Source organism: Bradyrhizobium sp. ARR65, assembly GCF_000472385.1.
Classification (GTDB): Bacteria; Pseudomonadota; Alphaproteobacteria; order Rhizobiales; family Xanthobacteraceae; genus Bradyrhizobium.
The window spans coordinates 1-56,265 of sequence record NZ_AWZU01000039.1 but is presented as its reverse complement, the minus strand read 5'-3'; the positions used below and the strand labels follow the sequence as shown (position 1 = coordinate 56,265).

Annotated in this window: 53 protein-coding genes and 3 pseudogenes (1 of these 56 only partly in view); 13 read left to right on the top strand and 43 right to left on the bottom strand. The window is 60.3% G+C overall.

All coding sequences use genetic code 11. The annotated features are described in order from the left end of the window. The 3 genes from F758_RS0131630 to F758_RS44880 form a co-directional block, all read left to right on the top strand. Positions 1-730, top strand: the 3' portion of a protein-coding gene (locus tag F758_RS0131630) for an ABC transporter substrate-binding protein (protein ID WP_024511655.1). It extends 524 nt beyond the left edge of the window; only the last 730 of its 1,254 coding nucleotides appear in the window; the start codon falls outside the window, past its left edge; it ends in the stop codon at positions 728-730. Positions 731-808: 78 nt separating this feature from the next. Further along, on the top strand, positions 809-1,678 hold the full coding sequence (locus tag F758_RS0131625; protein ID WP_024511654.1) for a branched-chain amino acid ABC transporter permease: 870 nt from the start codon (positions 809-811) through the stop codon (positions 1,676-1,678). Next, a complete protein-coding gene (locus tag F758_RS44880; protein WP_035723678.1) occupies positions 1,675-4,176 on the top strand; it encodes a branched-chain amino acid ABC transporter ATP-binding protein/permease in 2,502 nt (833 codons plus the stop codon). The genes F758_RS0131625 and F758_RS44880 overlap by 4 nt, the downstream gene beginning before the upstream one ends. Before the next feature lie 458 nt (positions 4,177-4,634). On the opposite strand, the gene F758_RS49960 is transcribed toward F758_RS44880, so the two are convergent. The 14 genes from F758_RS49960 to F758_RS0131545 all read right to left on the bottom strand — a co-directional run bounded on the left by F758_RS49960 (position 4,635) and on the right by F758_RS0131545 (position 17,773). Next, a complete protein-coding gene (locus F758_RS49960) occupies positions 4,635-4,925 on the bottom strand; it encodes a hypothetical protein (protein WP_024511653.1) in 291 nt (96 codons plus the stop codon). A gap of 920 nt (positions 4,926-5,845) precedes the next feature. Beyond that, positions 5,846-6,130: a hypothetical protein gene (locus F758_RS49955; RefSeq protein ID WP_157450228.1), complete on the bottom strand. Its 285-nt coding sequence runs from the start codon at positions 6,128-6,130 to the stop codon at positions 5,846-5,848. 1,542 nt (positions 6,131-7,672) lie between these two features. After that, positions 7,673-8,656 (bottom strand): dihydroxyacetone kinase subunit DhaK, encoded by a 984-nt coding sequence (dhaK, locus tag F758_RS0131600; protein ID WP_024511651.1) that lies wholly within the window; start codon positions 8,654-8,656, stop codon positions 7,673-7,675. A 24-nt stretch (positions 8,657-8,680) separates the two neighbouring features. Next, complete coding sequence (locus F758_RS0131595; protein WP_024511650.1) at positions 8,681-9,106, bottom strand: hypothetical protein; 426 nt, start codon at positions 9,104-9,106, stop codon at positions 8,681-8,683. Further along, positions 9,099-10,718, bottom strand: coding sequence for a phosphoenolpyruvate--protein phosphotransferase (gene ptsP / locus F758_RS0131590; protein ID WP_035723672.1), 1,620 nt, complete (start codon positions 10,716-10,718; stop codon positions 9,099-9,101). Before ptsP ends, F758_RS0131595 begins: the two co-directional genes overlap by 8 nt. Then, positions 10,718-11,023, bottom strand: coding sequence for an HPr family phosphocarrier protein (locus F758_RS0131585; RefSeq protein ID WP_063614969.1), 306 nt, complete (start codon positions 11,021-11,023; stop codon positions 10,718-10,720). The genes ptsP and F758_RS0131585 overlap by 1 nt, the downstream gene beginning before the upstream one ends. A gap of 35 nt (positions 11,024-11,058) precedes the next feature. Then, positions 11,059-11,451: a dihydroxyacetone kinase phosphoryl donor subunit DhaM gene (gene dhaM / locus F758_RS0131580; protein WP_024511647.1), complete on the bottom strand. Its 393-nt coding sequence runs from the start codon at positions 11,449-11,451 to the stop codon at positions 11,059-11,061. Beyond that, positions 11,448-12,068: a dihydroxyacetone kinase subunit DhaL gene (gene dhaL, locus F758_RS0131575; RefSeq protein ID WP_024511646.1), complete on the bottom strand. Its 621-nt coding sequence runs from the start codon at positions 12,066-12,068 to the stop codon at positions 11,448-11,450. The genes dhaM and dhaL overlap by 4 nt, the downstream gene beginning before the upstream one ends. Positions 12,069-12,080: 12 nt before the next feature. Then, a complete protein-coding gene (locus tag F758_RS0131570) occupies positions 12,081-13,106 on the bottom strand; it encodes an ABC transporter ATP-binding protein (RefSeq protein WP_024511645.1) in 1,026 nt (341 codons plus the stop codon). Then, positions 13,099-14,196 (bottom strand): ABC transporter ATP-binding protein, encoded by a 1,098-nt coding sequence (locus F758_RS0131565; RefSeq protein WP_024511644.1) that lies wholly within the window; start codon positions 14,194-14,196, stop codon positions 13,099-13,101. Before F758_RS0131565 ends, F758_RS0131570 begins: the two co-directional genes overlap by 8 nt. 4 nt (positions 14,197-14,200) lie before the next feature. After that, positions 14,201-14,401, bottom strand: a complete 201-nt coding sequence (locus F758_RS0131560; RefSeq protein WP_024511643.1) for a hypothetical protein — start codon at positions 14,399-14,401, stop codon at positions 14,201-14,203. After that, on the bottom strand, positions 14,398-15,357 hold the full coding sequence (locus tag F758_RS0131555) for a carbohydrate ABC transporter permease (protein ID WP_024511642.1): 960 nt from the start codon (positions 15,355-15,357) through the stop codon (positions 14,398-14,400). Before F758_RS0131555 ends, F758_RS0131560 begins: the two co-directional genes overlap by 4 nt. Then, positions 15,354-16,334 (bottom strand): carbohydrate ABC transporter permease, encoded by a 981-nt coding sequence (locus F758_RS0131550; protein ID WP_024511641.1) that lies wholly within the window; start codon positions 16,332-16,334, stop codon positions 15,354-15,356. Before F758_RS0131550 ends, F758_RS0131555 begins: the two co-directional genes overlap by 4 nt. Positions 16,335-16,402: 68 nt before the next feature. After that, positions 16,403-17,773, bottom strand: a complete 1,371-nt coding sequence (locus F758_RS0131545; RefSeq protein WP_035723667.1) for an ABC transporter substrate-binding protein — start codon at positions 17,771-17,773, stop codon at positions 16,403-16,405. Between the two features lie 634 nt (positions 17,774-18,407). On the opposite strand from F758_RS0131545, the gene F758_RS0131540 reads away from it, so the two are divergent. Beyond that, positions 18,408-18,677, top strand: coding sequence for a glycosyl hydrolase family 28-related protein (locus F758_RS0131540; protein WP_024511639.1), 270 nt, complete (start codon positions 18,408-18,410; stop codon positions 18,675-18,677). Between the two features lie 8 nt (positions 18,678-18,685). Beyond that, positions 18,686-19,135: a glycoside hydrolase family protein gene (locus tag F758_RS0131535; RefSeq protein ID WP_024511638.1), complete on the top strand. Its 450-nt coding sequence runs from the start codon at positions 18,686-18,688 to the stop codon at positions 19,133-19,135. Positions 19,136-19,201: 66 nt separating this feature from the next. Here the strand turns inward: F758_RS0131535 and F758_RS0131530 are convergent, their stop codons facing one another. The 3 genes from F758_RS0131530 to F758_RS0131520 all read right to left on the bottom strand — a co-directional run bounded on the left by F758_RS0131530 (position 19,202) and on the right by F758_RS0131520 (position 21,231). Next, positions 19,202-19,669, bottom strand: coding sequence for a DUF1203 domain-containing protein (locus tag F758_RS0131530; protein WP_024511637.1), 468 nt, complete (start codon positions 19,667-19,669; stop codon positions 19,202-19,204). Between the two features lie 121 nt (positions 19,670-19,790). Then, entirely contained in the window at positions 19,791-20,342 is a 552-nt protein-coding gene (locus F758_RS0131525) for a cupin domain-containing protein (RefSeq protein ID WP_024511636.1), read from the bottom strand. A gap of 76 nt (positions 20,343-20,418) precedes the next feature. Continuing rightward, positions 20,419-21,231 carry an AraC family transcriptional regulator gene (locus tag F758_RS0131520; protein WP_024511635.1) on the bottom strand — a complete coding sequence of 271 codons (813 nt, stop codon included), beginning with the start codon at positions 21,229-21,231 and terminating at the stop codon, positions 20,419-20,421. Positions 21,232-21,379: 148 nt separating this feature from the next. Here F758_RS0131520 and F758_RS44870 point away from each other — a divergent pair. Both F758_RS44870 and F758_RS0131510 read left to right on the top strand, forming a co-directional pair. Beyond that, a pseudogene (locus F758_RS44870) lies at positions 21,380-22,076 on the top strand (O-methyltransferase). 75 nt (positions 22,077-22,151) lie between these two features. Then, positions 22,152-22,820, top strand: a complete 669-nt coding sequence (locus tag F758_RS0131510; protein ID WP_245286637.1) for a siderophore-interacting protein — start codon at positions 22,152-22,154, stop codon at positions 22,818-22,820. 206 nt (positions 22,821-23,026) lie between these two features. On the opposite strand, the gene F758_RS0131505 is transcribed toward F758_RS0131510, so the two are convergent. The 3 genes from F758_RS0131505 to exbB are packed head-to-tail and all read right to left on the bottom strand — an operon-like array spanning position 23,027 to position 25,154. Beyond that, a complete protein-coding gene (locus tag F758_RS0131505) occupies positions 23,027-23,890 on the bottom strand; it encodes an energy transducer TonB (RefSeq protein WP_024511633.1) in 864 nt (287 codons plus the stop codon). Then, a complete protein-coding gene (gene exbD / locus F758_RS0131500; RefSeq protein ID WP_024511632.1) occupies positions 23,887-24,399 on the bottom strand; it encodes a TonB system transport protein ExbD in 513 nt (170 codons plus the stop codon). The genes F758_RS0131505 and exbD overlap by 4 nt, the downstream gene beginning before the upstream one ends. Before the next feature lie 5 nt (positions 24,400-24,404). Further along, a complete protein-coding gene (exbB, locus tag F758_RS0131495) occupies positions 24,405-25,154 on the bottom strand; it encodes a tonB-system energizer ExbB (protein ID WP_502689194.1) in 750 nt (249 codons plus the stop codon). A gap of 484 nt (positions 25,155-25,638) precedes the next feature. On the opposite strand from exbB, the gene F758_RS51030 reads away from it, so the two are divergent. Continuing rightward, positions 25,639-25,914, top strand: a complete 276-nt coding sequence (locus F758_RS51030) for a hypothetical protein (RefSeq protein ID WP_024511630.1) — start codon at positions 25,639-25,641, stop codon at positions 25,912-25,914. 272 nt (positions 25,915-26,186) lie between these two features. Here F758_RS51030 and F758_RS0131485 read toward each other — a convergent pair whose 3' ends face one another. From F758_RS0131485 to F758_RS47165, 8 genes and pseudogenes are all read right to left on the bottom strand, one after another. Then, a complete protein-coding gene (locus tag F758_RS0131485; RefSeq protein ID WP_024511629.1) occupies positions 26,187-26,573 on the bottom strand; it encodes a hypothetical protein in 387 nt (128 codons plus the stop codon). 84 nt (positions 26,574-26,657) lie between these two features. Then, positions 26,658-27,311 (bottom strand): biliverdin-producing heme oxygenase, encoded by a 654-nt coding sequence (locus F758_RS44865; RefSeq protein ID WP_024511628.1) that lies wholly within the window; start codon positions 27,309-27,311, stop codon positions 26,658-26,660. 55 nt (positions 27,312-27,366) lie between these two features. After that, a complete protein-coding gene (locus F758_RS0131475; RefSeq protein WP_024511627.1) occupies positions 27,367-28,677 on the bottom strand; it encodes an HlyD family type I secretion periplasmic adaptor subunit in 1,311 nt (436 codons plus the stop codon). Beyond that, a complete protein-coding gene (locus F758_RS0131470) occupies positions 28,664-30,505 on the bottom strand; it encodes a type I secretion system permease/ATPase (protein ID WP_024511626.1) in 1,842 nt (613 codons plus the stop codon). Before F758_RS0131470 ends, F758_RS0131475 begins: the two co-directional genes overlap by 14 nt. After that, the gene (locus tag F758_RS0131465; protein WP_024511625.1) at positions 30,505-31,272 is read right to left on the bottom strand and encodes a calcium-binding protein; all 768 of its coding nucleotides are present in this window, start codon (positions 31,270-31,272) and stop codon (positions 30,505-30,507) included. The genes F758_RS0131470 and F758_RS0131465 overlap by 1 nt, the downstream gene beginning before the upstream one ends. Before the next feature lie 83 nt (positions 31,273-31,355). Next, the gene (locus F758_RS0131460) at positions 31,356-33,641 is read right to left on the bottom strand and encodes a TonB-dependent hemoglobin/transferrin/lactoferrin family receptor (protein ID WP_245286635.1); all 2,286 of its coding nucleotides are present in this window, start codon (positions 33,639-33,641) and stop codon (positions 31,356-31,358) included. A gap of 3 nt (positions 33,642-33,644) precedes the next feature. Next, positions 33,645-34,025: pseudogene (locus F758_RS53450) on the bottom strand (STN domain-containing protein); the annotation flags it as partial. A gap of 139 nt (positions 34,026-34,164) precedes the next feature. After that, the gene (locus F758_RS47165) at positions 34,165-35,232 is read right to left on the bottom strand and encodes a FecR family protein (protein ID WP_024511623.1); all 1,068 of its coding nucleotides are present in this window, start codon (positions 35,230-35,232) and stop codon (positions 34,165-34,167) included. Positions 35,233-36,518: 1,286 nt separating this feature from the next. On the opposite strand from F758_RS47165, the gene F758_RS0131450 reads away from it, so the two are divergent. Genes F758_RS0131450 through F758_RS0131440 form a run of 3 tightly spaced genes read left to right on the top strand, consistent with a single transcriptional unit; the run spans position 36,519 to position 39,351 of the window. Then, on the top strand, positions 36,519-37,421 hold the full coding sequence (locus F758_RS0131450; RefSeq protein WP_024511622.1) for a heme/hemin ABC transporter substrate-binding protein: 903 nt from the start codon (positions 36,519-36,521) through the stop codon (positions 37,419-37,421). Then, complete coding sequence (locus F758_RS0131445) at positions 37,418-38,515, top strand: FecCD family ABC transporter permease (RefSeq protein WP_024511621.1); 1,098 nt, start codon at positions 37,418-37,420, stop codon at positions 38,513-38,515. The genes F758_RS0131450 and F758_RS0131445 overlap by 4 nt, the downstream gene beginning before the upstream one ends. Then, positions 38,512-39,351, top strand: coding sequence for a heme ABC transporter ATP-binding protein (locus F758_RS0131440; RefSeq protein WP_024511620.1), 840 nt, complete (start codon positions 38,512-38,514; stop codon positions 39,349-39,351). The genes F758_RS0131445 and F758_RS0131440 overlap by 4 nt, the downstream gene beginning before the upstream one ends. 455 nt (positions 39,352-39,806) lie before the next feature. Here F758_RS0131440 and F758_RS0131430 read toward each other — a convergent pair whose 3' ends face one another. Next, complete coding sequence (locus F758_RS0131430; protein ID WP_024511619.1) at positions 39,807-40,349, bottom strand: RNA polymerase sigma factor; 543 nt, start codon at positions 40,347-40,349, stop codon at positions 39,807-39,809. A 607-nt stretch (positions 40,350-40,956) separates the two neighbouring features. Between F758_RS0131430 and F758_RS48305 the strand changes: the two genes are divergently transcribed. Next, on the top strand, positions 40,957-41,967 hold the full coding sequence (locus F758_RS48305) for a LysR family transcriptional regulator (protein ID WP_084305775.1): 1,011 nt from the start codon (positions 40,957-40,959) through the stop codon (positions 41,965-41,967). On the opposite strand, the gene F758_RS0131415 is transcribed toward F758_RS48305, so the two are convergent. From F758_RS0131415 to F758_RS0131355, 13 genes are all read right to left on the bottom strand, one after another. After that, positions 41,940-42,182, bottom strand: coding sequence for a DUF2274 domain-containing protein (locus F758_RS0131415; protein WP_024511616.1), 243 nt, complete (start codon positions 42,180-42,182; stop codon positions 41,940-41,942). The genes F758_RS48305 and F758_RS0131415 overlap by 28 nt on opposite strands. 5 nt (positions 42,183-42,187) lie before the next feature. Then, the gene (locus F758_RS0131410) at positions 42,188-43,393 is read right to left on the bottom strand and encodes a TraB/TrbI/VirB10 family type IV secretion system protein (protein WP_024511615.1); all 1,206 of its coding nucleotides are present in this window, start codon (positions 43,391-43,393) and stop codon (positions 42,188-42,190) included. Continuing rightward, positions 43,390-44,364: a P-type conjugative transfer protein TrbG gene (trbG, locus tag F758_RS0131405; protein ID WP_024511614.1), complete on the bottom strand. Its 975-nt coding sequence runs from the start codon at positions 44,362-44,364 to the stop codon at positions 43,390-43,392. Before trbG ends, F758_RS0131410 begins: the two co-directional genes overlap by 4 nt. Before the next feature lie 2 nt (positions 44,365-44,366). Beyond that, positions 44,367-45,047, bottom strand: coding sequence for a conjugal transfer protein TrbF (gene trbF, locus F758_RS0131400; RefSeq protein ID WP_024511613.1), 681 nt, complete (start codon positions 45,045-45,047; stop codon positions 44,367-44,369). A gap of 47 nt (positions 45,048-45,094) precedes the next feature. After that, positions 45,095-46,333 carry a P-type conjugative transfer protein TrbL gene (gene trbL, locus F758_RS0131395; RefSeq protein WP_024511612.1) on the bottom strand — a complete coding sequence of 413 codons (1,239 nt, stop codon included), beginning with the start codon at positions 46,331-46,333 and terminating at the stop codon, positions 45,095-45,097. Between the two features lie 3 nt (positions 46,334-46,336). Beyond that, positions 46,337-46,708 (bottom strand): putative entry exclusion protein TrbK-alt, encoded by a 372-nt coding sequence (gene trbK-alt, locus F758_RS0131390; protein ID WP_051387090.1) that lies wholly within the window; start codon positions 46,706-46,708, stop codon positions 46,337-46,339. Further along, on the bottom strand, positions 46,708-47,442 hold the full coding sequence (gene trbJ / locus F758_RS0131385; protein ID WP_024511610.1) for a P-type conjugative transfer protein TrbJ: 735 nt from the start codon (positions 47,440-47,442) through the stop codon (positions 46,708-46,710). Before trbJ ends, trbK-alt begins: the two co-directional genes overlap by 1 nt. Further along, positions 47,442-49,880, bottom strand: coding sequence for a conjugal transfer protein TrbE (gene trbE, locus F758_RS0131380; protein WP_024511609.1), 2,439 nt, complete (start codon positions 49,878-49,880; stop codon positions 47,442-47,444). The genes trbJ and trbE overlap by 1 nt, the downstream gene beginning before the upstream one ends. Before the next feature lie 6 nt (positions 49,881-49,886). Beyond that, on the bottom strand, positions 49,887-50,150 hold the full coding sequence (locus F758_RS0131375) for a VirB3 family type IV secretion system protein (protein WP_024511608.1): 264 nt from the start codon (positions 50,148-50,150) through the stop codon (positions 49,887-49,889). Then, a complete protein-coding gene (locus F758_RS0131370; RefSeq protein ID WP_024511607.1) occupies positions 50,150-50,467 on the bottom strand; it encodes a TrbC/VirB2 family type IV secretion system protein in 318 nt (105 codons plus the stop codon). The genes F758_RS0131375 and F758_RS0131370 overlap by 1 nt, the downstream gene beginning before the upstream one ends. Next, complete coding sequence (gene trbB, locus F758_RS0131365; RefSeq protein ID WP_024511606.1) at positions 50,457-51,431, bottom strand: P-type conjugative transfer ATPase TrbB; 975 nt, start codon at positions 51,429-51,431, stop codon at positions 50,457-50,459. Before trbB ends, F758_RS0131370 begins: the two co-directional genes overlap by 11 nt. Positions 51,432-51,630: 199 nt before the next feature. Beyond that, a complete protein-coding gene (locus F758_RS0131360; protein ID WP_024511605.1) occupies positions 51,631-52,950 on the bottom strand; it encodes an MFS transporter in 1,320 nt (439 codons plus the stop codon). Between the two features lie 82 nt (positions 52,951-53,032). Next, positions 53,033-53,689, bottom strand: coding sequence for a hypothetical protein (locus F758_RS0131355; RefSeq protein WP_024511604.1), 657 nt, complete (start codon positions 53,687-53,689; stop codon positions 53,033-53,035). Positions 53,690-54,686: 997 nt separating this feature from the next. Here F758_RS0131355 and F758_RS0131340 point away from each other — a divergent pair. Continuing rightward, complete coding sequence (locus F758_RS0131340) at positions 54,687-55,616, top strand: lipid A biosynthesis lauroyl acyltransferase (protein WP_035723654.1); 930 nt, start codon at positions 54,687-54,689, stop codon at positions 55,614-55,616. A 364-nt stretch (positions 55,617-55,980) separates the two neighbouring features. Here F758_RS0131340 and F758_RS0131335 read toward each other — a convergent pair. After that, positions 55,981-56,265, bottom strand: a pseudogene (locus F758_RS0131335) (IS4 family transposase); the annotation flags it as partial.

Here is a 56,265-nt window from a genome sequence, read left to right as displayed (position 1 = left end):
AAAGAAGTGGTATTTCATCGTTGCCTCGTATGCCTGGGGCATTGATGCCTACAATCAAATGAAAGACGTTCTCGTCAAGGATGGCGGAACGGTGCTTGGATATGATCAGGCGCCGCTCGGGACCACCGACTTCAGCTCCTATATCCTGAAAGTGCGCCAGGCCAAGCCGGACGTGCTTTATGTCGGCCTAGGCGGAACCGACCTCACCAACTTGCTGAAGCAGATGCACGAGATCGGTCTCACGAGGCAAATGGGGCTTTCTTCGCCGATCGTGAACGATAGTGATCTGTGGGCAGCCGGGCCTGATGCATCGTTCGGAACGTATCCGAAATTGTGGAACTACACAGGTCCCCACCTTACCAAGCGCAGCGCGGAGTTTGTCGACGCCTACAAGAAGAAGTTTGGGGCGCCGCCCGAAGTCGAGGGCTGGCAGGACTGGTTCGGTGCAACGGCGATCCTCACCGCGATCAAGGAAACCAAATCGACGGACTCATCCAAGCTGGCTGGCTTCCTCGAAGAGCATAAATTCGATGGCTACAAGGATGCTCCGATCGGTTTCCGCAATTTTGACCATCAACTCGTCCAGCCGCTGCTGGTCGCAACTGTCAGGGACAAGATAACCGACAAGTACGATTACTTTAATATCGATAGCGAATATCCCAAGGATCCAGCCCAGCTCGAGGCGGCATACGGCAGCCAGGCTGAGATCGGCTGTGTCTTTAAAAGCTGACAGGGAGACGTTCATCACTTGGGCGGCGCCGCGGCAAGGCCGTCCCGCCGATCTTTCTGACCTGCAAGCGGATAGCACATGACCGAGCTAATTATCTCTCAGGTCGTCAATGGGCTCGTGCTCGGCTTCCTTTACGTCCTGATCGCGATCGGACTCTCAATCATCTTTGGGATGCTCGGCGTGGTGAATTTCGCCCACGGCGTCTATTTCGCGCTCGGCGCCTATTTCGCCCTCTCCTTGCGCGACAATCTCGGCCCATGGGCGATCGTGCTTGCGCCACTTGGGGTTGGCATTCTCGGCATGGCCATCGAGACGACGCTCATGCGTCCCCTCTACGGCAAGGAACCCCTGCTTGGGCTGTTCATGACGTTCGGCATTGCGCTCTTTATCGAAGAACTGATCCGAACTATCTGGGGCGCCGCGGGACGGCCGTTCAACCCACCTGCCTTTCTGTCGGGCTTTATCATCTGGGGGCCGGTACTCGTCACAAAGTACCGCCTGTTCGTGCTTGTCGTAACGATGCTTATTCTTGCGGCGCTTTGGCTGTTCCTCCACGGAACGCGTTATGGCCGCATTATTCGCGCTGGCAGCCGCGATCCCGAGATGGTGAGCATGCTGGGCATCAACCTCAAGAGGGTCTTCACCGCGGTATTCGGTCTCGGGACGGCCATTGCCGGCATCGCGGGCGTGCTTGCCGCGCCACTTTGGAGCGTTGTGCCCTCGATGTCGGAAGCCGCCATCATGCCGGCCTTCGTCGTCGTCACGATCGGCGGACTCGGCAGTTTTGGCGGCGCTGTGATCAGCGGTCTTCTGGTCGGCATATCGGTTGCGCTGTCCATTCAGTTTTGGCCAGCGGCATCAACTGCCGTGATGTATGCGCTCATGATCGTCGTTCTTCTGATCCGGCCGCGCGGACTGCTGGGCGAGAGCTGGGAGCGATTTGAATGAAGCCGGCTCGCCGATTGACTCTGCATCCTATTCTGGCCGCCGGCATCGTATTCGTAGTTCTGCCGTTCATTTTGCCGCGCATCGGCTCGACCACAAGTCTTGCGACGGAAATTGCAATCTACGCCCTCTACGGCGTCGGATTTAACCTGCTGCTCGGCTACACCGGAATGGTTTCGTTCGGTGCCTCGGCCTTTTTTGGCGCAGCAAGCTATGCCGCTGGGCTCGCGGTCCTCCATCTGTTCGACAATATGTATCTGTCGATCGTTTTCGGCACGATAACGGCCGCTGTACTCGGCGTCGTCATCGGGCTTCTCATCTTGCGGCGGCGCGGTATCTATTTCTCGCTGCTCACGTTGGCTTTTACGCAGTTGTTCTACGAAATCGCATTCAAGTGGACTGACCTCACCGGAGGCGAAAATGGTCTTCAGGGCATTTCACGCTCCAGCCTGATTTCGCCCCTGGCCTACCACTATTTCGTGGTCGCGATTGTACTCGGTGGCATGTACGCGATCTGGCGGGTCGCTCATTCGCCGTTCGGACGCGTGTTGCAGGCGCTGCGAGACAATGAGCAGCGTGTGCGCTGTCTCGGATACGATACCAAGCGTACCAAGCTCGTAGCATTTGTCGTCTCAGCCACCGTCATCGGTCTTGCCGGTAGCCTGCTCACCTTCCTGATCCAGAGTGTCTATGCCGACAACCTCAACTGGCAGCATGCCGGCGACCCAGTAATGATGACGATTTTGGGCGGCATCCATCATTTCCTCGGGCCGACTTGGGGAGCTGTCATCTTCATCCTGCTCAGCGATCAGTTGAGCTCGGTCACAGAACACTGGTGGCTGTTCTTCGGCGTGATCCTGATCGCCTTTATCCTGCTTTCGCCGGAGGGCCTCTCCGGACTCTGGCTTCGCTTCGTGGGAGGGCAGCGCTGGACCTTGACGGCCGATGCAATTCCGCCGCGGCCCGACCAGCTCAGAAGCCTGCTCGATATCGAAGATGCGGCTTCCTCCGCCGGAGACGGCGTAGTCCTCGAGGTTGGGGGCTTGTCAAAGCGGTTCGGCTCGCTCGTCGTTGCCGATAACGTAAAACTTGAGGTGAAGGCGCATACACTGCACAGCCTCATCGGTCCAAATGGCGCCGGCAAAACGACCTTCTTCAATATGCTGACCGGGCTTCTGCCGAACGATGGCGGCAATCTAAGATTTCGCGGTCGCGACATCACGAGAATGCCCGCGCATCAGCGCATCGATGCCGGGCTGGCGCGTTCCTTTCAGATCGTCAGCGTCTTCACCAATCTTACCGTTTTCGAGACGGTGCGGGTCGCGGCGCAAGCGCGCTCCCCCTATCGTATGTCGCTCTGGCGAGATTCCTATCGGCTGTCTGGGGTCTGCGATAAAGCTTGGACGCTCCTGGCGACGGTGGGGCTTGCCGAGCGTGCACACGAGCTGTGCTCGAACCTTGCTCATGGAGAACAGCGCCTGCTTGAGATCGCGGTGGCGCTAGCTACCGACCCCGAGCTGCTATTGCTGGACGAGCCTTTAGCAGGGCTTGGCGACGCCGACCGCGAACGGATCGGAACCTTGATCCGAGAACTTTCGCATAGCCACACCGTGCTGCTGATCGAGCATGATATCGATCGCGTTCTTTCGCTGTCCGACCGGATTACTGTCCTGCATCAAGGCCACGTGATCGCAGAAGGAGAGCCGTTCGCGATCGCCAACGATCCGAAGGTGCTCGAGGCCTATCTCGGACGCCACGGCGCGCGTCGTTCTCAACAGGCAGCAACTAAGACCCCAGCAAGGACGCGCCCCCCTCTGCTCACGATTAAGGGCATCCACGCCGGCTACAACTCCAGCCGTATTCTTCACGGCATCGACCTTGAGGTGCGCGAAGGCGAAGTAGTCGCCCTGCTTGGGCGCAATGGCGTCGGCAAAACGACGACCTTGCAGACCATCATGGGCCTCCTCAGACCAACGAAGGGCAGTATTACGTTCGCTGGCAGTGATATAAGCTCACTGTCGCCGGATCGGATCAATCGGCGCGGCATCGCCATCGTGCCGGAGGGACGCCGTATATTTCCGAATCTCGCAGTTGCCGAGAACCTTGCACTTGCGCAGCGTGAGGGAGGCTGGTCACTCGATGACATCTATGCGCTGTTTCCCAAGCTGCGCATGCGCGAGGATGCACGCGGCGAGAACCTGAGCGGCGGCGAACGACAGATGCTTGCGATCGCTCGCGCGCTCTGCGCCCCGCAGAAGTTGATACTGCTTGACGAGCCGTTTGAGGGTCTCGCTCCTTCAGTTGTTGCGGAGGTCTTGGCAGCGATCGAACAGCTTCGCCATGGAACTAGCATCCTGCTCGTCGAGCATAAGGTGGATCTCGTGCTCGATCTGGCCGATAGGGCCTACATCATGGTCAATGGCCAAATTTCCTACGCCGGCGACTGTACGGCATTGCAAAACGACGTCGAGACACAAAATCGGCTGCTCGGCGTCGGGTGACGTGTTCACCGCTTGGGCTACTCCCTCCGTGAAGTATTCTGTCGCTGGCGGCGCGTCGGATTGCGACCAGCCGGTTTTCTGCTGCTGTTGTTGTGGGCAATGTGAGCAACGCGGCTGCGACCGTGGCCGGGTACTCGACCTCTCGACGGCCGCGGCGAGCGCCGTCGACCTGATGCCGGTGGGCCGTGTCACTGCCGAGGTCAACTCCTGCAAAGAGCAGCCAACGCGGATAGAGCTAGTGGAGCCGCACGAACTTCGTCGAGAAGCGGCCTCGTTCACGATCCAGACGTCGCCACACGCAAAATGGTCAAGGCCGCCAACGCGTCCAGCCGGTCCAGTACGGTCACGTCTATATCGAGAAGATCAATGCTCCTTGCTCTATCGGCTGAAGCCCGCCCGCGGAGCACAAGCCTCGCTTTATCCTGCCTCTACCGATCATCGAGTGAGAACTGCAGACCTTAATCCGTCTTTGAAAGCCGAAACTGGCGTTGCATGTGCTTTTCGACTATCGCCAGCGCCTTCCTGGCAATATCTACGTCGGAGCGACCGAACCGAATTCCTGTGATCTCCCATTCCGTATCGAAAGGCGCGGCCTTTGGCTGAATGATAACACCTCCAAAGCATTCACAAGTTCGGTCCGCTTTTCTAATTACCTCGGTGATCGTCGCTTCCAGTTCTGCACGAGAAATTGGCTGACGCCCATCATCAGACGGTTGGGGTTTCCCAAAAGCTTTCCATAAGAAGGACATAGGACGCTCCTCCGGTTGCGCCGAATTTCGTCCTAAACGCTTGGAGCCATGGATGTCAGCAGAGACTGCCAAAGGTGGACAGTTTTTGAGCTAACGTGGTAAATTGGCCACGCAAATTCAGCAGCGTGCTACCGCTGGAGGTATTCCGCGCTTGCTCATCATAGCTCCAAGCGGCAGTTCGCTCCCCGCCAATGCTTCACTGTTGCTGGCTTCCGAAAGCCAACGAGTGTTGGGAGTGTGCTTTCTTACCGCCACCTTCACCGGAGCGTCGCGCCTCTCTTTGTGTCCGTCCCTAAAGGTGCGGAAATCACTTCAATGGTTCCAGGGTCTTTCCGCTCCCAAGTCATAGACGGCACGCGAGCCGCTCTTACTGAAGAGCGAGACGCGCGGTAACGCAGGCGTCGCTGGTCGGGCGCGGCGCCCCGACGATCATCGCGCGGTTTGGCGTAAGGCCGGGGGCTGCATCGCCTTAACGTGCGCCGGCCCCAACGCCGCACAAGAAGCCCGCGAAGAAATACCGGATCACGGTTCCTACGTACGGGGCACGACTTGCTCGGACGTTCGCGGATGTCCATAAAAGCGCAACCATCTGGTCGCGCTGCGGCGTATCAAGGCCGTGGCGATCGATCCGTCTCACCGCGCGGGGGCACGGCCACACGAAGCTCGTCTAACGGCCAATGCTCGATGAAGTCATGCCGGCTGCGACGCAGTGCTCGCGCCCTGTGTTTGGCTGAAATAAACGCCCTCACACTATAGCCAAGAAGAAACCCAGCGACAAAAACGCTCCAAGACAGAGCTATTGCGATATTCAACTGCATCAGCGGAGCCTGGTAACAAAATGTGTCCACCGCGAAGGTGACACGTGCCGTGGTTGGTAAAGAGCCGCGATCCTCCAGGTCGCCAGCTTTCGCTCAGAGTTCTCAGTCCGTTTTACGACGCCGCCTCATGAGCCAGTAGACGCCATAGCCAACTGCAATCACTGGAAGACCAGCCCCCGCAATGGGCCCCGGCGCGCCATGTACGCCACCATGATTTCCACCCTCGTCATTTCCACTCTGGTGTCTCCCGCTCTCGTTCGACCAACCCTTTTCGACATATCGAGCCTCGTGAGGTTTGTCGTCGTGGCCCGAGCGCGCTGCAAAGAAGATGTAAGAGGAGCTTGCGATTCCCGACAATGCCAATAACGAAAGGAAGATCTTCAGCACGTTCGCCTCCAATCAACCCTGCCCATCACCATCATGATCTTAGGTCTGCTGGGCCGCAATTAACCTATGTTAGAGGTGGGTCGGTTTATCTCACCAAACTGCGTGACCCACGACAGCAGCACTCCTGGCTCGTGACCGCGGCGTCCGCGATCTTCCGCCGGCCCCGCGGTGTTCCCCCAACCTGCTTAGCAAGTCGAGCGTACAGCCTGACACCGCCAAGTGGGTCTGTATGTGCTGGACAGAACTCCAACATCAGCAGTTGGTCGCCTACGCGGCACAGGTTCTCGGGGCACGGCAATGGGGGTCGATTGGCCGCAGCAGCATTTATCAAAGGAATGATCTACCTGCTGAGGTCACTTCAGCGCGCGAGCGGTCGGTTGAGCAATTGAGGCAGTCGATGCGAGTGAAACATCTCCCCGACCGCCCCTCATTCGTCCCAGAAGTCGCTGTGCGAAAGCTGGCCAGCGCTGTCAGTCGGTGCAGCTCTTGGTCGGTGATCACGCAAGTTAACGAGCGGAAATCTGCGTTGAAGAATTCCGAGGCATTCACGGGCCGTTCTGTCGGGTGCCGAACAGACGACATCCGATGCGAACGCTAAGCTGGGTAGGTTTGATGTCGGACTTATATTTGCGATCCCCCGGGGGTTCCAACGCCGCCGGGCTTTTCGCCACTGGCTATTATCCTTGTCGGAGAAAAAAATGGCCGATCGCTGGTTCTTCCGTTATGTCGATAAGCAACAGAACGCAAAGCAGTCCCGCTTTTTCTCAGCGAGGGAGCAGGCAATAGATGAAGCGTGCTCCTACAGAGAGCGGGGCTACTCAGCTACCTCGGTCGAGGGGCCGGGTCTTCGGATGAGTGCGGTCGATCTAGCAAAGTGGTGCATGGCCAATAGGGCCTAAACTGCTGCGCTGCGATGTAGCCTATTTCGCAGATCTCGGCGACCAGCGTCACAACAGATGACTTCCCTGCGAACCACCAATGGTCGCCTGGGTCGACCACAAGGGTGAGCCATAATTCCAGCTGTCGAGCTGCCGAGCGAGGAGGCCAGAAGCACCCGCGTCACCGCGGGGTGAGACCAAAGCCCAATTAGGGCCGGATAATGAAGCTGTAGAGCTGGACATTCGTCGCGTCCAAGGGACAGCAGGCCCAGAACGTCCTGTGGTGTCTCGCGGATAATTCAGAATGCAGTCAGAACAATCGGGTCCGCTCAACGAGAGGATGCGTTGAGTACGCGAAGAATTCCTATGGCCAACAACACCCACGCTCTTGGGACAAGCCTTATCTCGGGATCACCGCTTCGATATGCGAGGACATCTCGAGACCCTCGGAATGCTCCGGTAGCTCTACCCACCTTAGAGAACTCCCCTGTTCAATGCAGAGGACTTTGATGTCAATCGCCGGGGCGAAGAAAGCTCGCGGACCTTGACTTGTCTGCCAAAATGCGCGCCGCAGCCTTCACCCCAATAAAACTCAACCAGCACGGCCAAGCCGCAGCCGTGCAGACGAATCAATGCGCCTCCACGGCCTCGTCCTGATGTCCCATCACCACCTGAGTGCTGCAGCGTGCACGGGGTCATCCCAAAGCGCGGTGAGCTTATCGTCGAGCATAGTGAGCGTCATCGAGCAGCCGGCCATCTCGAGCGAAGTCACGTAGGATCCTACCAGTGAGCGCGAAATTGCGATACCACGCTTCTCGAGAATGCGTCGTGCCGCGTCGTACATCAGGTAAAGCTCAAGCGATGGTGTGCCGCCGAAGCCGTTGATCAGAAGCAGCGCGGGGCCGGAGATTCGGCCCTCGTAGTCGTTCACTATGGCGCTGATCATTTCGTCTGCGATATCGTTGGCCTGGGTTAGCTTGACCCGCCTCCGGCCGGGTTCCCCGTGAATGCCGACCCCCATCTCCATCTCGTTTTCGCCAAGAGCAAAAGTGGGCGTGCCAGCCGCCGGAACCGTACAGCTTGTCAGTGCAACGCCGATCGATCTGGTTCTCGCATTGACGTCATTGCCAAGCTGCACGCAGCCTTCCAGATCAACTCCCTTCTCTGCCGCGGCGCCGACGATCTTTTCGATCACCAGTGTGCCCGCCACTCCGCGCCGACCGGTGCTGTAAGTCGACCGGTCGACCGCCACGTCGTCATTGGTGACAATGCTCGCAGCTTTGCCTTCAAATATTTCCGCGGCCATCTCGAAATTCATGCGGTCGCCGGCATAGTTTTTAACGATGAACAGCACTCCCGACTCGCCGCCGACAGCCGTTGCCGCTTCCACGATTTGGTCAGGTGTCGGCGACGTAAAGATCTGACCCGGGCAGGCGGCATCGAGCATGCCCTTGCCAACAAACCCGACATGCAACGGTTCGTGGCCGCTGCCGCCGCCGGACACCAACGCGACCTTCTGCAGATTGGGTTCGCGCCGACGCACAAATTTTCGCTCCCCGCCAAGCGCCACAATATTGGCGTGCGCAGCGGCAAAGCCGTCTAGGCTTTCCGCCAGCATGGTTTCTGCGGAATTGATGAATTTCTTCATATGTCCTCCCCGCGACTTTTAGATTTATTTTTCGTCCTGCATAATCGCGATCAGCCGCCGTGCAAACTCCTGTAGTAATGCATCCAGCTGCGCGTTTTTCTTGGCGCTGCCGAGATTGGGCAGATGCAGCGTCAGCATTCGCTCGTGTGGACTTTGCGCAAGCCGGCCGAGCCGGCGCGGATGCGCGCGCGCGTAAGCTCGGAGGAACGCTGCCTTTGCCTGGGGCGGGAAATGGCAGACATCGAAGATCGTATTGAGATGGTGCACAGGGATCGGCACCGGATAAGCCGGATTGGAAATCTGGCTGACGAAGCTGCGGTTCTTGCCCATGGCGTGCGCAAGCCGAATGCGCATCCCCGAGGGGCGGCTGTCCAGCACGTCCTTGAAGATACGCTTATAGGCCGCAACCGCGCCAATTTCGCTATCCGCATCGAGTGCCACGTCAGCCATCGGCCCCTCCGTGGCTGATGCGATCGATGGTCTGCTTGATCTGCGCGAGCGCGGACGCATTGACGGAGAGCTCACGCAATCCGCAATGTAGCAGCGCCGGGATGCAGCGCGGATCGCTCGCCATATCGCCACAGAGGCTGACGGGAAGCCCCGCCCGTGCGCCGTGCTCGGCCGTTCGCGCGATCAATTCCAGGACGGACGGATGCAGCGGATCAACCAATGCGTCAAGAGCCCCGTTGGAGCGGTCGCATGCGAGGAGATATTGTGCCAGATCGTTCGAGCCGATGGAGAAGAACGACGACCTGAAGTCTGCAATCGCCATCGCAGCGGCCGGAACCTCCACCATTATTCCAAGCTCCGGCAGCAGCGCGCTGATGCCGGCCCCCTGCAAGTCGGCAACGACGTCGCCAAACAGGGCGCGCGCGGCCTCCAGCTCTGTGGGCACCGTCACCATCGGGAACATGACTTTGAGATTGCCGCGCACCGCCGCGCGCGCCAGGGCCCGCAGCTGCACCTTGAACACGTCCGGCCGCGCGAGGCAAAGCCGCAAGCCCCGCACCCCCAGAAACGGATTGGCCTCGCCTTGGGGCGTGAAGCCCGCGATCGGCTTGTCGCCGCCGGCATCGAAGGTGCGAATGGTAACCGGCCGCTTGTCGGCCCAGCGCAGCACGGCGTCATAGGTCCGATATTGCGTCTCCTCATCCGGCATGCCGTCGGGAGCGGAGAGCAGGAATTCCGTGCGCATCAAACCGATCCCGTCAGCATATTGCGCATCGGTGTGATCAAGATCTTCGACCCGCTGGATGTTGATCAGCAGCTTGATCCGCTCGCCGCGCCAGATCGCCCCCGGCCTCCGCAGGATGGCGCGGGCGGAAGCCCGGCTCTTGCGATGAGCCTCGCGTCGCCGCTCGAACAGCGCGATCTGCTCCGCGCTCGGATCGAGCTCAAGCATGGCGCTCTCGCCATCGAGCAGCGCCATAGCGGCATTCGGGAGAGCCCCAAGCTGCACGACCATGGGAATCCCGCGCGCACGCGCAAGCATCGCGACGTGACTGGTTGGGCTGCCGCGCAACAGGGCAAGGCCCCCACCGCCGGACCAATCGATTTCCAGAAAGTGCGAGGGCGGCAGGTCATCGGCACAGATGACAGCGCCGCTCGGGATCCTGGGCGCCTGCTTTTCCGCGCCGCGCAAGATACGCAGTACGCGATCGCGCAAATCGGCGAGGTCCGACGAGCGCGCTTGCAAATATTCGTCGGACGCCGCGTTGTAATCTGCAATCTGCTCGTCGAGCATCGACGACCAAGCGGCATCGGCAGGCGCTCCCTCGCTGATTCCCGCAAGGATGGGATCCAGAAAATCATCGTCTTCCAACAGCGCGACCTGGAATTCCAGGATCTGGGCGGCCTCGCCGCCGGCCGCGGCCGCGAGCTTTGCGATCTGCTCGCTGGAGGCGGCGATGGCATCACGCAGGGCCCGCGCCTCATCCGAGGGTGAACCCGCGGTGCGCGCGGCGTTCTCGCCGGCCCTCAAGCGGATGAAGGGGCCGCGCGCAAAGCCGATCGATGCCGTCCTGCCGCGATACGCCAGCCCTGCAACATCCGCACGTATCATCACGCGCTCGCTTCTGGAAAATCAGCGGCAACGAGGCTGATTAGCGCAGCCACTGCCGCTTCGGCATCCTCACCATGCGCCTTGATCTCGATGGTGGAGTCGCGCGGTGCGCGCATCGCCATCACCTTCGCAACGCTCTTGGCATTGATCCAGTCGGCCGTCTCTGAAGCACGTATGGAAATCTGGGCCTGGAACCGCTTGGCCAATTTTGTCAGCTTCACCGCCGGGCGGGCATGCATGCCCGCCGCATGCAGCAGCCTCACCTTGCCGGTGACGAATGGCTCGTTCGCGGATGTCTCAAGCATGTTCATATCCAATCACTGCTTTCTGCCGCATCGCATCAGCCGGCACTCAGTTCCTCCGCCACCGCCCTCACCTGCTCCAGCGAGCTGCCGCCGGCCGCCTCGGTCGCCGCCATCACGGCGCCTTCCACAATGGGAGCATTGCACACGACAACCATTTTGCGCCGTTCCTGCTCCAGCATCTCGACCGCCATCTCGCTGTTCGTCTCCGCTCCCCCAAGATCGACCAGGATCGCAACACCCTTCGAGGACCAAGCGTCGTTGATGGCATCGATGATCAGGGACACGTTGGTGCCAAGCCCGCCGTCGGGATTGCCGCCGCAATAAGCCACCTTGACCTCGCTGCCGACCATCTGCCGCACCATATCGGCGGTGCCCTTGGCGATGTCCTTGGAGTGGGAGACGATCACAATACCCACCGTGTCGCTCATCGCTGCGCCTCCAGGCTCGCGCAGACTGCTTGCAGGAGAACGCAGCTCGATTTTGCGCCGGGATCGACATGTCCGACACTCCGTTCCCCAAGGAATGAGGCGCGACCCTTGGTCGCCCGCATAGGAGCTGTCCGCGCCACCGCTTCGGCCGCCGTCGTCCGTACGCGTTCGATCACGTCGCCGCGACCGGCATCTGCCTTCAACGTCTCGAGCACCGGGACAAGCACGTCCAGCATTGTCTTCTCGCCGGCTTGCGAGCGGCCGCGCGCACTGACCGCATTAACGCCGCTGCCGAACACCTCGGCCAGATCTTCCGGCAGCTTCTTGTGCGCTAGCGCCTCGCCAGCGGCGAGGAAGAACGAGCCATAGAGCGGGCCGGAAGCCCCGCCAACCGTCATCACGAGCGTCTTGCCGATGGTCTTGAACGCCTCGTCCAGCGGCTGCGCGCCGATCGCATCGAGCTTGCTCAGCACGGCCTCGAAGCCGCGCTTCATATTGGTGCCGTGGTCGCCATCCCCAATCGCCTGATCGAGCGCGGTGAGTTCTGGCGCGCTTGCGATCACCTGTTCGGCGGCGACCTTGACAAGAGACTTGAACGTGTCGGGCCGTAACGTCATCGGGTCAAGACCTCATTGTATGACGGCGGGGATCCGTCGTCCCGCCGCATCGAAATAGAGCGGATGCTTCAGACGAAGTTCGACGTCCTCTCCGGCATCGACTGGCTGATGCGGATCGGCAAGCGTCACCAGCATCTTGCCCTTATACTCGAGGTGAACGTGATTCTGCTCACCGAGATGCTCGACCCGATGCACGCGGCCGACCAGTGTTCCGCCGTTCCTTTTCCCGATCTCCAGGTGCTCGGTGCGGATCCCGAGCATCTCCGTGCCATCAGGCATCGCCACATCAGGAACGAGGTGTGCGGGAAGAAAATTGATGGGCGGCGTGCCGAGCCTCGAGGCGACGTAGCTGTCGGCTGGATTTTCGTAGATCTCGCGCGGCGAGCCGAGCTGAAGCAGCTTGCCATCGCGGATCACGCCGATCCGGGATGCCATGGTCATCGCCTCGACCTGGTCATGGGTGACATAAAGGATGGTCGCCCCCAACTCGATCTGGATGCGCTTCAGCTCGAGCCTCAACTCGGCGCGCAGCTTGGCGTCCAGCGAGGATAGCGGCTCATCCATCAGATAGATCGCAGGGTCGCGCACCAGCGCGCGGCCAATCGCCACCCGCTGCATCTCCCCGCCGGACAGCCGCGTTGCGGAGTTTTTGAGCTTGCTCGATACGTGCAGGAGCTCGGCCGTCTGCTCGACGCGCTTCTTGATCAGGCGCTCCGGCACGCGCCGCGCCGGCGAGCGCAGCGGAAAGGCCAGATTATCGTATACTGAGAGATGGGGATACAGCGAGTATTGCTGGAACACGAAGGCGATGTCGCGCGTGCCCGGCGGATCGCGCGTCACGTCTTCGCCATCGATCAGCACCGAGCCTGAATCGGGCTGCTCAAGCCCGGCGATAAGTCGCAAGGTCGTGGTCTTGCCGGCGCCGCTGGGGCCGAGCAGCACCACGAACTCGCCGTCGTTCACCGAAAGAGAGAGGTCGCGCACGGCCTCCACGCTGCCGAAACGCTTGCTGATGTTTCGAAGCACGACGTCAGTCATGGGCGGTTGCTCCAAAGCTGGCCGTGCGAATGGCCGCCCCGCTCACCGCATCGAACAGCGCCAGGCGCTCGCAGCGGAAGTTGAGGCCGACCGCCTCGCCGATCGCGACCTTGAGGTGCGACGGCAGCCGCGCCGCCACGCGGCCGTAGGGCGTATCGACCGTGACAATCTGCGTCGTGCCCAGATATTCTGCGCCGAATACCCGCCCGCGCACCGGCGCATCCTCGGCAAAGCCGATGTGTTCGGGCCGCACGCCGAGCACGAGAGGGCCGGTGGCGCGCGCTTCGTGGATTTCGGGGACCGCGATACGAGTCGCATGGAAGTCTATCGCCTGATCACCTGACTTGAGCCCCGCATCGAACTTTAGGAAATTCATCGGCGGCGAGCCGATGAAGTCGGCCACGAACAGGCTTGCCGGCCGGTCATAGATTTCCTGCGGCGAGCCAATCTGCTCGATACGGCCGCGGTTCATGATCGCAATCGTGTCCGCCATCGACATCGCCTCGATCTGGTCATGCGTCACATAGATCGTGGTCGCGTTGATGCGATCATGCAGATCGCGCAGCTCGCTGCACATCAGATGGCGGAACTCGGCATCGAGTGCGCCTAGTGGCTCGTCCATCAGGAACGCCTTGGGCCGGCGGACTATCGCGCGCCCTAACGCCACGCGCTGCCGGTCGCCCCCGGAGAGCTTTGAGGTCCTGCTCGACAACAAATGCTCGATCCGCAACAGCCGCGCCGTCTCGGCCACGCGCTCGCGGATCTCGCGACGGCTCATGCTCGCGCATTTCAGGGGAAAGCCGATGTTTTGCGCGACGTTCATGTGCGGATACAGCGCGAATAGCTGGAAGACGAAAGCAATGTCGCGCGCTGCAGCCCGATGAAAGGTCACATCCTCGCCGTCAAGCAGGATGCGTCCCTCAGTCGGCAGCTCAAGCCCTGCGATCATGCGCAAGGTCGTGGTCTTGCCGCAGCCGGAGGGCCCCAACATCGCAAAGAAGGTGCCATCTGGAATCCTGAAGTTCGAGCCCTGCACGGCCGTGAACTGATCGAAGGATTTGCGCAAATTTTCGACGCGAATGTCGACCATCGCCCTACTCCGGAAAATGGCTGACCGCGACAAAGCTGAGCGTGCCGGCCAGAATCGTCACGAATGAATAGCTGTAGAGATCGATCGAGAACGGCTGCACCAGCATGATGATTCCGCCGGCGATCAGGGTCATGGCGAGTGCCTCCCAGGGCCCGCGCCGGAAGACGCGCGACAATCTGCTCTTGTTGACGTTTAAGGCCCTCATTTGCGCACCGCTCCGAAGGTAATTCCGCGCAACAGATGCTTGCGCAGCAGGACGGTGAACAGCACGATCGGCATCACGAACAGCGTCGTTGCGGCCGCGACCGCCGGCCAATCCTGGCCGCCCTCGCCGATAATAAAGGGAATGAAGGGCGGCATGGTCTGCGCCTCGCCGCTGGTGAGCAGCACGGCGAAGGCGTATTCGTTCCATGAGAAGATCAAGCAGAAGATCGCGGTCGCGGCAATTCCGGTCACCGCCTGCGGCAGCACCACCTTGCGCAGCGCCTGCAACCGCGTGTAGCCATCGACAAGGGCGGCTTCCTCATATTCGCGCGGGATCTCGTCGATGAACCCCTTGAGCAACCACACTGCAAGGGACACGTTCACGGCAGTGTAGAGCAGAATCATGCCGAGCCGGGTATCGGTGAGGTTGAGCTGCCGGTACATCAAATAGATCGGAATGGCGACCGCGACCGGCGGCATCATGCGCGTGGACAGGATGAAGAACAAAAGATCGTCGGCGAGGGGAATGCGGAAGCGTGAGAAGGCGTAGGCCGCGAGCGTTCCCAAGAACACGGCGAGAAAGGTCGAGCCGAAGCCGATGATGAGCGAGTTGATGAAGCGCGGCACCACTTTCGAGGGCCCCGCGATCACCATGTCATGCTGGCGCACCAGCTTGTCGTACCAGGTGGTCGGCGGCGGCAGCTTGGCGATGAAATCCGGCGTCTGGCGCGTACGCATGGTGAACAGGTTGACGTAGCCTTCCAGGGTTGGCTGGAAGAACACCTTTGGCGGATAGGCGATCGCATCGCTCTGCGACTTGAAGGCCGTTGCCACGATCCAGAGCAGCGGCAGGATCGAGATCACCGCATAGAGAATGACAATTGTGCCGGCGATCGCCTTCGCTCGCGGGCTGGCCTCGACGATGGAATGGGCGTTGGATTTGGCAATCGCACTCATCGTTGCTTCACCCGCTTGAGCGCCTTGACGTAGATGTTGGCTGCGCCGAACACCGTCACGAACAGAATGATGGCAAGCGCGGAAGAATAGCCGGTGCGCCATTTTTCGAACGCGGCGCGCTTGAGCGTGATCGACACCAGCTCGGTGGTAGAGCCCGGTCCGCCCGAGGTCAGGAGATTGACCATATCGAACATCTTGAAATTCTCGATCGCGCGGAAGAGCACCGCGAGCATCAAGAACGGCACCGTCATCGGCAGCGTGATCGACCAGAATTGCCGCCAAGATGAGGCGCGATCGACCTCGGCCGCCTCATAGATGTAGTCGGGGATCGAGCGCAGGCCGGCGAGGCAGATCAGCATCACATAAGGCGCCCACATCCAGGTATCGACCAAGACAATGGTCCAGGGCGCAAGCGCAACCTCCCCTGTCATGGAGAACGAGCTCGGCGGCAAGCCGGTGAAGAGGCTGACGAGGTAGTTGAACGGCCCGATCTGCGGCTGGAACAGCAGTGTCCAAAAATTGCCGACCACGGCTGGCGACAGCATCATCGGCAGCAGAATGATGGTGGTCCAGAAACTGTGGCTGCGAAACTGGCGGTTGATGAGCAGCGCGAGCCCAAAGCCGACCACCACCTGCAGCGCGACCGAGCAGATCACGAATTGCGCCGTCGTCTGCAGGCGAGCCCAGACGTCTTCGTCCGTCAGAATGTCCTGGAAATTGTCCAGCCCAACGAACCGCAGCGGCAGATAGGACATGCTGAGGTTGAGGCTGGTGAAGGACAGCCGAATCATCCAGATCAACGGAAAGATGTTGATGGCGAGTAGAAGTGCGATCGTCGGCGCGACGAACAGCCAGGCAATGGCGCGGTCCGACAGGCCGCGCGCTCGCCAAGTCTTGCCAGCCACGCCTGCGCGGCGCTTGCAAGGCTCGCCAATGCCCTCGATCGCGGCGTTCTCTGGGTGAATGATCGTGGTCATGCTCTCGTGCACCGGCTCGTTCCCGGCCTCCCCGGGGATCCGCCTCGGGGAGGCCGGTTCACACTGCGCTATTCCGAGGCGACCTTCTTGCCCTGCTCGCCAAAGACCTTGGTCCAGTCCTTGACCAACAGATCAAGCGCCTGCTGCGCGGTGCCCTTGTCGGCAACGACGTAGTCATGCACCCGCTTCTGCATGTCGAGCAGGAGCTGCGCGTAGGACGGCTCGGCCCAGAAGTCCTTCACGATCGCCATCGACTCCAGAAATTGCGGAGCAAATGGCGCACTCTTCGGGAAGTCGGTGGCATCGACCACCGCCTTCAGAGCCGAGTAGCCGCCGAGCTGCCACCACTTCTGCTGCACGGAAGGCTGCGCGAACCACTTGATGTAGGCGAGCGCGTCGTCCTTATGGTCAGAGGTCGCGACGACCGAGATGCCCTGCCCGCCCAGCTGGGTGAAGTGGGCTTTCGGACCGGCCGGATTGACAAAGAAGCCGATCTTTTCTCCGCCGACATTCGGATCCTTGTAGAGACCCGGGAAGAAGGCGAACCAGTTCATCTGCATCGCGACCTGCCCGGATTTGAAGGCGTCCAGGCCTTCCTGCATATAGGCATTTGTCAGGCCCGGCGCGGTGCAGCACCTATAGAGCTCCTTGTAGAACTCGAGTCCCTTCACCGCGTCGGGTGAATTGACGTAGCCCTGCATCTGGTACGGCTTCTTGGGATTGTCGTAAGCGAAGCCATAATTATAGAGGACGTTGGTCACGCCCATCGTGATGCCTTCTGAGCCGCGCTCGGTGAAGATGTAGGCGCCATAGACCTTCTTGCCGTCGATCTCGCGGCCCTGGAAGAATTCGGCGATCTGCTTTAGCTCCTCATAGGTCTTGGGCGGCGCCAGATCCCGGCCATATTTCGCCTTGAAGGCCGACTGAATTTCGGGACGCGAGAACCAGTCCTTGCGATAGGTCCAACCCACGGCATCCGCCATGGCGGGCAGCGCCCAGTAGTTCGGCGTGTTCTTCGGCCACTCCGAATAGCCGACCACGGTTGCCGGCACGAAGTCGTCCATGGAGATGTGCTCTTTATCGAAGAAATCGTTGAGCTTGACGTACCAGTTGTTTTCCGCGGCGCCGCCGATCCATTGGCTGTCGCCGATGATCAGGTCGCAAAGTTTGCCGTGCGAATTAAGCTCGTTCAGGAAGCGATCGGCATAGCTCGTCCAGGGCACGAACTCATATTTCATTTCGATGCCGGATTGCTTGGTGAAGTCCTTGCCCAGCTCAACCAACGCGCTGGCCGGATCCCACGCCGCCCAACATAGCGTGAGCTGCTTGCTCTCCGCCGCAGCCGGCTGGGTTGCGACAGCCGACAATGTGACACCCGCAAACAGAGCAAGCGCGCCGCCTGCCCACTTCGACGACTTTCTAGCCGCAGATTTTCGCATGTGCTTTCCTCTCCTGACGCGTTTTCCCCGCCAACTTCCGAACCGCCATTATCCGGAGCCGGCTGAAAGCATCGAAGCCCGAGCGGGCTGAGGCGAATTGGATCTAAGGAAAGCCAGCAATGCGCACTTCACGCGCGATCGCGATTGTCCTTGGGCCGCCTCCAGGCGCGATGTTCAGTTTAGTTTATTACTAAACATTCGACACCAATTCGGAAGTGTCGTCAAGGGAGAGTTTGAGACGACAACACGCGTTCGGACGACGGAAATGTGCCTGATATGCTGTCCTATCTTTGATCGCACGCTTGTTTGACGATCTAACGAGCTCCCGCATCTGGACGAGTCAGAAGTTTATCCGATGATTATTAATCACAGAAATAAACCTGGACTTGTCGTGGCGGTAGCGAGTTCCCACGTTCGCGTTGTGCGCTTCGTCAAGGACATCGTGTTGCCCACAGCGCCCTGTGCACGGCGCGCACCCGAAGCAGGCCCCTGACCACCCGCTTCCTTGAGGAAACGACAATCTCTGCGCGATCTGGGCGCTCCTTCCAGTTGGACCACGTGTCACTACGAGGCGATCGATCGCGCTTGTACGTAAGAGCCCGGCGCGGCTACTCCGACTTCCGGTGCCGGTACAGTGTTCGACGTGCGTGAATTCGGCGCTGTTGGGGACGGCAAAGCCATCGATTTGCCGGCGATCAATCGGACCATCGAGGCAACGGGCGGCATGGTCTATTTTTCCACCGGTCGCTACGTGTGCTACTCCCTTCGCCTGAAAAGCGCAGTTTCGCTTTATCTCGACCATGACAGCGTGATCGTAGCCGCTGGCACTCCGCGCGAAGGGACAAGGTCAGGCTATGATCCCGCGGAGTCGAACGCGCCTGGGAGGCGTTCCAGGACACAATAGCCTGATCTGTGAGTTCGTTTGCTCTCGACTATACGCGCCCGACCGAAAGCGTCACGATCGCCACCGGCGGCTGCCAGGTCGCCTCGCTCATCGACGGCAGCTTCAAGACCTTTCCCGATACTGTCGAGAACCACGATTGGCAGCGCATCGGCCGCATCAAGTGCGGCACGGGCTCGAACGGATTCCGGAACATCGCCATTGCAAATTGCGTCTTGCGTGGGCTCGCGCTTGAGACGATCCATGGCAGCCTCATAGAGGATATCACCGTGACGGGGACCATGCGCGACATCCGTAACGCGCCGCTGTTCCTGCGGCTCGGAGCGCGCCTGCGCGGTCCCACGGGCGTTCCGGTCGGCCCGGCCGTGTCGCTTAATGACGTTTCGGATTTCCGTACCCTCGCCAACCGCGGCCTGGCCGACGTGTCGATCAAAGCTCCGATCTCACACATGCGGCTCTGACACCGAACGTGGTATCTGAATCGTTCGGGGCTACGCCTACCTGAACTCTGGCATGTCGGGTTCCAACTAGGCGCGCTCGACGCGAGCCGCGTAGCAGCCAGGCGCCGCGAAATGCACGTGCAAGTATTCGGCATGGGGGGCGGCGAACAGTTTCTCGATGGCCTGTTCGAGCCCCCGACCATCCACCAGTTCAAAAGCCAGCATCATGCCCAGGCTATCGAAGGCGCGCACCGCCAGCATGCGTTTGCGCAGCTGCTCGGGCACTTCGCCAATTTCGTCGTAGGTCTCATCGCCCTTGCGGACGAAGATGGCAAAGCGCATGCGATACGGTGAGTCGACCGGTAGGTGCTCGTAATTGACGAGCAGCAGCTCGTCGCCTGGTTTGGAGTCGGTGAGGCTTACCCGGCAGGGATATCCGGGCTGGCGGTCATCGGCTATGCGGCGCACCACATGATGTTTCGCGAGTTCCTCGTCCGTCATCGCGAACAAGTGGTTGAAGTGTTCCCCTGGCAGTCCCTTGATGCGAAAGCTCATGATTATCTCCTCGTTCTCGCGCAGGCGATATTGGCGCCTCAGCCGCGAGATGCGACCCGTTTCCTGACGCGGGCCTTCACCAAAGCGTGACGGCTGTCTATTGCTGGCAGGGGTAGTTCGATCACGGCGGTTTCTGCGTGGGCGGGCATGTCCAGAGTGTCTGAGCTAAGCGGACGACTGGCGGAAAATCGACGCGCAGCGCGTTTCCGGCAGAAATGCCTCCCCTCTGAGGATCGGACTCAGTATCGAAGCTGAAGAAAGCTTGAGTGCGGATCGTAGAATTGCAATTTCTCCTATTGCAATTCTTCACTTTCCGTAGCGTCTTCCACTGAGCATCGTTGGCGACGTAGATCACCTCGTACCCGTTAGGCCCGACGCAGGGTCCGAGGATTGCGATGATCTTAACGGGCTGGTCACCGGAATTGAACGAGGCGTGCACAACGTCAGCCGGAACGCCGGCGGAGTCACCAGGATTGAGGATACGCTTCTCGCGATCGATCCTTTGCTCGACCTGTCCGGCAACGAAGAGCACCGCCACTTCTTGACCAGGATGCTTGTGGAAATTGTCCCTTGTCGGATCGAAGTTAGTCTCGCTTACGGTGAGTTGCTTGGCTCCCGTGCTGAGCGGATCGCTGAGCCGCCCACGCCTTAAAATGGCGACGCTGAAATCCACATATCCAAGCTCCGGGAAGCTACGAGTCGGCTTTGCTCAGGTAATGGCAGGGAGGCGCCTTTTTTATCCTGAAATCTCATAATCGGCCGGAATGTCGTTCCGCCATGTAGCGGCCTGGCGAGGTGCCAAGCGCTTTCCGAAACATGGTCACGAAGCTGGGCACACTCTCGTAGCCGAGGCCGGCAGCGACCTGCTGGATCGAAGCACCGCCGGCCAACCACTTCACGGCAAGCATGACGCCGAGCTGCTGGCGCCAGCGGCCGAAGCTCATGCCTGTCTCCCGGCTTATCAGTCGCGCCAAGGTCCGCTCGCTCATGCCGGCCCGCTTCGCCCAGACGTCCAGCGGTCTCCGCTCCGCCGGCGAGGCCATCATCAGGTCGACGACTCTGCGCAGGCGGGCATCGGTCGGCATCGGCAGATGAAGATCCTCGACCTGTGCCGCCGCGAATTCGTCGAGAAGCACCGCCACCAGTCGCGAGTTTGCGCCGCCTTCCTCGTAGAAGAGTGGCAGGTTTGCCACGCGCATCAGAAGCTCGCGCAGGAGCGGTGTCACCGAGAGCGCGCAGCAGATCTCCGGCAGGCCTTGGCCGACATCTGGGTCGACGAAAGCGTTATAGCCCTCAAGTGCGCCGGTCGCCTTGACGGTATGCAGCGCCCCGCCGGGAATCCAGATGGCACTGCGGGGCGGCACGATCCACAGCCCACCTTCCACCTCGCAACTGAGCGCGCCGCGCTGCACCAGAATGATTTGGCCTTTCGCGTGGCGGTGGAGGTCCAGCTCGATCCCATCGAAATCGGTCGTTACGAAACCATAGGTCACGACCGGCCGGGGCACGCCGTCCGGATCGACCCAGTCTGTTGGTTCAGAAAGCTCATTCAGGATCGGCATGGGCCGCCTTAAGACGCGAATGTCGCTTGGCAAGATTGGATAACATTCTGTCCAGACTTCGTAATGACGCCAGCGCTGATTTTCCATATCCGATCGTTATGGACCAGTCGAGACCGCCATGGCGGCGTTGATCGGAAAAGGAAGCATCGTGAATACATTGAGTAGCGGGCCTGTCGGCCAAATCCTGAACAAGCTGCATCAGGACGCTGAAGCGGCGGATCGGGAGCGTCTCGGTGCGATCATGGCAGACATCGAGGCCTCCGGCGCGACACTGGAGCAAGCCGCCGCGGAGATGATCGCCGAGGAACGGATGGATTATCGGGCGATCTATCGCGGCTACGCCGACAATTTCCTCAACGTCTCGCAGGCCTATGGCCGCTTCCTCTATATGATCGCGCGCGCCTGCAAAGCGACCCGGATCGTCGAATTCGGCACATCGATGGGAATCTCGACGATCTATCTGGCCACCGCGCTCCGCGACAACGGAGGCGGGCATCTCATCGGCTCCGAGCTTGAGCCTACCAAGGTGGCGCGGGCGCGCGCAAACCTCGACGCCGCGGGCCTTGCCGATCTGGTAGATTATCCGCGAGGGCGACGCGCTTGAGACACTCAAAGATGTTGGCGGCGAAGTCGATTTGCTGCTGCTCGATGGCGCTTTCGCCCTTTACCTGCCGATCCTCAAGCTGATCGAACCTCGGCTGCAGCCTGGAGCAGTGGTGCTTGGGGAGAACGCCTTCGAGCCGGGATATCTAGACTATGTCCGCAATCCCGCGAACCGATATGTCTCGCAACCGCTCCCGCTCGACCAAGCTCGCGGCAACGAATTCACCATCGTCGCCCGGTGATGCTCGATGGATATGTCCGCATCAGCTGCGCCGAACGCACCGGGAAGGTTGAGCAGGGCCTTGGTGCGCATGTTCATGAAACATGCGACCGTCGCCGCATGTGAGACGATTGCCGAGCGGTTTCGGCTGATCACGCTGGAAGGCCCAGCGCTCGAGGCCTGCGCTTGGATACCCGGCCACAAGGTCCAGATAGCGATGGGCTCAGCGTTCGTCGCGCGAACATACACGCCGATAGAATGGCAGGCAGTTGCCAGCCGCACCCGCATCCTAGGCTATGCTCACGGCGACGGACCGGGAAGCGCATGGGTTCGCGGCCTCAAACCCGGCACCGGATGCTACGTCTTCGGGCCGCGCCGCTCGGTGGATGTGAGTGGCGTGACAGGCCCGCTTGCCATCCTTGGTGATGAGACCTCCATCGGGCTGGCGCACGCGCTCCTACACCAGGATCGGGCCCGAGCAGTGGTGTGTTGGTTCGAGGTTGATGATGTCGAGGCCAGCCGTCGCGTTACGGCGCATCTCGGACTTGATCATGCCGTGCTGTTCGGAAGGACAGAGGGCGACGCGCACCTCAAGGAGATGGAGGCGACGCTCCCTGCGCTTGTCGCCGCGGGCACGACCTTCGTGCTGACCGGGAAGGCCTCCACGATTCAGCGGCTCCGGCTGGCGCTGAAACGTCGGGCTGTCCCCGCTACGCGCATCGTTGCCAAGGCTTATTGGGCACCCGGAAAGCCCGGTCTCGATTGATCGTGGAGCACTTGGCTCGACGAGCATCTGCAATCGAGGTGCGGACGGCGGCTGTCTTGGTTAGGCCGGCTCTCAACCCTGCCAGGAAGACATTGGCAAGCACGGCGATCTCCGTGAACGGACACTCTCTCGGAGCCGGAGACAGGAATGCATTTGCTCGGATGCTGAGCCATCTCTTACCTCGAGCTAAACCGCACCGGCGCGTCTTACCTCGAGCTAAACCGCACCGGCGCGGTAATTAACTTGTTGGCGCCGGGCGGCGGTGCCGGAACGGGGGATGCGCGCTGGACAAGGGACAGCACTTCGCCGTCGAGCTCCGAAAATCCGGATGATCGCGCAAGGGCGACGGACAGGACGTTTCCCGCGTCATCGATGCGAAAACGCACGAAGACGATACCCGTCTCTCCTTTCTCGCGTGCAGCGGGAGGATAGCGCTTGCGCCGTTCCAGGTGAGCCATGAGCCGGGATTGCCACTCGGCGGGCGAAGCCGATCCGAAACCGAAGCTTGCGACAGTCTGGCGCGCAGCATTACGCTCAGACTGCTCTATCTGTGCACTCGCGGCGAAGGATGTTTCCGACGCCTGCTGCTGCTCCTGCCGCTTCTGCTTCTTAGGCTGCTTCTTTTCGGCTGTCCTCTTCTGCGGTTGGGATTTGGTAGCCCGGAGAGGCAGTTCGATCCTGGCGAGTTTGACCGTGGTTACCTGCTCGATTGGTAGCGTCACTTCGGCTGGTGGCTCGACGGTCTCCTGGTCAGGCGGAAGCTCCATCGTCTGCCCTACCGGGTCCACTTTTTCCTGAACGCGTTGCATTGCCTCGCTGACGGCTTCCGTGACGTCTTTTGTCCGATCAACGATCTGGTTCATGTCGGTATTAACGGCTTGTGGCTCCGCTGCCATCTCTATCATGATAGCCGGTGGTGGAGCCGGATCGGCGATTGTGACGGGCGGCTCACTCGTGGCCCAAATCAAGGCTCCTGCGTGCGCGATAAAAGCGACGAGCCCGGCTGCGCCCCAGAGTGCTGCTTCCAGAAGGCGGCGTGACCGGCTTATGGTGTGGACCCAGCCGGTCATTGGCGGGTAATCCGCGGCGAAGTCATCTGGTCAGTTGCGGACGCCCCTTGGTTATCGCTGGCACTACTCTCTTGTGTCGAAAGCGGCTGTGGCACAGTTTCGAGAGCAACGAGAGCGATGTGGAGATAACCGCCATCGCGCAGTCGATTCATCACAGCCATGAGGCTTTCGTACTCGACGGTTTCATCTGCGCGCACAAAGACACGCGTCTCCTTGTCGCGCTTGCTAACTGCGTCGATGGCCAGCTGTAAGCCTTCCTCCGTGACGGGCGTCTCGCCGAGGCTCAGCGTCCGATCGCGTTTCAGAGTCAGGTAAAGCGGCTTGTCGGGGCGCGCGATTGGCTGTGCCGTCGAGGCAAGCAAATCGACATGGATGTCGAGGGTTGCGAGAGGTGCCGCGACCATGAAGATGATGCGTAGAACCAGCATCACATCAATGAACGGCGTGACGTTAATCTCATGATTGACATCGAGATCGATGTCAGGGCCCTGGCGCATTCCGCGAACCATGGCGATCACTCCGCGGCTATCGCGGGTGCGGCGTGCCTTCCCGCGTCCGACGGCACAAAGCGGAAATCGAGGTCGCGGCTGACCAGGCGCTCGACGCAGGTCGCGGCATCCCTCAAGAGATGGCGATAGCCGGAGATGGATCTGGCGAATACATTATAGATGATGACGGCCGGGATCGCGGCAACCAGACCTGCTGCCGTGGTGAGCAATGCCTCAGCGATGCTAGGCGCGACGACGGCAAGGCTCGTAGTCTGGGCCTGGGAGATACCGATAAAGGCGTTCATGATTCCCCAGACGGTTCCGAACAGGCCAACGAAGGGCGCTGTCGCGCCTATCGTAGCAACCGCACCGGTACCTCCTGACATGCGACGGCTGAAGAATGCCTCGATGCGATCGAGACCGGAAGTGACACGTTCTTTCAGCCCGGCACCACCCGCGCAGGCAATGGCAGCATCGGAGAATTGTACTTCCTCTTGGGCGACGCGCAGCATCAACGCGGCGGGGCCGCCGCGCCCCATTGTCGCGGCGACGGCTTGGTCTAGCGTCTTTGATGTGCGAACGATCTCGATCGTGCGTTTGGTGCGCGCCCGCGCGCAGGTGAGTTCGACGAATTTGGCTAGCCAGATTGTCCAGGTCACAAGTGATGCGAAGGCAAGACTGATCATGACGCTCTTGACGATCGTATCGGCTCCTAAGAACATGCCCCAAAGCGATAGATCATGTGGTAGGTCGGCGCGCCGTGTTGGCGTCAACATCTGTCGCAGGGCTTCTGCGGGCTCGTCAAGAAACGTCGGCACCGCCTTCACATCGCCGCTGGCCGCTTGCTGCGATCGACCCGCCGTAGAGTGTCCTGTGCTGACGCCGGGGGTTTCAGCAGGCAACACTTGTGTTGATGCATGAACTGTCGCGGTTGGCGCTTGCACCGTCGGAGCCGCAGCGCTCTCTTTCCCTGTTTGCGTGAAAGCCTGCGCCGGCGGCGCCGTCTCAGTTCTCACCTCACTTTGATTGACCGTCGTCGGTGTTGACCTGGCGCCTGTACCCTCCTGCGCGCCGCTCGGCTGTGTGAGGACCGCAAGCGTGGCGAGCGCGCTGATGATATTTGATCGTGGGCGGCTTACGCAAATGCGGTGTGGATTGCTCCGTTCAACGAGGAAGATGCAAAGCATGACGTAGGGTCCTTCTTTCTAAGGGCCGTCGCATCGGTGACGATATCTATCGAGGTCGACGTCCACGGGACGGATGATGACCATCGGCAGGTATCGGACTGTTTCTGCGCCGCGGAGGGCGGATAATCCCGCCGTTGGAGTAGGCAATGCCTTCAGCGAGCGATCCTCCCATCGGGCCGCTGATCGTGAAGCGATCCATACGGCGCGCAAGAACATCATGAACGCCGAGTCCGCTGTGAAATCGATTTTCGCGCTCTCCGAACCTTATTTGATCGGCGATGGCATGTCCGCAACCTACCTCCGGATGCATGTGCAGCCGAATAGCTCCACGCAGAATTGTATCAGTTAGCACAGCTAAAGCGGAACGCTGCGCCGGCCGTGCTCCGCTCTGATCAATAGGATAACAAACGTTCGCCGCATACGCTTTCGTTGTCCTGACTTTCATCGCTGATCGGCAGCCCTCGTTTCAGCCTGCAGGCACGAGCTGCGAAAACGCGGATGGCGATCCCGGATTGGCGAGTCCGCCGCGTTACAGCCCTTCCTTGCACACGTCGGCGCGCAACCCAACGCATGGCGAACCAAGCGCTGCGTTCGACCTGGCGCACCATCACTCGCACGCTATCACGAGGGCGCTTCATCTGAGGCGTACAGCGCTTTAGAATTTGTCGAGGCGATCTCCCCAACGACTTCGGGATCACGCATCGGCCCCCATTGCAGGGATGGGTCTCTGAGATGACGCAGAAAGCCGAAGCCCATTTGGCCGAGGACTCTCTCCTGAGCATTACGCCAGAACGCGATATTAGCTGCTGTTGCTGCGTCTTGTGCGATGATGGTGCTAAATTCACCACTCGGTTGCACGGTCAGATAGATGACGCCGCGGCTGGCGAGGAATCTGAGCTGGTCGTCTGTGAACAATGTCGTTTCATCGCAAAAGACGGGTTTGCTTCTCAACAGCAGTTTCGTCCAACCCAGCAACGTATGTTGGATGTGCGACGCGACGGCACTCATGGGGATCTCCAATGATGAAACGGGAACGCATCAAGTTCGATGCAACCTCTGCGCTATGACTGGGACCGAATGGTCGGATGGCTGTCATTGAGCCGTTGGCGGGGGGCTAACTTTCGCAACACGCTCATTGTGGTTGATCGTTCCGAAATGCTTCTCGACCAGGAAGCGCACGCGGGCGAATGCCTGCCTGGCTCCCTCGATGGCGCGCGCATCGTCGGCTGCCGTGAACGGTATCGCATCGATGGCCGCCGTAAAGCGGCGCCAATGAATGCCCCGCCCATCGATGTGAGCGGCGAGATGGCGGGCACCGAAGCTTTCCGACAGGCGCAGTTTTTCCGCCCCCTTTAGGAGGAAGGCCGCTCCGAGCTTCGAGCCCTCGGCGACATAGAGCCAGCCAACCGCATTCGGCACGGCGATCAAGTCGCCGGAATGCCGGATATCCGACAGCGTGCCACCTGTATCGACGATGTCCTGCCGGATCAGATCGAGGCGTCGCCGTTCGCTGAGATCCGCGATGAAGGTACTGATACCGGGATGGTTGTAGAGCGGATCGATCTCCTGGTGAAAATCGTGCTGAATCTTGAGGAATGTCGCATAGCGCGCACGACTGCCGAACGGATCGAGGCCCATGATGCGCTTGTCGAGCGCATCATGCTGGTTGTGCGTGGCGGCCTTCAACCGCTTGGCCAGACCCCGCGGTTCGTCGGTCTCCCGAGATGCTATGGCCGTCGTATTCATGCTTGGCTCCTTGCCCTTTTGTTCTGGGTGAAAATCCGTGGCTCCCTTGTCCGCCCTAATCTTCCCTGAAAGCTCGGGCGATCTGATCGCGGAGCGGCTTCATGAGATAGGACAACGCGGTTCGCTCGCCTGTCTGCACCTGCGCCTCGGCGGGCATTCCCGGAACGAGTTTCAACTGGCCCAGGCGCGCCAGTTCCTCGGGCGCGATCGTGATACGAATGACGTAGTAGGAAGCACCTGTGCGTTGGTCCTGCGTGACGTCCGCACCGACGCGCCTCACGGTGCCGTTCAGTTCCGGTGTCGTGCGCAGATTGAAGGCGGTCAAGCGCAGGACGGCGGGTTGGCCCAGCTGGACATCGTGAATGTCTTGCGGGTTGATATGTGCCTCAAGCGCAAGGCTGTCTTCATCCGGGACGATTTCCATGGCCGTCTCGCCGGGCGAGATGACGGCGCCGAGGGTATGGACGGAGAGATTGTGAACCACGCCATCTTGCGGCGCGATCATATCGATGCGGCGGAGTTGATCCTCAGCGGCGATTTTGCGTTCGGAGAATTCACCGATCTGGGCCTGCGTGTCGCGCAGATCGCTGGCGACTTCCGTCTTCAGGTCTTGGTCGATCTGAAGACTCTGCAGCCGAGCTTCGTCGACGGCGCCGGCCGCCAGCGCTTGGCCGGCAACGACTTGCCCCCGATAGGCGTCGAGTGTCGCTTTGTCGCGCTCCAATTCGTTCAGTCGCTGGACGGACGTAATCCCCTTCGCCAGAAGGTCGCGCAGGTTCACGATCTCCCGCTGGCGAACTTCGATGCCCTGCTCGAACGCCAACTGCTGGGCTTTGAGTCCGGCGATCTGGTTTTGGTACTCCTTGATGCGCTCAGCCAGTTGCGCCTTCTTGCTGATCCGTGTGTCACGTCGGGACTGAAACAGGTGTTGCTCACCCTGCATCGCGCGCGTGACTTCCGGTTCGTTCACATGCGCAAGGAGCGCCGGCGGAAAGGTGATTGCGTCCTTGTCGTCGCGTTCGGCCTCGAGCCGGGCTTCGCGGGCGGTCAGTTCATTGAGGCGCTTAGTGACGATTGCAAGGTTGGCTTTGACCTGCGTTGCATCGAGACGGATGAGAACGCCACCCGCCTTGACCCGCTGTCCTTCATGGACGAGCAGCTCACCGACCACGCCGCCGGTCGGGTGCTGGATCGTTTTCACATAAGATTCGACCACGAAGGTGCCGTTGGCAACGACCGCGCCGGCCAGTTCGGTTGCGGTGGCCCAGCCACCGACGCAGGCGATGAACGCAAGCACGCCCAGAATTCCGAGGGCAAGATGGACTCTCACGGAGCGCACCACTGCAACGGCATCAGTGTTTGACATCGCCTTCGTCCATCGAGGCCGCCGATGCCTCCTCGGAGCCCACCACGACCCGAAGCTGTCCAAGGGGATTCATTCTAGTCTGCTCGCTGGCAGAGCTTTTCGGCACGGATGCGCCAAGTGTCGGCCGCAGCATTCTTGACAATATCTGGTCGCGCGGCCCGAAGGCTTTCGAGCGGCCGTTCTCCATCATGAGCACGAGATCGACTACGCCGAGCACGCTCGGCCGGTGCGCTACAACGATCACTATGCCGTTTCGCTCGCGCACCGCCGCGATCGCCTGAATGACGGTCCCCTCTCCTTCCGCGTCGAGATTGGCGTTGGGCTCGTCGAGAACCACGAGGAAAGGATCCCCGTATAGCGCTCTGGCTAGGCCGATGCGCTGCCGCTGTCCTGCGGAAAGGGCCGAGCCACCTTCCCCGACTACGGTGTCGTACCCATTCTCGAAACGGAGAATGAGATCGTGAACCCCGGCTGCCTTCGCAGCTTTCACGATGTCTTCGGGGGCGGCATTGGGATCGAGCCGCGCAATATTCTCGGCGATCGTTCCCTGGAACAGTTCGACGTCCTGGGGCAGATAGCCGATATGGCGGCCGAGAGCTTCATTGTCCCATTGATCGAGCGAGGCGCCGTCAAGGCGGACCTTGCCGCGAGCCGGATACCAGGCGTTCACGAGCGCGCGCGTCAGCGTCGATTTGCCACTTCTGCTCGGGCCTATGATGCCAAGCGCGCTGCCGGCGCGTATGCCAAAATTCACGTCGATAACGGTCGGGTGGTTCTGCCCGGGCGGGATGATCGCCACGCCTTCCGCAGTCATGGCTGCTTTCGGCTTGGGCAGCGCTGTGATCTTGTCCGCCGGCGCGACCAGAGCCAGGAGTTCGCTCAGGCGCGCCCAAGTCTGCCGGGCCATGAGGAAGGAGCGCCAGGTGGCAACGGCCAGATCGATGGGCGCGAGAGCACGGCCCATGATGACCGAGCTGGCGACCATGACGCCGCCCGTGGCGCTTTGTTGAATGACGAGATAGGCGCCGACGGCCAAGATCGTCGATTGGACCACGATCCGGAACATGCGGGCGGTGCTGCCAAGCGCATTGCTAACGTCCCCCGCTCTGCGGTTGGCACGAAGGTAGTCTGCATTAGCCGACGCCCAACGATCGGCCGTTCTGGGGCCGAGTCCCAAGGCCCGGATGATTTCCGCGTTGCGGCGGTAGCCCTCCAGGAGGGTGCTGCGCTGCATGCCATAGCCGACGGTGTCGAGAACAGGCTTGGCTGAAAGCCTGTGAGTGAGGGTGGTCAGAGCCACCAGAATGATGGCCCCCACCAGCGCGGTTAGGCCAATCCACAGATGTACGGCGAAGCAGACCGCAAGGTAGAGCGGCGCCCAGGGCAGATCGAAGAAGGCGGAGGGGCCCTGTCCGGAGAGAAAGCTACGGATATTGTCGAGGTCGCGCAGCGCCTGGAGACCATCGCCCGGCATGCGCCTCTCCAGCGGAAGCCGAATGATCGCTTCATGGACACGGCCGGAAAGCTGATGGTCGAACAATTCACCGGCGCGCAGCAATACGCGAGATCGAACAATTTCGAGAAGCAATTGAAAAGCGTAGGCGATCACCGCCAGCACTGCAAAACCGACCAGCGTCGGGATGCTGCGACTTGCTAGCACGCGGTCGTAAACCTGCAGCATGAACAGGGGCGCGGTCAGGCCGAGGATGTTGATGACCCCGCTGACCAGCGCCAAGGCAACGGCGCCTTGTTTAAAAAGGGAAACAGCCGCCGCAGCCAACGGCTGCGGCGGTGTCCGCTTCTTGTATCGTCCTGCTTCGGCGACCATCAGACGAAGGCGAAATCGGACGCGGACAGGCTCGACACACCATCGACCGTGATCGTGCTGTGCAGACTCGAATTGGTCGGGTCGACGTAGGTGACGGTATTCCCGGCGACGCTCACATGGCTGTCGCTGATGAACTGGCTGTAGTTGCTCCAGCCATAACCCTTGAAGTCGATGAGATCGTTACCGTGGACGAAGTCAGAGATCGTGTCGTTGCCAAAACCGTGTGTGGAATCGTAGAGGCTATGATCCCACTTGAACGTGTCGAAATCCGAGCTGCCCCCGTTTCCGGTGAGGGTGTCGTTTCCGTAGAAGCTGTAGAGGGTGTCATCGCCGGAGGTGCCGTGCTGGTTTGTCCCGGCATCGCCGAGATAGGTGTAGAAGTAGCTCGGGGCCTGCTTGATGATCCCATAGATCGAGTAATCGAACGAATTGGGGCCGGCATCGACATTGGCGTGATGGTAGTCGATAGTCAGCTCGGTATTGGCGAGCGAGGCGTTGCCGGTGGAGGAGTTGACCGACAGGCCTGTGCCGAAGGTCAGGGTGTCGGCGGTTCCGGTCAAATTGCCTCCAGAGTAGCTGGTGAAATTACCACTCAGGATCTCCGCGTGCGCCGAGGAGGTCCCGCCGCCGTGATACCACTGGTCATACGGCGTGCTCGCCGGGTTGAAGATGCCATACGGATTGGATGTGCTCTCCCCGATCACGCCGTCGAGATAGCCCTTCAGGTCGGAACTGGCGGAAGTCAAATAGATGTCGAGCGCGGACATGTTATTGCTCCTTGTTTGGCCCAAGCCATTGCGGGCGGTTCATCTGCGATGAACCGATGCTTTCCGGCGATGCCGCCGGAAAATCAGAATTTCATATTCAGCGAAACCGTTGCCGTCCGCCCCGGACCGGGATAGGTGTCAAACCCGAGGGCCGGGATGTAGGCGACATCGGTGATGTTGTTGACGGCGAAGCGCAGCGTCGCGGAATCGTTGATCGCGTAGGACCCGTAAAGGTCGAACAGCGTATAGGCGCCCGTGTTGTACTCGCCCTGCAATCCGTAGCCGCCGATATTGCGGTCGGCTTTTCCGAAATGGGAGACCCTTCCACCGATCGTCAGCTTGCGGTCGAACAGTCGCACGCCGCCGTCGAGGACGAGCTTCTCCTTCGGCGGTACGAAGATGACCAGGCTTCCTGTTGTTTGCGAGGTGCCGTTATAGCTATAGGCGGAGGCGTATTTGGCATCGATGTAGCTGAATGAGCCGCCAAGATAGTAGTTGCCGGCGTCATAGTTTGCCTCAAGCTCGATGCCGTTCATTCGCGTTGGCCCGTCGAGATTGATATAGGCATTGTAGGATTGCGTAATAGCTGAGCCCGGCGCGAAGGCAATCTGTCCGAGCGCGATGTAGTCATTCACATCGCGGTGGAAGCCGACGACCTTGGCGCGAAAGGTATCGCCGGCCTGAATGATGCCGTCATAGGAGAAGTTGGCGCCGACCTCATAAGTATTTGCCCTTTCCGGCACCAGCCCGGGATTCGGCGCATACAGAACATTCGTAAACCCGCCCCCCGGATGGGTGCCGCCGGTGAAGGTTTCCATAACCGATGGTGGCCTGGAGGTCTGCGAATACTTCGTGAACAGTTCAACACCATCGATCGGCTTGATCGCGATCTTGGCTGTCGGCAGCCATGCGCCGCCCGACTTATCGACATCGATGTTGTAGGGTGCGCTCGTGGTTTCCGTGTGGGGATAGACAGTCCAGATCCTGCACCCACCGCCCCGCGACGGCGGGTAGTACAGGCCGCAGACACCCGGAACCTCGACGGTCTGGACCCCGAAAACTGTCGTCGAGCCATCGGAATGGTAGTGGTCGTAACGCAAGCCACCCGAAAGCGTCAGCCAGTCTGTGGCGTCGTAGGTTGCATTGCCAAAGCCGCTGATGACGTCGCGGCGCCCCGAGGGCGTGAGGCCTTTGAACCACCATGCTTCATTTGGATCCCTATCGACGCCCGGCCCTCGGGCCATGGTGTCGCCGAGATCACGCCAGGCTTCGAGACCGTAGTTCAACGCAAGCTTTCCCAGCGGCAGAACGAACCGGCTGGTGTTCTCCAGACTGCTGCCCCAGGACGACATTTTGTAATCGTTATCCGTAGCGGGTACCAATGCTGACTGTTGGGGAACCTTGCTTCTGTCGTCGGTTCGATTGAACCACAGCCGCGCCTTCAGATCGATCAGATCACTGTCGGGCTTCCAGCCGAACGCCGCGGCGACGGTGTCGTTCGTGACATGGTTGTCGTCGGGCACATTACGGCTGGCGCCCTGCTTGAACCGCGTATCGTAGTGCAGCCAACTGATGTCGAGACCGGTGTCTTCGGTCGGTTTCATCTGTGTCTTCAACAGGCCGGACCAGCTCTCCGAACCCATAAAGAGAAGCGGCCCGTCGACCCCGAGTGAGCCCACCGGCAGCTTACCATTCTTGCCGATGTCGTATTCGCCGAGGTTCTTGTACCCGAACCCGCCGAGAATGGAGAAGCTGTCAGAAACCTTTGCCGCGACCGCGGCCGATCCGTTGAAATGATACGCATTGGTGCCGGTCGTGGCGTCGACAAATCCGCCGACCTGTTTTCCGGGGGAGATGAGGTCTTCGGCGCCTATCGTGCGGAAATTCACCGAGCCTCCCAGCATCGCAGCTCCACCCACCGTCGATGTGCCGCTTTTCTCGACGTCGATCTCGCGAAGGAACGATGGTTCGACATACATGTAGCCGGTCGAACCATGGCCGTTGCGCTGGAAGTCCTGACGCGCGCCGTCGATCATCATCGCGACCCGTCCTTGGTCCTGCAGGCCGCGGATGTTGACGTTGATGCCTTGGTTCTGGGCGTTGTCGCCTGAAACAAGAACACCCGGCACGCCCGACAGTGAGTCACGGGTGTTCCGTGCGGGCTGATACTGGATCGCCTCACGCGAGACGACACTTATGCTGTCCGGCGTCTGGTAGACCCAATCGGGCGTGCCCTGAAATCCGGAGCCAGAGGATGCATTGCGACCGCCTTGGCCAGCAACGTTGATCGTATCGAGAATTAAGGAGCCGTCCGCGCGCGGCACAGCTCCGGCATCCGACACGTTGGAGGATGGTCGGCCGCTGATCACAGCAGTTCCTTGCGCGCTGATACGGTAGCTGATCCCCGTCCCACGCAGAAGCGCAGCCAACGCCTGCTGAGGAGTGAAGCTACCAATGACAGCGTTCGAACGCACGCCTTGCGACGCTTCGGCGGGGAACGAGACCTGAAGCCCGGACTGACGACCGAACTGATTGAGCGCGCTCGTCAGCGGCTGAGCAGCAATGTTGAATTGACGCGCAGCCGAAGCGTTTGAACCTTGCTCTTGCACGATTTGCGATAACGCGCTCTGCGGATAGAGCGCTGCGACCGCTGACAGCGCGCAGATCGCGGCACCTTGCAACAAACAGATCGAGACGCGCCCCAACGTCCCGTCGGTAGTTGTTCTAATTCTTGATACGCCCCCAATATACATCGAGTCTCTTACCTCTACCTGCCATGGTGCACGCCTCTGCTTTGGCATGCGCTTCCGACCGTAAAGACGAAGAGCTCCGCGAGATTCTCGCGGCAGAATCATTTTTTTGAAGAATCGCGATTTCTTCTATCGAAGCCGATTACAAACGCGACACGATCCGCAAGAACGGCGTGACCGATCGGACCTTGCCGCCGAAAGGCTCGACGAGCCCGGCGAGCGCACGATCGGGATTGCGCAGGTCGAAGAGACCACTCACTTTGAGGTTGGCCAAGCCTCTATCGGGGATCAGGATGGAGGCGGTGGAATAGCGCTGGATCAGCTCGATCGCGGATCCGACGCTTGCATTGGCGAGAAAGATCTTTCCTTCACGCCAGGACCCTATGTCCTCAAGCGGAACCGATTCGACGCTGATCTTACCTGTCGCGCGATCGACAACAAACATTTGGCCGGGCTTGAGAATCTCGGGCGACGCGCTCTCTGTGGCCCGGGAGGCTTCGATCGAGCCGCGGAGAAGAGCAACTTTCGTGCTCGTTGATGATACCTGAACATCGAAAGCGGTGCCGTGCACCTTCACTTCAGCGCCTTGCACATCAACGATCAACGGTCGTGTGGTGTCGGTCACGACGTCGAAGAAAGCTTCGCCGGCCAGGAGCGTGACACGCCTTTGCTCCGTTCCGATGTCCGTTTTGATTGCACTGCTTCCGCCGAGATCGATGACGGAGCCGTCGGCGATTTGCACGCGCTCGACCTGGCCGGCCGCGGTGCGGTAGTCCGCACGCATCGCTATCAGAATTCCAGGAATTGAGATCCACAGCACGCATGCGGCGGCAAGCGCACAAACAACAATTGCAATTCGCCGATGATAGGACTTGCGGGCCACGGGGGCTCGCGCAGTAGGGCTCGATATGGGCGCGTGTGCCGGGGTTGGTGTCGAGAGGGGGGCGACCTCGCCCCAGACCTTTTGATTGTGGGCTGGTTTGACCGTGCCTAGAATAGTCCATGTCCTGGTGACGCGCTCCCACGCGACGCGGTGTTCGTCGCAGGCCGCAAGCCAAGCGTTGAATTCCTCAAAAACGGTAGAGCCCTGATGGGCGTCCTCCAATTTCAGAATCCAGCCGGTTGCTTCCTCAAGCAGCTCGCGATCCGCCTTCCCGTTCGTAGCCACCGTCCGAATGTTCCTCTCTCGGTGTTTTTTGCAGATGTCCATGACCGAGCCATCGCCGTGGCTTGGACGAAATTGCCGCCTTCGAACGGTTCTTTACAGAACTATTTCGGAGATCGCGAGGGCGCCTGGCCGTCGGTGTCCTGTTCCAGGCGGATGGTAATCGTCGCGACCGCCGTGTGGACCAGGCGGTAACTGGTGGGGACGGAGAGTCCAAGATACGTAGCAGCTTGTTCGACCGAGTATCCACCAAGCCGATGCATTTTCGAGGGCTATGCTTCTTTGTCGGGCAGTTTGGTGATCTGATCCATGGCTCGGCGTCCGTTCTCGCAGAAGCGAACGGTCCTCCTCTGGTGTGCGCACACGGGCTGAGGGCCGGCCCAAGCCAGCGCGTTCTGCCCTTTCCGCTGCTTCTCCAGCCTTCATGGAACAGAAAGGCCGTTGGGCGGGCTCTCGGCGTCCTGTCATCCGTCGCAGGGACGAATTGATAATAGAGGCTTCCTGAACCAGATCTTCAGCGCCGTCTCGTGACCTCAGCAAGTGGGACGCGTAGTCGACGAGAACCGAGCGGCGAAATGGACAGAGCGAAACGCGGGTCTGGTCCCTCCGAACTCGAACGAGACCTCGAACCGGCTCGCGGCGGGCTCCACTTGGCTCCGCCCATCTCATATAGTTGTGCGGGTCCTACGGAGGGATCCCTCCTGTGGCGTTTGCCAAGTACATCAGCCCACCATCTGGGCTATGATCCCCGTGATCAGTGGATGCCCATCGCACTGCATTACGGCAAGGAAACCACACATTCCTGCGTAAACGCAGACGTTCATAGGAGTTCTAGAGTTATAGGTCGCGGTGGCTCGCTCGCCGGGCCACGTCGCACATAAGTCTCGAACATCGACGCCCATCGATGCGCGAAGGCTGACGTTCGACTCCCTTACGAGAACATTGCATCGTTAAATCGTTAACAAGTCTATTCGATCTCAATGTGGCCCAACTTTGTATGGCTTCTAAAACGGTCGCGCTTTCCTGTCGCGCGTTGATTACATCGGTTCTAACTTTAAGCTGTTGCTTGAGCGGATGCGCCATCATTATCCTGATGTCGGGCCAACGGTCTTGAAACGCTCCGACATCCGTAGGCGCCAGTGAATGATAGTTTATCGAAGGCGTGCGGCGTTGGACGGCTTTTCATGAGAGAAAAATGAACAGACCATCGCTTGCTGAATGCGAGCTGCGCGAGCTTGTTCCCGGCGGGCGTGCAGCATCGCCCATGAAGGTTAGCGTTATCGCTTGCCGATTACTTCGAGCAAACGGATTCATTCGGACGAAGTGATGGCATGAGCGGCTTTCGGGAATATTCGCGTTGGGCAGCCAGCGCTGCGACCGTGCTCGTGTTGCTCGGTTTCACTTTTGTTGCGCGGGCTGCCGATGCTGACCGCATCGTCGCGCTGGGCGGAGCGGTCACCGAAATTCTCTACGCGCTCGGACAACAGGGCAAAATTGTCGGCGTTGATGCGACGAGCCTCTATCCCCCTCAAGCGCTGAAGGATAAGCCGAGCGTCGGCTATTTCCGCTCGGTTTCGGCGGAAGGCATCCTATCGGAGCGCCCTACTCGCGTGTTGATGGTCGAGGGCTCCGGACCCGCCGCTGCATTGCAAGCGGTGGCCCAAGCGGGCATTCCCATCAACCGCGTGCCGGATGCGCCAACAGCCGAGGGCGTTATCGCCAAGATTATCGCGGTAGGTGAAGCGGCTGGGGTATCTGAGGAGGCGAGGCAACTCGCCAGTCAGGTGAAAGCGCGTTTCGCTGAACTCGCGCGATTTCGCGAAAAGATTGACGCCTCAAGGCGGGTTCTGTTCGTTATCGCGCTGCAGAACGGCCGACCGCTCGTGGGCGGCAGGGGAACGGCCGGCGATGCCATCGTTACACTTGCCGGGGGTGCAAACGTTGCCGAGTTCGACGGCTATAAGCCCATGGCGGACGAGGCCATTGTCAATGCCGCGCCCGATGCGATCCTGATGATGGACCGCCCTGGCGGTCCGACGGGCGAGGACGTCTTGTCGCTTCCCGCGTTCGCCCTTACTCCGGCTGGAAAAGCGCGCGCGCTGATCGTGATGGACGGGCTCTATCTTCTCGGCTTCGGGCCGCGCACACCGGATGCGGCCCGCGACCTTATGCAGGCGCTGTATCCGAACCTGAATCTCCCGCGCTTGACGGCGAAGGAGAGCGGCGGACGATGACCGCAATCGAGGCTGACGTGGCGTCGCTCGCAAGACTGGTTTCGCGCTATCGCCGCCGCGTGGCGCTCGCAACCGGCCTGGGCGTCTGCCTTTGCACGGCTCTCGCCCTCATTGCTCTCGGCGAAGGTGCAGTTTCAATTCCGCCCCAACAGGTCGCAGCAATTCTATGGGAGTTCGTTCTTGGCTGGACAAGCTCCCCTCAGGATCGCGAGACGCTGGTCGTGACCGGCATTCGGCTGCCACGCGTCCTGCTGGGATTAGAAATCGGTGCAGCGCTCGCCGTTTCCGGCGCGCTGATGCAGGGATTGTTCCGCAATCCCCTCGCCGATCCCGGGCTTATCGGCGTTTCCTCGGGCGCGGCCTTTGCGGCTGCAGTAACACTCGTGCTCGGCGATCGGTTTCTTGGCGATACGGTTGGCAAATTGCCGTTTGCCATTCTTCCCGCCAGCGCCTTTTGCGGCGGTGTTGCCGCCACGCTCGTGATCTACACCATCGCAACAAGGCAGGGCCGCACCTCAATGGCAACGATGCTGCTTGCCGGTTTAGCGCTCGGTGCCTTGGCGGGTGCGGCAACCGGTCTCCTCAGTTATGTCTCGGACGACAAGCAGCTGCGCGATCTGACGTTCTGGTCACTCGGAAACCTCAATGGTGGAACCTGGAGCAAGCTCGGCGCTGTCTCATTCATCACTCTGCCCCTGTTGTGCGCAGCGCCCTTTCTGGGTCGCGGCCTCAACGCCCTCTCCTTCGGCGAGGCAGAGGCCTTTCATCTCGGTTTTCGCGTCGAGTGGATAAAGGCGGCAACAATATTCCTGGTCGCGTTGGCGGTTGGAGCGAGTGTAGCAAGCGCCGGCCTGATCGGTTTCATCGGCATCGTCGCGCCGCATATCGTCCGCCTCGCTGTGGGAGCCGACCATCGCGTGCTCTTACCCCTCTCAGCACTGTTTGGCGCGGCGCTGCTTGTCGGCGCCGATACGCTTGCGCGCACGCTCCTCGCACCGGCCGAACTTCCCGTCGGGATTCTGACGGCCCTTCTCGGCGCGCCCTTCTTCCTATGGCTTCTGCTCCGAAGAGCTAACGGGAGCTTCGTAGCATGACGAGTATCGTCAAAGCGAACGAGGTTTCCTTCGCGGCACACGGACGCCTGCTTGTTGACCGTGCGACGCTCATCCTTGAGCCCTGCCGTCTCACCGTGGTCATCGGCCCCAATGGCGCGGGAAAGTCGACCCTACTCAAACTGCTCACCGGCGAACTCTCGCCGTCCCGGGGTGACGTTCTCTACGGTAGTCAAACGATCAAGCATCTGCCGCCGTGGCGACTTGCGTGCAAGCGTGTGGTCATGGCACAGAGCGCGAGCCTTGCGTTTCCCTTTCGCGTGCATGAAGTCGCGCGGTTTGGACTGACCAGCATCGGCCATGCCTTGCCGGGTGCCGAGGCTAAGGAAATCGTCGCGGCGAGCCTTGCGGACACTGGAACCCTGCATCTTGCCGACAGGGATTTCCAGACGCTGTCGGGCGGTGAACAGCAGCGCGTTCGATTCGCGCGCGTGCTGTGCCAGTTGCGCGCGGGACATACGATAGAGAAGGCTCAGGCGTTGTTCCTTGACGAGCCGATCGCCAGCCTCGATCTCGAACATCAACTGGCGCTGATGGATCAGGCGCGCGCCATTGCCAATGACGGCGCCGCGGTCCTCGCGATTCTGCATGATCTCAACGTCGCGGCCAGCTTTGCCGACAACCTCATTGTGATGTCGGCCGGTGGCATCATCGCGCAGGGGCCGCCTTCGGCGGTCATCACTGACGACCTCGTCGTCGAGGTCTTTCGTGTTCATCTGCGCGTCGGGACAGCGCCAACTCCTAATGTACCCTTTGTCCTTCCGCAGCACCACGTGTGCAAGCAGCATGAAGCGCGCTCTCGGTTCAGATCAACGTAGCCACCTCATCACCTCAACGCGCCGACTAAGGATTTGTGACATCACGCAAGAACGAGAAACGAATCGGAAGGAATTCTGGTGTGACTGATACGAGGAGCGACGATACCATAATCCATCGCTGCGATAAGCGCGCGCTGATCGATGCGACCACCGTTTATCATGTCGTACGGATCAAGTGCGAACCTAATCTTGCGCATCGAAGCGAGCTCGTGCCCGAGATCGTGAAACTAGACTAGAAGATGGCTGCATCGACCGGCTTGCAAATTTTACCCCTGATGCATCGCGTCAGCGGCACCTCGTCCGAGATCTGCATCGTGTTCAGCGCCAGTGCACCGCCAACATGTTAAGCCTCCGAATAAGTCAGCTCTGCTCCCCTCTATCAGGGTTCTCTCGTCGTCTGTCCAGACCTCCATAGACCGCGGAAATTGCCGCCGCCATCCCGGTTTTCACGAGCACTATTTCCGGCCTCGCGGGGGCCTTCGATCTTGCGAGTCCGGCGCGAGCCGGATCGTGATCGTGGCGACAGCCGTCTGGACGAGGCGATAGACAGTGGGAATCGAGACTCCGAGGTGATGCGCGATCTGTTCGATCGAGTATCCGCCGAACCTGTGCATCTCAAGCGCTACTCGCTGGTTTTTCGGCAGCTCGGCCAGCATGTCCATGGCTAGACGCATGCTCTCGCAAAAGAGAAGAGTCTCCTCGGGCGTGGCAACGGTTTGAGGACTAACCCAGGAAGGGGCGTCGCTGCCCTTTCGCTGGTGCTCCAGCGTCTTCCGTCTGAGGACGTCGACGGCGAGATTATGGACGATGCGGAATAGATACGATCTTGGACGCGCCGCCGGCACCCTCGCCTGGGTGGCCGGTACGAATTTGATGAAAGCATCTTGAACCACGTCCTCGGCAGAGTCGCGCGATCCCAGGAGGCGCGATGCGTATTCGACGAGAACCGCTCGATGGGCCAGATAGAGAGCAAGACGCGTATCTGGACCCTCCTTCATCTGTACCTTCTCCGCATCACCATAGATCTCCCCGCGTCGAGAGAGCGTTCGCTTCGGCCACCGCTTGCTTCGTGGGCCTGTATCGGCGACACGGCAGTGGTCTTGTGCGACACTTGGTACACTCGCGGGCCTTCGTATCCACCTTCACGCACGCCGAACGAAGGACACAACCTTCACGAAATCGAAAACTCTTTCAACACCAGTTGTTTATAAGGACTCTAGAGTGAACTGACTCACAGGGAGCGAGTGCGCGCGGAGTGAATGCTTGTTCCAAGATCATCGCCCTGCTCGAGTTGTGCGACGCTGACGTGGGCGTCGACCGCTCGAGCGGCAAAGGGCCTGCTTAGGGGCCTGCTTATGCCATTCCTGCGGAGCGCTCTTCGGCAATAAGAGCCGACAGAAATCGGGAGGCGCCCCAAAAAATCTGGCCCCGTGTGAGAATCTCCCAGAGATTTTCGTCTTTACGGCGGAAGAGCGTCTCTGTGACCGGATCGGCGTTGGCTCGGATATCGCTTTGGACAATCGATACGACCTCCGGCTCGTTTTGAAGCTCCGTGTCGGATTTAATTGGTAGTTGGCGGCCTAGGCCTTCTTTGCAAGGAAGCAGATGGTGAAGACATTGCTGCACATCCCGCCGCAAGCTCCTCCCCGCTCGAATCTCAACACGAGCAATTTCAAAACACCAGGTCTTTGTCTGCGCGGCAGCAAGCCTCCCGAGCTAAAGCACCTGCGATGGGCCGTGACGGCGGCCGATTGTGGCAGCTTTCGTGAGGCAGCGGAACTGCTAAGACTGCAACAGTCGACCCTCAGCCGTTCAATTCGCCAGATCGAGCACGGCCTAGGTTTTACCATTTTCGAGCGCTCAAGCGGAGGTGCAAGCCCAACGCCAGCGGGTCGCCGCGTTCTGCGCCTGGCAAGAACCATCCTGGAGGAATTTGACGCACTCATAGCGACGGCAAAGTCCGTTCAGAACGGCGAGACCGGTCGGCTATCAGTCGGTTTCTGCACATCACTTTCGGCAAGCAATCTGCAGGTCTCCTTGGTCGAATTCAAACGCCGCTTTCCACGGATCGAACTCGCAATGGTCGAACGATCACGGACACGTCTGGCAAGGGCACTTCGTAATGGCTTGCTGGATATCCTAATCGTCACAGGAAGTCTGCCATTGTTCGACAGCAAAGCGATGTCGCTCTGGAGCGAGCGTCTTCTAGTTGTTTTATCCCGCGACCATCCCCTCGCTGCGCAGGAGACTGTCTATTGGACCGATCTGCGCGGGGAAACGGTACTGCTGAGCCATTACGATCCCGGACGGGAGCTTGAAGACCTTTTGGTTTCGAAGCTCGTATCAGCTCGGGATCGTCCTAAGATCGAGCATCATGAACTCAGCCGTGACAATATCAGGAGCCTGATCAGCATGCAGGGGGGTGTCAGTCTGGTGCTCGAATCCGATACCGGAGCGAATTTTGCCGGTTTGATCTACCGGGAGCTGCGCGATGGCACGGGCGCAAGCCGGTTCGACTATTCTGCCCATTGGCGAGCCGACAATGAAAACCCCGCCTTGGATGCCTTCCTAAAACTCCTCTCGGAGCGCTACCCGTCACCTCGCTTAGGAGGATGACGCGCACGGCGAGCCCTTACAAAATTCCGGTCCGTTGCCATGAACCGGGCCAACATGGGCGCAATCAGCTTGACCGGCTCATTGATCTGTTGACCCGTCTCACGTGCGAGAATTTCAGCATAGGCCACCAGATCCCGGTGGACGCTCGCTGGCAATTCGTGCGTCAGCTTAACCGGCTTATCGTCCTCGATTGCTCCGAGCTTAAGCTTGGCCATTGTCCTCATCCCCTGGAGGGCTCGAGTACCAGGTCACGATTGACGATCACTCTCACCGGAAATCCAGGACGGATTGTCAACGTTGGCTGGATATTGAGATTGCGTCGAACCACCTGTTGGCCTGTTTGGTTGAGGGAGTCTCCCGCCCCACGCCGCAGCGCCTGAATGATGTCGCTGTTGGTGTTATTGACATCCGCCCCCGAATTTACCTCGGTGCCGATGGCCAGCAGCGTTGATAGCGCCGCTGCTCCGAGTAACTCTTTCCAATGGTTGTCGACCTCGTCCTTAATGCCGGAATATCCGCCCGCATCCGCGCCAGCCTGCCGTTCCAAGACAATTGAGCGTCCGTCCGGCATGATGAGCCGTGTCCAAACGAGGAGCACGCGGGACTGACCGAACGCGACCTGGTTGTCATAGGTCCCTATTAACCGCGCCCCCTGCGGGATCAGCCTGATACGCCCGGTGGGGGTATCGTAAACGTTTTCAGTCACTTGGGCCGTGATCTGGCCCGGTAGATCTGAGCGGATCCCCGTGATGAGTGCAGCCGGAATGACCGTCCCCGCCTGAACTACGAACGGCGAGGGTGGCCTCATCAGGCGATCGGGGCTTGTCGTGCGCCGATCGACGGCCGCATTGACGAACGCAAGTTTTCGGTCCTGCCCATTTTGAACGAATGCTTCGTCGGAGGACATTGACGTGTTTGAAGGTATCTCGCTCGATGTTGTCCCGCCGGGCGATGGGCGGAGATTGGTATTGGCAAACACCTTGCTAGTGCGCGCTGCCTCTGTTTCCTGATTGACGCGCTGCTGTTCGGCGTCGATGGCGAGAGAACCGGATTGGGACGAGCTTTGTGCCGCAACGATGGGACGGCCAAGATCGCCGGGCAAAGGCGATCCAAGACGGGGCACGTCGTGGGGAATTCCTGCATAGTCGTTCGGCAGGCTTGCGAGTTCGTCGGCGACATTATGGTGGTCGGTCGAGTAGAGCTCCTCCGGAACCGGAGCACGCTTTGATTCGTTCTGCAGAGCCCACAACACCGCGCCACAGATCATCACGAGGGCCAAAGTAGTGCCACCTAGGAGCACTTTGCGCGAGAGGCGCCTGACTTGCGGCCATTCCGGTCGCAGCCGCAGGGTTTCAGCCACTGCTTCCCGCTGCTGCGGCCGAGAAGCATAATAGCGTGCATCATTCAGCTGGTCATTGTCCGTCACAAGGACCTCCCCTCGCTTCGAACGATTCGTACCCTCTGCTGGTTCTCCCCTCCAAGTCTCAGTTCAGCGGCTGCGAATAGCCGATCGACGATCAGCACGTTGCCGTAAGCGCGAAAGTTGACGAGCTCAGTATTACCATCAGGCCCGATCACGAACAGCGGCGGCATCTCGCCTTGACCAATACCAGGCGAGAACTCGATATAGACCTTGCGGCCATCATCATAGGCATTGACAGGACGCCAGGGCGGGCTGTCTCCCTCGATTGTGTATCGGTAGCGACGCTCTGCCGGATCCGGAATGATAGGCATCGGCAGCAGGGCTTGACCATGCAGGGACTGGTTCTCCGGATAGAACCACGCAACTGACGGCATATAGGGCTTTTCGCGAGAGCGCAGCTCAATCAGGTAAGTGCGCCGATCGGTGTTGATGATGAGATTGGTCTCGATCGCCGGACGTGTCGGCTTCACCATGATGTGCACACGTCGCGTCTCGCCACTGCCACTTTCGGTATCGCCAACGACCCAGCGCACGGTATCGCCTGCGGCGACTGGCCCCGAACCAATCAGCTGTTCGCCAGCCTGAAGCGCAATGTCCGTGATCTGCCCCGGCGCCGCGTAGATCTGATAGAGCGCGCCCGGACTATAGAAAAATACCTGGACGGCATTGAAATAACCCGCCTTCCGAGGCTCCACGCGCGCGGCGTCATTTGCGGTTTCAATCCGTTCGATGGGCTCCTTGGCTTCCGCATTCTTGCCGCCCCGCGCCGGCTTCCAGGCGGGCGGAACATGCAGCGATCTTGGATGATCGTCGGCAAGCGCCGGCAGATCTGCAACCGGCGGGAGTTCGCGATCATAGCTGATTTGCGGAGGTTTGACCGCGGTGCAGCTGCCGAGGGAGGACACGCAGATCAAGAGACCCACACGTAAGCTCGGCCCGATTCTCTCTGGCGCAATCACATGACCCGATGGCATCGCTATCCCAGCTCCTTCGACCAGTTGATCGCATTGACATAGATGCCAAGTGGATTTTTGCGCAGCCGATCCAAATCGCGGGGCATTTCCACGATGATGGTGAGGATCGCGCTCCATCTCTCGGTCGCAGCAAGCTGGCCGTTCTCGTAGCGACGTTCGATCCAGGCTACGCGAAAGCTATCGGGCGAGGCCCGAATAACGCTCGAGACCTCGACTGAAACTTGCGTCCTGCCGAGCTTGTCGAAAGGATTGCTGTTGCGGGCATAGTCATTGAGTGCGGCCGCGCCGCGGTCCGTCGTGAAGTCATAGGCACGCAGCCAATCCTGGCGCAGCACGATCGCGTCCATCGGCAGACCACGCACGTGTTCGACGAACCGGGCCAAGTGAAAGGCAATTTGGGCATCGGTTGGTTGATAGTCGGAATTTGCCGGAGCAACCGTTTTGGCCTCGCCCAGACGGTCTATCTCGACCACCCAAGGCGTAACAGTGCCTTGGGCGGCCTGCCAGACAAGAGCTGCCGCGAAGCCGGCGGATAGAAACAAGCAACCAAAGGCCATCAGGCGCCAGTTCTTTGCCTGAACCCGTGCAGAGCCGATACGATCATCCCAGACCTGAGCGGCTCGTTGATAGGGAGTGACCGCCTCAGGTGTGCGGCCGTAGTGGACGGCCGATCGTTTGAACATGCTTTGACCTCAAGACATCGCTGTGAGTTGCTTACGAGCATCGAGCCTCAGTGATCCTCCTGCGAGAGGTCGACTGATCCGCCGCTCCCGCCGTGATCGCCAGAGCGCACCGCTTGCGCAGCGGCCGACGTGCCTTGATTGATGCTCTGCGTCCGCTTCATGCGGCGAGCCCATGCGGGCGTGGTCTCGGATGAGCTGGAAGAAGAGCCGTCCACATGACCGCTGCCGTCGCCTCCTCCACGCAGATGAGTTGCGGCCGAACGCAACGGACTTGTCGCAGCGGAAGCGCCCGTCTCCGCTGCACCCGGGACCCCAGCTGTCCGGAACGCGCGGGCCGCACCACCTGCAATGGCGCTTGCTCCGCTCGCGGCGCCCGCAATCGCGCGGCTGCCCAGTCCAGCACCGCCGGCGGCAAGACCGGCTCCGGCTGCAAGCACCCCGCCGGCCGCCAGTCCCGTGCCAACGGCCGATCCTGCACCAAGCTGCGGACCTCCCGAGACGATGCCGTTGGCGATACCGGGCCCGTAGATCCCGAGGCCGAGCAAGGAGAGAGCCCCGAGCACCAGCGCCATCGCGTTTTCGATGGTCGGCTGGTTGCCGCCAAAACCAGCCGTGAACTGCGCAAACAAGGTCGATCCGATGCCGACGATGACGGCCAGCACCAGAACCTTGATCCCTGAGGAGATCACGTTACCGAGCACGCGTTCGGCGGCAAAGGCGGTCTTTCCGAACAGGCCAAAGGGGATCAGCACAAAGCCTGCAAGTGTCGTCAGCTTGAACTCGATGAGGGTCACGAACAGCTGAATGGACAGAATGAAGAACGCCAGCAGCACCACAACCCAGGCGAACAGCAGGACTGCGATCTGGACGAAATTTTCGAAAAAGCTGACATAGCCCATCAACCCCGAGATCGACTCCAGGATTGGCCGTCCGGCATCAAGTCCCACTTGTGCGATCCGGCCGGGCCGCAAGAAGTCTGCCGACGAAAGGCTCGTGCCTGAGGCTTTGAGGCCTAGCGCGGCGAAGCTCTCGAACACGATTCGGGCAAGGTTGTTCCAATTGCCGATAAGATAAGCGAAAACGCCGACGAACAGCGTCTTCTTGACGAGCCGGGCGATGATGTCCTCGTCAGCCGCCCAGGACCAGAACAGGCCCGCCAGCGTGATATCGATTGCAGCGAGCGTAGTGGCGAGATATCCAACTTCGCCGCCTAACAGCCCGAACCCGGAATCGATATAGCGGGTAAAGGTCTCTAGAAACTGATCGATGACGCCGGTGCCGCCCATCGCTCACTCGCTTTGCGCTGCTGGAATGGCAGGATAGCCGAAAGGCAGACGACTCTCGTCCTTGGGCGGCGCAGACGATGATGATCCGGCATAGCCCCGCTCGCCCTCCAAGGCGCCGCTCTTGCGGCCAAAGAATTGGCGGCGCTTCTCGGCCCAGAGCTTTCGGCACCCGAGAAGAACGTCGTTCTGGTCGTCTTTAAGAGTGCGGCATTGCTCGAGCTTTGCCGACACCGGGTCGGAGTTGCTGGCGCGCGACGCGGGAGAGCCGGTCTCGCTTTCGTCGCCGCGCAGCCGGATCGCGCAGGCAGCGACGGCAAGGACAGCAACTATGACGGTCACCAGCACCGGGAGCCGCTCAAGTTTGTTTGTCATCATCAGTGAAACATCTGCACGGTTGTAGGTTGATAACCCTGACCTTGGGTCAGGAAGCGCCGCAGCTGCTCCCTCGCCTGATCCTGAGCTGCTGCTCGCTGCGCGGATCGGAGGTCTTGCGCTCGCCCCTGGGAGGCAACAGCTGCGGTGAGATCTGCAAGCTGCTGCGCCTGAACTGCCAGAAGCTGATTGCCGGCCTGGCTTGCCTGCAAAGCCCCTGTCGCGCCCTGACTCGCAGTGACCAAGGCCGATATCTGGGTACGGTTGGTATCGAGATTACCGACGACGCTCGCCTGCACCCGCATGGCGTCCTGCAGGCCCGCCACCGCGTTCTGCCAGCGTGTTTGTGCGTTGGCGACAAGGGCCTGATCAGAGATGTTGCCTGACGCTGGGGCGTAGGTCGTCGAGAACGCGGCATCGATTTGCTGAACGTCATAGGCGATGCGCTGCGCCTCTGCCAGCAGCCGCTGCGTGCGTTGAATCGATTGCTCGAGCTGCTGCAACGAGGAATACGGCAGATTTGCCAGATTCTTGGCTTGGTTGATCAACATCTGCGCTTCGTTCTGCAGCGAGGTGATCTGGTTATTGATCTGCTGCAGTTCGCGCGCGGCCGTCAGTGCATTCTGCGCGTAATTATTGGGATCGAAGACGATCCACTGTGCCGCGGTTTTCTGAGGCGCTTGGAAAATGAGAATGGCGGCGAAACTTGCCGTCAGAAGCGGACGGAGGCGGCTCATCAGAAATCTCCTTGCTTGGCCATTTGCGGAATAAGCTCGCAGGCCCATCCGAGGTTGTGAGCTGTCAGCCAGCCCTTCACAAAATTCTCGCGGCCAGCTTCGGCCAGTACCTGCTCGATCAGCGCCTGGTCCGTTTTGGACGAAGCTGCCGTAAAAGCGAGCGCGATCTCGCCAAGGCCGAGCTCAAACAGGCGATTGCCCCGGCGCGACTGGCAGTAGTAATCCCGTTTGGGCGTCGCGCGGGCCAGCATCTCAATCTGGCGATCGTTCAGCCCAAAGCGCCGGTAGATTGCCGTGATCTGCGGTTCGAGCGCCCGATCGTTGGGAAGGAGAATCCGGGTCGGAGAGCTTTCGATGATCGCCGGTGCAATCGCCGAGCCGTCGATGTCTGCAAGCGATTGGGTGGCGAATACGACCGAAGCGTTCCTTTTGCGAAGCGTCTTGAGCCACTCGCGGAGCTTGCCCGCAAAATCAGCATCATCAAGGGCGAGCCATCCCTCGTCGATGATCAGCAGAGTTGGGCGGCCGTCAAAACGATCCTCGATCCGATGAAACAGATAAGAAAGAACGGCTGGCGCGACCGCGGTGCCGATCAAGCCATCCGTCTCGAACACCTGAACGGATGAATCCCCCAGCCGCTCATGTTCGGCATCGAGCAACCGGTCATAGGGACCTCCGAGGCAATAGGGCTGCAGCGCCCGCTTCAGCATGTTGGATTGGAGAAGTAGGGAGAGCCCAGTGAGCGTGCGTTCCGCTGTCGGCGCAGAAGCGAGCGAGGTCAGGGCCGACCAGATGTGGTCTTTGGTCTCAGGCGTCACCTCGATCCGTTCGCGAGTGAGAATTGAGGCGATCCATTCGGCCGCCCAACCTCGTTCGGAAATGTGATCGATTTTTGCAAGCGGCTGGAGGGCCACGAACTCGGAGGATTCGCCTGCAACGGCGCCGCCAAGATCATGCCAACTGCCGCCCATCGAGATTGCGGCGGCACGGATCGAGCCGCCGAAATCGAACGCAAAGATTTGCGCGTCTGGGTAGCGGCGGAACTGCAGAGCCATAAGCGCCAAGAGCACCGATTTGCCCGCACCGGTCGGCCCGACGACGAGGGTGTGTCCGACATCGCCGACATGCAGCGAGAACCGGAAAGGGGTCGATCCTTCCGTCTTGCCAAAGAATAGCGCCGGAGCTTTGAGGTGATGGTCCCTCGCCTCTCCGGCCCACACGGCCGAAAGCGGAATCATGTGGGCGAGGTTCAGCGTCGAAATCGGCGGCTGGCGAACGTTGGCATACACATGTCCCGGCAGACTGCCGAGCCAGGCTTCCACGGCATTGACCGTCTCGACCTTACAGGTGAAGTCGCGCCCCTGGATCACCTTCTCGACCAGCCGCAGCTTTTCGCCAGCGGTTTGCGCATCGCGATCCCAGACAATGACCGTTGCTGTCACGAAGGCCTCACCGATCTGATCCGAGCCTAGCTCCTGGAGCGCGGCATCGGCGTCGACAGCCTTGTTTTGCGCATCCGTGTCGAGAAGGCTTGAGGCCTCGTTGGTCATCACCTCCTTTAGGATCGCAGCGATCGATTTCCGCTTGGCAAACCATTGCCGCCGAATCCTGGTCAGGAGCTTCGTGGCGTCTGTCTTGTCGAGCGTGATGGCCCGAGTAGACCAGCGATACGGAAAGGCCAGGCGATTCAGCTCATCGAGAATCCCGGGCGTGGTCGCCGTCGGAAACCCTACCACCGTCAGAACGCGCAGATGCGCTGCCCCCAGCATCGGTTCAAGCCCGCCTGTCAGCGGCTGGTCGGCAAGCAGCGCATCCAGATACATGGGGATTTCGGGCACACGAACCCGATGCCGCTTCGTCGAGATCGTTGAGTGCAGGTAAGTGAGCGTCGCTTCGTCATCGAGCCAGCCGCATTCCGGCATAAAACCTTCCACGAGCTGCAGGACGCGGTTCGTCCGATCGATAAAGCCGCTCAGCACCTCTCGCGCATCCACCCCTCGCGTGTGATGGCTGCCCTCATAAAGCAGCCGCTCTGCTACAGCTGCCCCCTCCGCCGGCGACAAATATAGGAAAGTCAGGTAGTAGCTCGATTCGTAATGGCTGCCTGCCTCCTCGAACTGCGCCTTGCGCTCGGCGTCAACCAGGGCGGATGCGAGATCCGGAAAACTGTCCGGGGGATAGGGCCCGCCCGAATGGCGCTGTGCTTCGACGAATATCGCCCAACCCGATCCCAAACGGCGGAGCGCATTGTTCAGGCGTCCCGCGACGGCGATGAGTTCGGCCGGCATGGCGCTCTCGAGATCCGGTCCGCGAAACTTTGCTGTTCGCTGAAACGAACCATCCTTGTTGAGGATGATTCCTTCCTCGACCAAGGCAGCCCAGGGCAAGAAGTCCGCAAGGCGCGTGTTCGAGCGTCGGTATTCGGCAAGGTTCATCATGGCAGTTCAGGTGCTGAGGTGACCGGGAATACGAACGTGCCGGCGCGCGACCTCAACGAAATCAGGGTCGCGCTTGGCCGCCCAAACGGCGACCATGTGGCCGATGCACCAGAGGAGAAGGCCGGCTAACCAAAGCCGGAGCCCAAGGCCCAATACTGCGGCCAATGTCCCATTGAGGATAGCGATCGACCGCGGCGCGCCGCCCATCAGGATCGGCTCGGTGAGCCCATGGTGCACGGGCGCGACAAAGCCTCCGACTGGCTCATCCATCAGATCACCACCCCGCCACCGAACGAGAAGAACGACAGAAAAAAGCTCGAGGCGGCAAACGCGATCGACAGACCGAACACGACCTGGATCAGTCGGCGGAAACCTCCCGATGAATCGCCAAACGCCAGCGACAGCCCGGTGACAATGATAATGATGACCGCCATGATCTTGGCGACCGGCCCCTCGATCGACTGCAGGATCTGATTGAGCGGCTGCTCCCAGGGCATGTTGGATCCAGCGGCCCAGGCCGGGACAGTCGGTGCGCAAAACGCCGCGACCCCAGCGATGCTCGGTCCGAGAGACAATTTACGCTTCATGACCGATCTCCAGTGCTGTCAGGCTGTAATCGTCGCATGGTCCGAGCCCCGAGACACAGGCGAGTTCAGCGAGGCGGCGCTCGGCGCCGCGACCAGCAAGAACCGCAATCACGTTGATGGTTTCGGCGATCAGCGCGCGCGGGACCGTGACGACAGCTTCCTGGATGAGCTGCTCGAGCCGGCGCAGGGCACCAAGCGCGGTGCCTGCATGGATAGTGCCGATGCCCCCGGGATGCCCGGTGCCCCAGGCTTTCAGGAGGTCGAGCGCCTCGGCCCCGCGGACCTCGCCAATCGGAATACGATCGGGCCGAAGGCGAAGCGAAGAGCGCACGAGATCAGAAAGCGAAACTACGCCATCCTTGGTACGCAAGGCCACCAGGTTCGGCGCCCTGCACTGAAGCTCTCGCGTATCTTCGATGAGGACGACGCGGTCATTGGTCTTGGCGACTTCCGCAAGAAGCGCGTTTGTCAGTGTCGTCTTGCCGGTGGAGGTGCCCCCTGCCACCAGAATGTTCTTTCGTGCGGCTACCGCATGTCGTAGCGCGTTGGCATGGCCTGATGCCATGATTCCGGCCGCCACGTAGTCCTCGAGGCCAAATACGGCGACCGCCGGCTTGCGTATTGCAAACACTGGAGCGGTAACGACCGGCGGCAGCAAACCTTCGAAGCGTTCCCCAGTCTCGGGTAACTCCGCCGATATCCGGGGCGATCCAGCATGAACTTCGGCACCTACGTAATGCGCAACCAGCCGGACAATTCGTTCTCCGTCGGCCGCGGATAAGCTCTCGCCAGTGTCTGCTAGCCCGCCCAACAGCCGATCGATCCATAGTCGGCCATCGGGATTGAGCATCACCTCGACGACGCATGCATCTTCCAGGAAGCCTCCGATAGCCGGTCCCAGCGCGGTCCGGAGCATGCGTGCCCCGCGCAACGCCGTCTCCGAATCGAACGAATGGATTGCCATGCCTGCCCCCAAGCCTCTGACGCCGCGTTCGGCGCCTTCAGTTCTGATGACTACAAAAGGCAGGATGCGTATGACCGCAACAACGGAACGTACGGTTCGTAGCCGGGCGTAGAAGAAGAAACATTTGGCAAAGGTGCAGTGTTGAGGCTGCGGCCCTTAAACTGGGCGCGCGGGAGATCACGCCAAGGGTCGGCCTGTCTCACCACTCCACGCTCTCATTCGCCTCAAGGATCGAGATCTCGGTTGGAGGAACCGCGGACTGCGCTGAGCGAACTTTGCCCGTGCGCCCACGCGCAATTGACGTGCCGGTGTTCCAAATCAACGGTCGAAGCAGCCAAGGGCCGATGAACCACAACAGTGCGGCTAGCTGCAGCACAACAATCACGCTGAAGGCTGTCTGGTAGGCAAGCGCGGGGTAGTGACCGTCCTGTGCGGGCCATCGCTCAAGAATCAAGCCAATCCCGTACTGCACGATGAAGGCCCAACCAAAATGCAGCACGTTCAAACCGCCATTGGCGCGCGCCACCAATTCCGCTGGAAAGTAATCTCCTATGATCGCGTAGCTGAGAGCGGTAGCCGATCCGACAACCGACACGACGCACCACGGCAAGAGCGACGACCAGGGCGGATGCACGATCAATGTAAGCTCTGCTACAACAAACAGTGCTCCGACAATCGCGAACAACTGCTCCATCTTACTGCCGCGGCCGCGTACCAAGTCGGCAAGCAAGCCCAAGAGCAATGCGCCAAAGCTTAGGGCTAGCGCCATAACGAATAATTGGGTGACGAGGCTCGTTCGATCCAATCCTTCGACGTCGCTAAGCCAAGGCGCCGCCCACAGCGACTGCAATGCCCACGCCGACCCAATGCAGGTCGCTGACAAAGGCGCAATCCTCCAGAAACGCGCATCTGAATAGATGGTCCTAAGGGCGGCCGCGCCCCGATTTGTTTGTGAAGCTGTGGTGCGTTCTGGAACCACAAGATAGATCAGAACAGCTGCAGCAGCACTTACTGCTCCCAGCACCTCAAATAGACCGCGCCAGCCGATCCAATCCAGCAACATCTCCGCCGGCGCTGTGGCGGTCACCGCGCCCAATGCACCCAGCATGATCATAAAGCCATTGATGAGCGCCACACGTTCTCTTGGAAACCAGAGAACGATTATTTTCAGCCCAGCCATCAAAGCAGCCGCAACACCAACTCCGATCATCGCGCGAGCAATCATAAGCGACAGAAATCCCGTCGATATGCCGAATAGCGCAGCGCCCGCGGCCGCGATCACCAGGAGCGCACTTTGGACCCGACGTGGACCGAAGCGATCCAGAAGCATGCCGACCGGAATCTGAACCGCCGTAACGACCAGGAAATAGACCGACGTGAGCAGCCCGAGATCGGCAGCACCAAGCTGCAGATCTGATGCGAGCCGACCGGAAATGAGCGTGTTGATGGTCCGGAACAGGTAGGAAAGATAATAGCCGGCTGCGAATGGAAGAAAAACACAGGAGATGAGCCGCCAGATCGGAAGGCGCTCAGCGGGACTTTCGGGTGATGTTTGCCTCGGAACGTCATTTGGCGCGCTTGTCCGCGCGCAACTAGCCGATTCAACAAAAGGCGTTTGGCAGATGTCGAAAGTTGAGATTGCTGCCGCCCTCCCCGGCGGCAGCACTCAGCTCAGTTTGTTCGTCAACCAAGGTTACCGACTGGTCTTCCTGATTGACTTGCTCATGCGTGATACCGAGAATTGCTTCACCCTTCGGTCCAAGCTCGGAGCCAGCGGGCTGGTCGCGCCCCTCGAGGGTCTCCCGCATCACGGGCCGACCCAGCCGTACGCGCCGATCAACCTGCTCGGCCAACGCCTTGAACCGCTCGCGGCCGAGCATGCACGCATCCCGCTGCTGTGATGGCGACATGGGTGGCGTCAACGTGAGGTGATAGCGCGCATGCAGGGCCACCGTTTCGGCGATGATCGCGATCTCGCGCTCCAGACGGCTCATCTGGCCACCTATCCGGTCCAGAGCCTCATGAATTAGACCTTCGATGGGCGGCGCCGGATCCAGGAAACGCTCAAGGGCCGTCTCGACGACCATGCTCTTACCGACGCCCGGTCGATCAGTCGCAGCCTCAAGTCGCTGGAAAATGCTCTGCGAAAGTTGAACGGTTATCTTTCTGGTTCGCAGAGCTTCGTTCGGGATCGGTTGCGCATCCGCGCCAGCTTGAATCGAGCTGGGCTTGTTTCCGAGCTCTCCACCAACTTGCATACTCCACGCCTCCACTCTGCCACTGCATAAACCCGCGCCACGGTGCCTCGATGCGTGACGTGAATTTCCAACCCAAACGAATGAATCGCCCTAGCGATGATGGAATGACAGAAGAAGTGGAGCGAACGTCACTTCAAGCGCACAGACATCCCAGTCGTGGTCTGGCGTAGCGAAAGAAAGAAAAGGCGTCCTGATCCGGTGGAGCCGGATTTCTCCGCTCATCTAATCCGCTGCTCAAGGTCGAGCCTGACCTGTTGCGCCAGTCTTTGGGCGCTGAATGAGCCGTCGGTCCCGTGCATGCTTCGCTGCTGTTTGCTGTTTTTCGACTCACCCGGTCCCGCCTGCAATGGCCCAGAACAAGTGCCGGTTTGCGCTTTCGTTGGCCACAAGAATGCTTTCATCCGCGAGCATCACGGGTCGCGTCGATCACATCGTCGCAATCCACCCGTACTCGCGGGAGGCCGTAGCCGCCCCTTGCATGTACCCGGCGATTTCCACATCCTCGCAGGCACCGCATGGCATATGCAGCCGATAGACGTTGAGCGGCGCATTGACATGCCCGAACGTGGCGACGGCGCGAATGACCGCGCGCTCGCCCGCTTTGCCGCGAGTTTGGGATGGCTCGGACCGACGGGCCAAAAGAGCATCCTACACCATTTCTCTCAGGCACATTACCCAGCCCGGCCAACAGCGTCACGGGCGAGCGGGATCGCCGCCAGTCAGACATTGGCTTTGCGAGAAGAGCGCTGAAGTGGTGGCCTAATCGCAGCTCGTCGGCGAAGTGTGGCTATCACCTTTCGGGGGGGCGTCGGCTTGGATCCCGACTTCTGCACTTCCTTGGGCTTAAGCAGCATTGGCTGCAATTCAGTGCGGCCATCGGGCCAATCTGCGCAATTCCTCGGTGCCTTTGATCATATCGCACAGCGATGGTATAAAGGTGCGCGCTGAAGCACATAGAAAGCCGAGAAGCGTTAGGCAATATTGTCGTTGGTTTCTGATGCAACATTCGCTTCGCGCAAGGGCCCGCCTTCGCGACGTAACCAAGCTCCTAAGCCAAGCTGCGGTGGGTGCGTTGACGATCGCAATACTGCGCACCGCCCGCTATTTCGATCCGATCAAGACCGCCAACTTGTTCGGCCGGATCGCCCGCTCACTCGGGCCCATGATGCGGGAGCAAAAGATCGGTCGCGCCAATCTGACCGCCGCATTTCCCGAGAAGTCGCCTGCAGAGATCGAGGTCATTCTCGCAGGCGTCTGGGATAATCTCGGTCGTGTCGGCGCCGAATTCGCGCATCTCGATCATATCTGGCAGTACGATCCCGCTCAGCCCGGGAATAGCAGGATCGAAATCGAGAAGCGCTCATACGAACTGTTTACGCAGCTGCGGCTCGACGGCAAACCGGCGCTGATCTTTGCAGGCCATCTCGCCAACTGGGAACTTCCCGCGCTGGCTGCCGTCGCGCACGGGCTGGACGCCGCGATCCTGTATCGCCGGCCCAACATCGCCTCGGCCGACCGCATCATCCGGGATATGCGCGCCGTAAAAATGGGGACGCTGATACCGGCTGGCCGTGAAGCCCCCCTCAAACTTGCGGAAGCCCTGAAAAATGGTCAGCATGTCGGGATGCTGGTCGACCAGTATCTGACCAACGGCGTCGAGGTCACTTTCTTTGGCCGCAAGACGAGGGCCAATCCGATGCTGGCCCGGCTGCTGCGGCAGATCGAGTGCCCGATTCATGGCGTACGTATCATCCGCCTGCCGGGACATCGCTTTCGTGCCGAGCTGTCTGAAGAAGTGAAGCCGGTCCGCGACGCCGCCGGACAAATCGACATTCAGGGAACGATGCAAGCGGTCACATCTGTGATCGAGGGCTGGATCCGCGAATATCCCGATCAGTGGCTGTGGCTACACCGCCGCTGGCGCTAGCGCTCCGCCTCCTAAAAGGGGTATCGCGCCGCGGGGCCTCTCAAGCCTGACGCGCTATTTGATAGCGGAGACCGTGCGGCTGGCTTGGGAGGACCGGGTTGGCATATGAGACAGCGAGATAGCGAGTGCTACTCTCTCGGCGCTACTGACCAACCAACCATCGCGTTTTGGGCGCTTCGGCCAGTCGAGAGATCTCCTCAGTCATCCGATCGAATAGTGGAACGGTCCCCATGGGACAGTGCGAGACACCCATAGGAACGTAATTCGCCAGGCAGCCATCGGAGGCATTGCGAACCTTGCCGTCGATCAAACTGCATCTCTTTTATGAGTTCACTGCCTTAAGCCCTGTGGCTCTCACCGGCTTTCAATTACCCACAAATTCTCCGCCGACCATGGCGCTCAGCGCCATGTCGGTGAGGCGTGACAGCCCGCGCCACATAACGGTATTGCCGGGCGGCGGATCGCTGGCGCGGGCGAGATAACCGCCGAGCCGGGCGATCTTGATCAGGTAGTGCGAGAGCGTTTTCTGTCTTGCTTTTGGTTTGTCGTTGACGAGGCGATTGAGCACGCCGATTTCCGTCGCAGTCAACGCGAGAGTTGGCGGCGCGTCTGGGGCGGAACGGTTGAGCATCGTCATCCAGAACACCCT

Excerpts from the sequence above, each read along its gene's own strand:
- F758_RS0131625 (WP_024511654.1), top strand. The coding sequence starts at position 809 with ATGACCGAGCTAATTATCTCTCAGGTCGTCAATGGGCTCGTGCTCGGC.
- F758_RS44880 (WP_035723678.1), top strand. The coding sequence starts at position 1,675 with ATGAAGCCGGCTCGCCGATTGACTCTGCATCCTATTCTGGCCGCCGGC.
- F758_RS49960 (WP_024511653.1), bottom strand. The coding sequence starts at position 4,925 with ATGTCCTTCTTATGGAAAGCTTTTGGGAAACCCCAACCGTCTGATGAT.
- dhaK (WP_024511651.1), bottom strand. The coding sequence starts at position 8,656 with ATGAAGAAATTCATCAATTCCGCAGAAACCATGCTGGCGGAAAGCCTA.
- F758_RS0131595 (WP_024511650.1), bottom strand. The coding sequence starts at position 9,106 with ATGGCTGACGTGGCACTCGATGCGGATAGCGAAATTGGCGCGGTTGCG.
- ptsP (WP_035723672.1), bottom strand. The coding sequence starts at position 10,718 with ATGATACGTGCGGATGTTGCAGGGCTGGCGTATCGCGGCAGGACGGCA.
- F758_RS0131585 (WP_063614969.1), bottom strand. The coding sequence starts at position 11,023 with ATGCTTGAGACATCCGCGAACGAGCCATTCGTCACCGGCAAGGTGAGG.
- dhaM (WP_024511647.1), bottom strand. The coding sequence starts at position 11,451 with ATGAGCGACACGGTGGGTATTGTGATCGTCTCCCACTCCAAGGACATC.
- dhaL (WP_024511646.1), bottom strand. The coding sequence starts at position 12,068 with ATGACGTTACGGCCCGACACGTTCAAGTCTCTTGTCAAGGTCGCCGCC.
- F758_RS0131570 (WP_024511645.1), bottom strand. The coding sequence starts at position 13,106 with ATGACTGACGTCGTGCTTCGAAACATCAGCAAGCGTTTCGGCAGCGTG.
- F758_RS0131565 (WP_024511644.1), bottom strand. The coding sequence starts at position 14,196 with ATGGTCGACATTCGCGTCGAAAATTTGCGCAAATCCTTCGATCAGTTC.
- F758_RS0131560 (WP_024511643.1), bottom strand. The coding sequence starts at position 14,401 with ATGAGGGCCTTAAACGTCAACAAGAGCAGATTGTCGCGCGTCTTCCGG.
- F758_RS0131555 (WP_024511642.1), bottom strand. The coding sequence starts at position 15,357 with ATGAGTGCGATTGCCAAATCCAACGCCCATTCCATCGTCGAGGCCAGC.
- F758_RS0131550 (WP_024511641.1), bottom strand. The coding sequence starts at position 16,334 with ATGACCACGATCATTCACCCAGAGAACGCCGCGATCGAGGGCATTGGC.
- F758_RS0131545 (WP_035723667.1), bottom strand. The coding sequence starts at position 17,773 with ATGCGAAAATCTGCGGCTAGAAAGTCGTCGAAGTGGGCAGGCGGCGCG.
- F758_RS0131530 (WP_024511637.1), bottom strand. The coding sequence starts at position 19,669 with ATGAGCTTTCGCATCAAGGGACTGCCAGGGGAACACTTCAACCACTTG.
- F758_RS0131520 (WP_024511635.1), bottom strand. The coding sequence starts at position 21,231 with ATGCCGATCCTGAATGAGCTTTCTGAACCAACAGACTGGGTCGATCCG.
- F758_RS0131510 (WP_245286637.1), top strand. The coding sequence starts at position 22,152 with ATGAAACATGCGACCGTCGCCGCATGTGAGACGATTGCCGAGCGGTTT.
- F758_RS0131505 (WP_024511633.1), bottom strand. The coding sequence starts at position 23,890 with ATGACCGGCTGGGTCCACACCATAAGCCGGTCACGCCGCCTTCTGGAA.
- exbD (WP_024511632.1), bottom strand. The coding sequence starts at position 24,399 with ATGGTTCGCGGAATGCGCCAGGGCCCTGACATCGATCTCGATGTCAAT.
- exbB (WP_502689194.1), bottom strand. The coding sequence starts at position 25,154 with ATGTTGACGCCAACACGGCGCGCCGACCTACCACATGATCTATCGCTT.
- F758_RS51030 (WP_024511630.1), top strand. The coding sequence starts at position 25,639 with ATGATGACCATCGGCAGGTATCGGACTGTTTCTGCGCCGCGGAGGGCG.
- F758_RS0131485 (WP_024511629.1), bottom strand. The coding sequence starts at position 26,573 with ATGAGTGCCGTCGCGTCGCACATCCAACATACGTTGCTGGGTTGGACG.
- F758_RS44865 (WP_024511628.1), bottom strand. The coding sequence starts at position 27,311 with ATGAATACGACGGCCATAGCATCTCGGGAGACCGACGAACCGCGGGGT.
- F758_RS0131475 (WP_024511627.1), bottom strand. The coding sequence starts at position 28,677 with ATGTCAAACACTGATGCCGTTGCAGTGGTGCGCTCCGTGAGAGTCCAT.
- F758_RS0131470 (WP_024511626.1), bottom strand. The coding sequence starts at position 30,505 with ATGGTCGCCGAAGCAGGACGATACAAGAAGCGGACACCGCCGCAGCCG.
- F758_RS0131465 (WP_024511625.1), bottom strand. The coding sequence starts at position 31,272 with ATGTCCGCGCTCGACATCTATTTGACTTCCGCCAGTTCCGACCTGAAG.
- F758_RS47165 (WP_024511623.1), bottom strand. The coding sequence starts at position 35,232 with ATGGACATCTGCAAAAAACACCGAGAGAGGAACATTCGGACGGTGGCT.
- F758_RS0131450 (WP_024511622.1), top strand. The coding sequence starts at position 36,519 with ATGAGCGGCTTTCGGGAATATTCGCGTTGGGCAGCCAGCGCTGCGACC.
- F758_RS0131445 (WP_024511621.1), top strand. The coding sequence starts at position 37,418 with ATGACCGCAATCGAGGCTGACGTGGCGTCGCTCGCAAGACTGGTTTCG.
- F758_RS0131440 (WP_024511620.1), top strand. The coding sequence starts at position 38,512 with ATGACGAGTATCGTCAAAGCGAACGAGGTTTCCTTCGCGGCACACGGA.
- F758_RS0131430 (WP_024511619.1), bottom strand. The coding sequence starts at position 40,349 with ATGAAGGAGGGTCCAGATACGCGTCTTGCTCTCTATCTGGCCCATCGA.
- F758_RS48305 (WP_084305775.1), top strand. The coding sequence starts at position 40,957 with ATGGTGAAGACATTGCTGCACATCCCGCCGCAAGCTCCTCCCCGCTCG.
- F758_RS0131415 (WP_024511616.1), bottom strand. The coding sequence starts at position 42,182 with ATGGCCAAGCTTAAGCTCGGAGCAATCGAGGACGATAAGCCGGTTAAG.
- trbG (WP_024511614.1), bottom strand. The coding sequence starts at position 44,364 with ATGCCATCGGGTCATGTGATTGCGCCAGAGAGAATCGGGCCGAGCTTA.
- trbF (WP_024511613.1), bottom strand. The coding sequence starts at position 45,047 with ATGTTCAAACGATCGGCCGTCCACTACGGCCGCACACCTGAGGCGGTC.
- trbL (WP_024511612.1), bottom strand. The coding sequence starts at position 46,333 with ATGGGCGGCACCGGCGTCATCGATCAGTTTCTAGAGACCTTTACCCGC.
- trbK-alt (WP_051387090.1), bottom strand. The coding sequence starts at position 46,708 with ATGATGACAAACAAACTTGAGCGGCTCCCGGTGCTGGTGACCGTCATA.
- trbJ (WP_024511610.1), bottom strand. The coding sequence starts at position 47,442 with ATGAGCCGCCTCCGTCCGCTTCTGACGGCAAGTTTCGCCGCCATTCTC.
- trbE (WP_024511609.1), bottom strand. The coding sequence starts at position 49,880 with ATGATGAACCTTGCCGAATACCGACGCTCGAACACGCGCCTTGCGGAC.
- F758_RS0131375 (WP_024511608.1), bottom strand. The coding sequence starts at position 50,150 with ATGGATGAGCCAGTCGGAGGCTTTGTCGCGCCCGTGCACCATGGGCTC.
- F758_RS0131370 (WP_024511607.1), bottom strand. The coding sequence starts at position 50,467 with ATGAAGCGTAAATTGTCTCTCGGACCGAGCATCGCTGGGGTCGCGGCG.
- trbB (WP_024511606.1), bottom strand. The coding sequence starts at position 51,431 with ATGGCAATCCATTCGTTCGATTCGGAGACGGCGTTGCGCGGGGCACGC.
- F758_RS0131355 (WP_024511604.1), bottom strand. The coding sequence starts at position 53,689 with ATGCAAGTTGGTGGAGAGCTCGGAAACAAGCCCAGCTCGATTCAAGCT.
- F758_RS0131340 (WP_035723654.1), top strand. The coding sequence starts at position 54,687 with ATGCAACATTCGCTTCGCGCAAGGGCCCGCCTTCGCGACGTAACCAAG.